The following is a 57,671-nucleotide window of genomic DNA, read 5'->3' on the forward strand; positions in this document are numbered from 1 at the left end:
TGCTGCCATCGTAAGTTCTTTATGCAGATCGCCAACCACCTGAAGGTGGCAGGCGCCACTGCATGGCTAGCTTCGCTCAGGCGATCTGAAAAGAAGTAACAGTTCTTCACGTTGCAAGGCGGGTTCTATTTGCAAACGCCGACCAATGGCACCATGTTTCTGGTTTTTCCAGCCGACGGTTGGTGTTTGTAAATACACAGTTGCTCCGGCATTTCGTTCTTGCGAGAGGGGTTCTAGAAAGGAGCATGTGGCCTGTGTCTATAACCATGATTCCTCCTTCACAGGTTCCTAAAACATCTGTTGCCCAGAACAAAAGGCAGCGACGAGCCAGGAAGATTGTTGGATACTATCTCTTCTTGTTGCCGGCGACCTTGTTTCTCGCTATCTTTCTGCTCTACCCAGTCTGTACCTTGCTGTTGTTTAGCTTTGAACAGGTGAATGTCGGTGGTTTGCTCACTGGTGATACGCCCTTCGTCGGTTTTGAAAACTATCGGACGGTCTTGTCCGACTCGACCTTCCACTCTTCTGTTAGCAGCTCACTTCTGTTTACCGTAGCATGTATCGTGTTTCAATTTGGCATTGGTTTCCTGTTAGCCTTGCTCTTTCAGCGACGCCTTCCGTTGGTGGGTATGATGCGTGGCTCAGTGATGATCGCCTGGATGTTGCCAATCGTGGTCAGTGGGACGATCTTCAAATGGATGCTCCAGAGCGATTCCGGCATCATCAACTATGCCTTGCAAAGCATTGGGATCATTCATGCCCCTATTCATTGGCTCTCTGATCCTAACATTGCCATCTGGGGGGTGATTATCGCCAATATCTGGATCGGCATTCCGTTTAACATGTCATTGCTCCTGGCTGGTTTACAAAGCATTTCTCCCACGCTCTATGAGGCTGCGACCGTTGATGGGGCTAATTCCTTCAAACGGCTTTTCCATATCACCCTGCCCCTCATGCGTTCGACAAGCCTGGCTGTGTTGATGCTGGGGTTCATTTATACCCTCAACGTGTTTGATTTAATCTATGTAATCACCGCCGGGGGGGGGCCAGTGAATGCTACTGAGGTGATGCCGCTGTATGCCTATAATCTCGCCTTTGTGCAGTTTGATCTGGGGTCTGGCTCGGCAGTAGCTGCACTCATCTTCCTGCTCCTGCTCGTTGTGAGTGTGATCTATTTATTTCTCATTCGACGTGAGGAGACACTGCAATGAGTACGCAACAGAAATCTTCGCAGACACTACTCCTGACAGCGCTGGGGCTATTCTGTACAGCGATCATACTCTTTCCTCTCTATTGGGTGATTGTAAGCTCACTCAAAAATACGGTTGAACTGTTTCGCTCACCGCCCACGCTCTTTCCCCTGCAACTTGACTGGAGCCCTTACATCGACAACTTTGTGCAGAATCAGGACATGTGGCACTATATGGGCAATAGCGTACAAATCGCTCTCGGCACTATGCTCCTGAGCCTGCTGCTGGGGACCCCCATCGCTTATGGACTGGCGCGATTGCCTGTTCGTGGCAAGAACGTATTTCTGATCGTATTTCTGGTGGCACAGATGTTTCCCAGCATAATGCTGGCTTTGCCTCTTTTTGTGATGTTTACACGTATGGGTTTAATAAACTCGCTCCTGGCAGTCGTTCTCGCGATCACGACACGCACACTGCCTTTTGCCGTCCTGGTCTTGCGCCCGTTTTTCTTAAGCTTACCACGTGATTTGGAGGATGCGGCCTTTATTGATGGCTGCGGCCTGTGGACGGCTTTCTACCGAATCATTTTGCCACTATCGCGATCTGGTCTGCTGACGGTAGCTACACTCACCTTTCTGATGGGGTGGAGCGACTTTCTCTTCCCGCTGGCGCTTATCTCTGACGATACCAAACGTCCCTTAACGCTCGGCCTCTACAAATTCATCAGTGAATATGGGACGCGCTGGAACGATCTCATGGCCGTCTCCACGGTCGCGGCTCTCCCGATCGTTCTCGTCTTCATATTTGCCCAAAGATACATCACGTCCGGTTTAGTCGCTGGAGCTGTGAAGGATTAAATCCTCCTTCTAATGAAGAAAGGTTTTTCTTATGCAACTATTCAGACAACAAAATAATAAGCCATTATGGGAGAATCATAGCAATAAGCTACAAGTAGAACCCTGGGGACGGGATAGCCTGCGGGTACGTTCAACGATAAGCGCGGAAATTCGTGACGATTTGTTCAGCATCCTCCTTCCCCCTTCCTCTGATACGGATGTTCAGATCACCATTGGGGAAGAGGGAGCAACCATCAGCAATGGAGCGCTTACTGCAACCATCTCTCTGCAGGGGATACTCCGTTTTTCCAACACGACCAGTGGGACTCAATTGTTGGCTGAATCCCAACCGATACCGGCTACACGCATTCCCCCACGTTTTTTTAAGGCGGCGGGTGGGGATCTGTTTCACCTAGAGGTTTCGTTTTCGGGCGCGCGAGGGCGAACGCTTCTATGGACTGGGGCAGCATCAGCACGGACAGTTAGATCAAAAGGGCTCTACGATTGATCTCATTCAACGCAATACGGAAGTGTCTATTCCATTTCTCCTCTCCAGTCTGGGCGGTATTGTCAACTTGTTAGTGGGAACATCAGTGCATTGCTGAGTGGTGAAGAGGAAAGAAACGACAGGCAGCAGGTTTCTGAGGAAAACGATCAGTTATGCGACCAGCTGTGTGGCGGTTATCTCGTTCCATACCAGGAATCTGTTCTGGAGAATAGCACGGTATTCCTCTGCGCTCAAAAGATGACGCCGTGGTTGGAAATACCTTGATATGGGTTCAAAGGCAGAAAGAAAACGTTGCGCGTGTTTCGCTGATTTGAACCGCCTCATCTTCTTTTCACGTAGTCGTGTGGGTTGATGCGAGTTTTCCGCTCGATTGTTGAGGTGCTTGTGCTGGCGATGCTCCACGCCAGGCAGGATCTCGCGTTTGGCCGCTCCATAACTTTTCAGCTTATCGGTGATAATCACACGTGGAGCATATTGTAACCCTTTGAGAAGCTTGCGGAAAAACCGTTTGGCGGCTTTCTTGTTTCGTCGGCTCTGCACAAGGATGTCCAGTACATTGCCGTCTTGGTCCACTGCCCGCCAAAGGTAATGTCTCTTCCCACGGATGGTGAGGAAGACCTCGTCCATATGCCATTTGTCTCCACAACGTGGGCGACGATGACGTAATTCATTGGCATATGTCTGCCCGAACCTCAAACACCATTGTCGCACGGTTTCATTGCTCACGACCACTCCTCGTTGTGCTAAGAGCTCTCCGACATCGCGAAAACTGAGCGAGAAGCGAAAATACAGCCAAACAGCATGGCTGATAATTTCAGGTGGGAAGCGGAAACCTTTGTAGTTAGGGGAAGCGGTGTTTATTTTCATGAAGCAATTCTAGCATAGTATTCGACTACGTTGCCAAGTTGACAATATCCTCTAGAAGAGTACCAGTGACCCAGCAAATGGCGGAAGCGCTTCTGAATATCGCTGTAGCACAATCACCCCCTTTGGGTGATGTACCTGCCCTCGTCGCTGTGCTATCCTTTACCACGTTCGGAGCTAGCACCGGGAGAAGGGCGGCCACGTGGCGCGTGGTTGGCTGGGGGAGTTGACCGATCGGGAGTGGGCACGGCAAGATCGAACGCTTTTTTCGCAGCATCAACGATCTGTTTCTGCTTGCCTTTCCGTTGGTTTATTGGGCTTAGTGTCTCAATAAACCAACATCACAGGACAGTCTTGTTCGTCAAGTCAAAGGAGAAAGCTTCTATGCCATTTGTCACCGTCCCAGATGGGACACGTCTGTATTATGAAGAGGTGGGAACAGGCGAACCGCTTTTGCTGATCAGTGGGAACGGTCGCGACCATACGGATTGGAACGGGGTGCGCGACGATTTCGCGGGCCGCTATCGTGTCATTGTCTACGATCATCGCGGGATAGGGCAAAGCGACAAGCCAGACACACCACCCTACACGACACGCGGTCTTGCTCAAGATGCGGTTGCGTTGCTCGATCACCTGGGCGTTGCGCGTGCGCATGTCTATGGGCACTCGATGGGGGGAATGATCAGCCAATGGCTGGGCATCGAGCATGCGGAGCACATCGGCGCTCTCGTGCTTGGTGCCACCGGGCCGGGTAACATTACTGGGAACGCGCCAGGACATGGCGTTTCTCGTACCGAGGAAGTCAAGTCGCTCTTGAGCAATCTTCCACCTCGTTCGCAGGAGCACCTCAAGGCGATCCTATCCCTGGTCTATTCGCCTGCCTGGATTATGGCCCATCCAGAACTGATGCAGGGCGCGACGAGTTCCATTCCTGAGTATGTGGTCAGGCTCCAGTACCAGGCGGTTATAGGACACGATGCCTGGGACCGTGTGCCCGACATTCATGCGCCCACGCTGGTCATTCATGGCAGCGAGGATCAGCAGGTCCCTACGGCCAACGCATCCCTGCTGGCTGAGCGCATTGCAGGCGCGCAACTGCATATCGTCAAGGGGGGACGGCACGCCTACTTCGTTGAGTTTCGTAAGGAGGCCTCTCGCGTAGTCAACTCTTTTCTGGCTCGTCACCCCTTGTCATAATTTTTCTGGCAGCCCTGGTTGTACACATCTGTTTTGCATGCAAAGGTGACCGCCTCGCCTTTGCGTGACTTTCCCTCGAAGAGCCTTCAAACTCATCTGTGTGTCAGAAATAACCAAGGTTTTTTGAGACTCTTCGGTTCTGGGGAAGAGTCTCGTCAACCTTCGGAGAGGATTGCGTAAGCGCCACAGCCTCTCCCATCGGTATGAAAGATGAAATTGCTCCTAATCTATGGCTTCTGGACCCTCAAGAGGTTCTGTTAAATCCGTGAGGAGTTTCTCAAGCCGTTGTATCGTACACTGATGACGTTCCACCTCACGTACCCACCCTTTCTCCTGGGCTTCTTCCATCAATGCGCGCTCTATCCGACGGCGGCGGCGGAGTCGAGGGGCATACGCTGGGGTGGTGACAAACTTTGAGCAGGTCAGGTACAGGTCACACTCCCATGGTCCTTCTTCTGGCAAGCGTAAGCAACGACCCAATTCTAGCTCAGTTTTGAAGAAATTTGCCTTGAGCCACTCAACAGCTTCTTGCGCGAGAATACCGTATAGCGTGGCGACCAGCGCAACCTGACCTCTCACGTCGCCTTTTTTCATGCCTTGCACTTGCCCTTTCCGTAGCATGTTCATGATCTCGAAGCCTTGTAAGGTTCGCCAGGTGGTCTCCAACGAGAAAAAGCCCATCCCCGGCTTCGTCAAGCGTTTGATGAAACGATGGTCTTGTTCGATGAGGTTGTTGAGGTATTTCACTTGTCTCAGCTTGACCGATGCTGGAAGGATTCCAGAGGCTTTGAGTTCAGCGATAGCTTTGGGATAAGCCGCGTTCTTATCCACATTGATCACACGAGGAAGCAGTGTGGTGAGAGTGCGAGGATCAGCCAGAGCCGTGGGTGGGACTATCTGCTCCTGGTGGGAGCGAGTGTAAAGCGTTGAAGAGGTTGAGATGTGCAACGCTTTACGGAAAAAGTGTGTGGCGGCTTCAGCGTCGCGCGCTGGACTCAAGAGAAACTCCAGCGTCTGGCCACCTGAATCTACTGCTCGATAGAGGTACATCCACGTTTTCTTGATCTTGATGTACGTCTCGTCAACGCGCCACGAGTCATTATAGGCTTTGAGATGAGGCCGAGTGCGCTTTTCCAGTTCCGGCGCGTAGCGTTGGACCCAGCGATAGATCGTCGTATGATCGACCTGCAGACCTCGTTCGAGCATGATCTCTTCCAGATCTCTGTAGCCGAGCGAATAGCGCAGATACCAACGCACGCGACATCCGAATGATGTCGGGCTGGAAATGACGCCATGCGGAAGGGATGCTGGCTTTGGTTGCTCATGGAGGTGACCTCTTTTCTTTCACTGTAGCAGATCAGCTTATTCTTTGCAACACTACCTCAGCGGCCAGCAACCTCCATCTTTTCCACCTCTGGAATGATCTTGGTTGCCAGGAGATCCAGTGGCTCCAGATCGGCAACATTAGGCATATAAACGATAGCCTGGTCAATGCCCAGCGCGGCCTGCCCTCTGAAATACTCGATGGCAGCCTCCGGTGTATAGCTGTTGTTGCGACCGTCTCTGGTGACATAGAGAGGATCCATCGTGGTTTTCTCAATCTCTGTGTAAGGGCGACCGATTGACTGGCAATGGTCGCGCAGCACATTGAGCTTGCGCTGCAATTCGTCTTTGCCCAGGCGAACGAAATTGCAGGCATCGCCGTACTGGGCCACCAAACGCAGCGTCTTGCGCTCACCTGTACCACCGATCACGATAGGTGGATGTGGCTTTTGCACGGACTGTGGCGAGTTCAGCGGTCGCTCAAGTTGATAGTATTTCCCCTGATAGGGTTTCTCGTCACCTGCCCACATCTGGTGCGCAATTTGCAGCGTTTCTTCCAGACGCTCGAAACGTTCAGCCGTGGGTGGGAATGGAAGGCCCAGGCCGCGATGCTCCTCCTCCGTCCAGCCTACACCGATGCCAAAGTAGGCCCGCCCATGCGAGAGCACATCGAGCGTGGTCGCCGTCTTAACAAGCAGAGCTGGTTGACGATAGGTCACGCCGGTAACCATCGTACCCAGCTTCATGTGATTGGTAACCCCTGCTACAAAAGCCAGTGCGCTCCAACCTTCCAGCATCTCATGCTCTGCGGGACCGTTGAGTGAGATCTGGAAGAAGTGATCCATCACCCAGAGACTATAGAAACCAGCCCGCTCAGCACGCCGCGCGATAGTTGCGAACGTATCGCCGAGTTGCCCTTGATCATCTGACCAGGTGAAGTTAGGCACCTGCAATCCTACACGCATAAAAATCTCCTTTGTTATGAGCTTAGAAGCGATTGCTCAAAAAATCTGAATGACTAGCCCTAGCGCCTGGATCAATCGCTTTTGTCGAAATTGCATCACAGGTTGTTCGTGCAAAGCAGGCGGGCTGGCCTGCAATTTCCGGTTTGTGAAGCATAATGCGCCGGATTTTGCCACAATAGTCTGCAAATTTCACTGGGTTATCGGCGTAGTTTTCCATTTCAGTGTCGAATTATCGGCAGAGTGAGCACTGTTATCCCGCCAAAAACTGTGCCGATAATCCGACTGGACCGATAAAGGAGCCACTTTTCAGGCTCATTTGCAAAACTGCGCCGCACTTATCCACTTTGCGGAGACGTCGCCGCTATCTTAACTCAGAGCCTTTAGCGATGCGCGTGGCCGCCGTGACTTTGTCGTGACGCGCCGCTATTTGAACTTGACGAGATCCTGGAAGATCAGTTCAGCCCAGGTATTCCCTCTGGCCTGGACGAGCGAGCCGCCATCCTTGAGCGGTCCTAGCGCTATCGGCGCGAAACCGAGTTGTTCGGCCAGAACCGCGACCGGCACCACCGCATTTTCGTTGTCGCTTGACAAAAACACGACGCGGCTGCCTCCATTCACGCTCGGATCAGCGGCCAGAACGGCAGCGGGCAGACGGTTAAAGACTTTTACGAACCCGGCGCCGGTAAATGCTTTGGCGACAACTGCGGACGACGGCTGACCATCCAGGTCTTCAACGGGAGCATTTGTATTTGTCGCGTCGATGATCGTCTTACCTTCCCAGCTCGGCAGAGCCTTCGCAACCTCGCGGTGCTCCCAGAACGGGACCGCTAAGATGATTGTGTCGGCCTCGAGTGCATCCCGCAGCGACTTGGCGACGACCGTGGGTCCAATCGCCCAAGCCTGCGGCGCCAACGCCTCGGACGGCCTGCGGCTCGCGACGGTCACGTCGATGCTTTTACGGGCGAAGGCGTGGGCGAGGGCCTGGCCTACCGAGCCGAATCCTACAATTGCATAACTCATGATGCTTCTCCGATCCATGTTGATATTGATTCCCCAGCCTTCAACGGCGCTGGGTTATCCGCTTCGCTGCGTGGCGACCTTCGCGAGATCTTCCAGAAGCTTCTGCTGAGTGCGCTGGAACACATCGGGAGCTTGCTTCACCAGTGCCAGCCGCGGGACCGCACCGGGTCAGACCTGAGACATGCCCCCGTCGACAACGAGATCGATGGCCGTCGTGAAACGACTGTCGTCCGAGGCAAGATAGAGTGCCGCAGCCGCAATCTCCTCAGAATGCCCGAAGCGTCCCAACGGAACCACCGAGACGTAAAAATCCGTCAACTCTTTAGAAATTCCAGCGTAGGCGGCCGTGTCGCCGATCGCTCCCGGACTAATGCTGTTCACCCGGATTTTGCGGTCCTTCAAGTCGTTCGCCCAGCTTCGCGCGAACGACCTGACCGCCGCCTTGGCAGCCGCGTACACGCTTGCTCCAGCATATCCCTTGAGGTGCGCATTCGAGGCGTTGAGGATGATCGAGCCGCCGTCGCGCATGAGGGGCAGCGCTTTTTGGACGGTGAATAGCGTACCTCGGACGTTGAGATTGAGCGTATCGTCGACCAACTGCTCCGAGATCAACCCGATCGGCTTGTCAACTTCTCCGCCGCCGGCACTGGCGAAGACGATATCGATGTGGCCCTTTTCGGATCTCACCTTCTCGTAGAGCCGGTCGAGGTCAGCCAGGCTGGCGGAGTCGGCGCGCACGCCGGTCACGTTCCGGCCAATCAGCTTGACGGCCTCGTTGAGCGCCTCCTGCCTCCGGCCCGTGATGAAAACATAGGCGCCTTCTTCAACGAACCGCTTGGCACTCGCCAGTGCCATGCCGCTCGATCCACCCGTGATGACTGCAACCTTACCTTCAAGTTTTCCCATGGCTTCTCCTTTTTACATTACGACAGCTAATTATCACAAAATTACGACAGAACGATTGAATTTACACTTCGATTAGTCGAACTTGGCCAAGTCTTGGAAAATGAGTTGGCCCCACGTGTTGCCCCGTGCCTGGACGAGCAGCCCGCCCTCGCCGAGCTTTCCCAACTCGATCGGTGCGAAGCCGAGCCTGTTGACGAGGGTAGCCACCGAGGCGCTCGCCGCCTCGTCGTCGCTAGAGAGAAACACGACCCGCCGCCCCCCCCTGGGGTGTTGTCGGTCCTTGAGCCAGGACGTCTGCAAGCAGATGGTTGAAGGCCTTCACCACCTTCGCGCCGAGCAGCACCTTGGCGATGGCAGCGGTTGAGGGCAGTCCGCCTAGCTCCTCGGATGGGACGCCAAACGCATTGGTGGCGTCGATGACAATCTTTCCTTGCCAGCTTTCGGCAGCCCGCGCGATCTCCCGGTGGGCGGCGAAGGGCATGGCCAGGATGACGACGTCGGCCTTGACGGCGTCCTCTACCCGCAGGGGGATGAGTGACGGGCCAATCTGCGCTGCCAGCGCGTCCACGGGCCGCCTGCCTGCAACGGCGACTTCGATCCCCTGGTGGGCGAACGCCTGGGCGATGGCCGTTCCAATCTTGCCAAGCCCGATGATTGCATAACTCATTGAATGCTCCTTTGCTAGTCGTCGGAAACAGGGATATCGCTTGGGCGAATGCCAGTTCCGTCCTGTCCCGACAAGTACTTGTTCTGACAAGTAGTCGACAGTAACTTTTGGGCCTCAGACCTGGCCGATGCCACCGTCGTTCATCGTTTTCTTGGTGGAGAAGGATGTGTTTTGTGTTTCCTCAACCACTGTGATAGAGTATAGAAGAGAGGTTTCCTTATGACAAGTACTGACTTTTTGGTAAGTATCATTTAGGCTTGAGTTGCTTGAAAAAGGGTAAATAGAGGTGTACGTGAGGACCGCTCATTGCCGTTGCTTCCGAGGAAGGGAGAATGGTGCCCTGTGCTGTTCTCTGTGGAGGTCCTCACCATTTGGGAAGGAGTCACCTGATATGAAGAAGACGTATTATACCTGTGGTCTGGATGTTGTTCTCGAACTGATCGAGGGTAAATGGAAGTTTCTCGTCCTGTGGAACCTCGCCAGTGGACCCAAACGGTTCGGCGAGTTGCGAAGGCTCGTGGGGGGAGTCAGCGAGAAGATGCTCATCCAGGAGCTCAAAGAAATGGTGGCCGACAACCTCACGATTCGGCAGGACTTCCAAGAAGTCCCTCCGAAGGTGGTCTACTCGCTCACCGAAAGTGGAATGGCCCTCGCCGAGGCTTGCAAGCCACTATGTATGTTGGGAACAGAGATCGCGAACCGAGAGGGATTGACTATCGGGTCATTTGAGTTGAGTCTGGAGCAATAGAAGAGAGGGTTCTAAAAAAACACGTAAGGGACCGTAGGATGAAAAAACGCATGGCAATGGAAAAATGCCATGTACTTCCTGTAACCCAGATAGAAATAATGCGGCCCCTTCGCCATCTGCTGCCCAATTAGGGAGATACAGCCACAGATCACCATCTTCGCTGCTCTGTAGGACGTTCTCCTGGGCAGCTTGAGCTACACACGTTGCATAGCTCTTGAGAAATCCAGCGACAACATCGCAACCATGTGCCTGCTCTTTCATTATCTGCCTCATATTCTACCTGCACCCTTTTGCTTCGTTTTAGAGAGATCCATCCCGCAGGTTGTGTTCTGAGTGCAATAAGCTGAGTTCTGAAATAACAGCTCTCTGAGAGCTACCTCCAGCACGTTTTATGGAAGGTCCACATCAAAAATCATGTGTCCGTCACCTCTTCTCGCGACCAAGACGCGCCGCTCTCCTTTTTGTACCTTTTGTATTTTTGCAGGCCGATAGAATGTCCAGTCGTAGGGTTTCCGCTGTGTTGCAAAGAAAAAGCTGACCTGCTACAGTGGGGAAAAGAGGTCACCTATGAGCAACCAGAACCAACATCCGTTTAAATGGCGTCATTTCCAGGCCGACATCATTCGGATGTCGCGTACGCTGGTATCTGCGCTATTCGCTCAGCTACAGAGATCTGGAGAGATCATGCTCGAACGAGGGTTATATGTGGATCACACGACGATTTACCGCTGGGTCCAGCACTACGCCCCCGAATTGGAGAAGCGCTGCCGGTCCCATCTCAAAGCCTGCAATGACTCCTGGCGGGTTGACGAGACGTCCATCAAGGTGAAAAAGCAATGGGTGTACCTCTATCGCGCGATTGATTCGGAAGGAAATACGCTCGATTTCTCCTTGAGTTCGACACGAGATGCACATGCCGCGAAACACTTCTTTCTCAGGACACGCGCCGCCTCTCATACCACCATGCCCCGGGTCATCAACGTGGACAAAAAGCCTTCAACGCACTCAAAACAGAAGGAGGCGTGCCCACAGGCTGTGAATTACGACAAGTGAAATACATCAACAATTTGATCGAGCAAGATCATCGGTTCATCAAGCGCTTGACGAAACCTGGAATGAGCTTCTTCTCCTTCAACACAGCATGGCGAACATTACAAGGGTACGAGATCATGAACATGATACGCAAAGGGCAACTGCAAGGAGTGGACAAAGGAGATGTAAGAGGCCAAGCGGCATTGGTTGCCACACTCTTTGGAGTGGTAGCCTGAGAACGATTGAAAGGAACCTCGCGCTCAATTTGTTTTCTTCGTATTTTTTGCAACACAACCTTCAGATGTGACCCTCCAAATAAAGAAGAGTTTATCATCGCACCTTCATTCTTGCAACACAACCGTCTGCTCAGCCATCGACGTATGCCGCCATCTGCTCTTCCAGTTCGGCGATGATCTCCTCTATTCTGCTGCTAACTTCCCTATCTGGATCATTGAGCAACTTTTTTAACAGAGGAAGGCTCTGTACTCCATAGCATTTCCTGAGCTTTTCTCCTGCATCTCTGCGCACCACCCAGTAAGGATCATCGAGGAAGGTTTTCAAGAGAGCCAGGCTTTGCTCTCCTGGAAGATTGCCCAGAGCCTGGACGATGTCCCAGCGTACTTTCGCGTCGGGATCATTGATCAGCGGTGCCAGAACAGCAATATACTGTTGATCCTGTGAGCGGCCCAGCGCGGCGATGACTCTTCCGCGCACCGAGGGCACCGGATCGCTCAACAGCGGGAGCAGCAAAGCAAAACATTGCTCGTCTTTCAGCGCACCTATCATCTCTACAGCCATTTCGCGCGTCAGCGGATCGGAATCGTGGAGCAATGGAAGGATGAAAGGGATGGATTGCGGATCTTTCAGCGCGCTCAGCGCTCGTACTGTATCCCAACGCACCATTGTACTCCTGTCCTGCAACAAAGGCATAAGCAGAGGAGTCAATGATGTATCCCCTGCTTGTTTATGCTTGCCCAGAGCCATCACAACGACCCGACGCACAGATTGCTGCTCATCCTCAAGCAGAGGCAGCAGCAGAGAAACACACTGGTCTCCTCCTATCTTGTCCAGAGCGCTCACTGCTGCAAGCCGCCTGGCTCCATCGGGGCTACTCAGCAAGGATGCCAATACACTAATACAGCGCTCATCAGGCCATTTGCTCAGGATTGCCGCCGCCTGTTCACATATATACCGCTCAGGATCATTCAGTAATGGGAGCAGCAAAGGAATACACTGTTCACTCTCCAACTGATCCAGCAACCATACCACTTCCTCACGTACCTCTTTACGGGGATTGCTGAGGTAGGGAACCAGTAAGGGAATACACTGCTTCTCTTTTATGTCTCTCAAGAGAGTCCGGGCACGCAGGCGCACATCCTCTGCTGGATCAGCCAGCAGAGGCACCAGATGCGGAATGTATTGTGCATCTTTGAATGTATCTCCCTGCAACGCCGCGCTGCGAACTTTTGCATTGCGATCCTTGAGGCGGGGAAGCAGCAAAGCTACGCGGCCCGGATCTTGCAGGCTGGCTAGCCTGGATACGACTGCTTCTCTTACTTCAGCCGCGGAATCGCTGAGCAAGGGGGTGATTATCGAAGCCAGTTGCTCTGGTTGCAGATGAAACAACCGGTTCACAACCCCACAACGCACGCCTGCATCAGCATCGCCAAGCAAGGTCGTGAGCAAGGGCAAGGTCTGAGAGTCTTTTAGTCTGCTTAATGTCTTGAGCAAGGCCTGGCGTACAGACAATTCCGGATCGTTGAGTAGCGGTTCCAACCAGGCAATACACCGTGCATCGCCCAGCTCTCCCAGCGCTTCGACCACTGCTGCCCGCACGCGCTGTTCAGGGTCACTGAGCAATGGTTCCAGCAAAGCCTGGCATTGTAGATTTTGTAGTTTACTCAGTGCAGTTATGGCTGCCACACGTACACTCGTTTTAGAATCATCGAGTAAAGGAAGAAATAGAGGCAAGCATTGCGGATCTCTCAGTTTGCCCAGGGCTTTTACAGCCTCTTCACGCATCATATAGCTCTGCTCATGGAGCAGTGGTTCCAGCAAAGCAATACATCGTGCATCGCCCAGTTCCCCCAACGCTTCTAGAGCTTTCCAGCGCACTATCGAGTCAGGATCACGAATGAGAGGGGCCAGCAAAGCAACACTTTGCACATCACCTGACTTGCCCAGAGCCTTTACGGCTGTTTCACGAATGTCTCGCTCACGATCTTGTAGCAGGGGAGCCAGGTGGGAAACCAGGTCAGGATCACGCCAGAGGGTCAACATTTCAACCACTTCCAGGCGAATTTTCGCTGATTTATCCGTCAGGCAAGGAAGCAGAGCTGGCAAAATCCGTGCATCATTGATCACTCTCAGCGCCTTAATCACCTCCAACCTCACCGCAGATTGTTTATCCTGCACCATAGAAATCAACTCATTCAGCGCCTTTGCACCATAGAACCGCCGCAACAGATATACCGCCTTTTTGCGCTGGCTGACACTCAGATCCGGATTTTTCATATTTGCAACACAAGCAGTAAAAGAAGATTCAGGTGCTAGCATTAAACCATGAACTCCTCAGATAGTTTTCTTCTGTGGGAAGCATGCGAGTGCGCATGCTGTGTTCCTTATTATAACCCGCTCATTCTGGTTGTGTTGCAAGAAGTCAACCGATCTGCTAGAGTGAAGAGAAACGAGCCAAAGAGGATCAGACATGATCGAGCAGAATCTGTTCAAATGGCGTCATTTTCAAGTTGACATCATCCTTCTGTGCGTCCGTTGGTATCTGCGTTATACGCTCAGTTACAGAGATCTCGAAGAAATCATGCTAGAACGGGGACTCCATGTCGATCATAGTACCATTTATCGTTGGGTCCAGCAGTATGCTCCTGAATTGGAAAAACGATGCCGCCCCTATTTGAAGCCTACAACCGATTCCTGGCGGGTGGACGAAACCTATGTCAAGATCAAAAAAGAGTGGATGTACCTGTATCGGGCGGTTGATTCAGAGGAAAGACCCTCGACTTTTGGTTGAGTTCAACCAAAGATGGAGAAGCCGCCAAGCACTTCCTTTTGAAAACGCTTGCTGCCTCTCATACGAGCTCGCCACGCGTGATCAACGTCGATAAAAACGCGGCCTATCCGAAAGCCTTTGCTGCATTGAAGGCGGAAGAACATCTCTTCGCAAGCTGTGAATTGCGACAAGTGAAGTACCTTAATAACTTGGTGGAACAAGATCATCGCTTCATCAAACGCTTAACGAGGCCAGGAATGGGCTTTTTCTCTGCTGAGACAGCCAGGCGAACATTACAGGGGTATGAGATGATGAACATGATAAGAAACGGGCAACTGCAAGGGGTGTGCAAAGGAGACATTCGAAGCCAGATTGCATTGGTCAATAAGCTCTTTGGAATGGCTTCCTAAACTAAACAGGCAGAAAGATTCCATACATATTTTTGCCCTTCTTATTTTTTGCAACACAACCGCCTTTTTTGCCTCTCTGAAAGAGACAGAAAATTCCCGCTCAATCTTGGGAGTTACATCCCATCAAATAAGCTCCAACAAAAATATGCGGAATTTTTTCAATACAATAGGTCATAAGTGCGCTTATAATGTAGACAGCTGAGTCGCTATAGGGAGATTGTTGAATGTTGCATCAACCGATATATGCTCCGGTGCCAATGTTGGCAGCAGATGTGAACTGCTTTTGGGCGCTTGAGCAAGACCAGGAAAGCTATAACCGTGAGGTGTACCTCCCTGATGCATACATCGAAGTGGTGATCAATGTGGGTGCGCCACTCATGTTGGAGAGCGAATACGGAATGCTCGAACTACCACGGGCATTTGTTAACCCGCTTCAAAATAAGCCGCTTCGGATTCGCGCTGCTGGTTTCTGCCAGATGATTTCGATGCAGTTGTATCCCTGGGCGGTCAAGCCGATCTTGAATATTGATGCTGATCCATCAACTGTGCATGTGATCGGCCTTGATGCAGATTGGCAGCGTTTTGCGGATGATCTGACGCAGATTGTCGCGCATCGAGGATATGGAGAAGCCATCGACTGCTATCAGGAATTTGTCTGCAAAACTGCTTATCGGCAGAAGCACGATCTCATGCTAATCCTCACTGCCGGACATTTACTGCATCGCTCTCATGGTCAAATCCGCATGGCAGACCTTGCTGCACAGAGCTACCTGTCATCCAGCCAATTCGAGCGACAGTTCAAACATTACACGGCTATTTCGCCTAAAGCATATGCCCGGATTGTTCGCTTTGGTAGCCTCCAGGCCGCATTACTGGTGAATCCATCCATCCGATTAGCAGATCTGGCGGATGTCTATGGCTACAGTGACCAGGCGCACCTGATCCGCGAATTTAAGTCTTTTGCAGACTGTACACCACGCGATTTCGCTGCTTCTGCACCCGCCTATTTTGAACTTCGGCAAAATGAGGATTGGTGCGATTTCATGAAGCAGTATTTTAACTTATCTTACGCAGGGTGAGGGAATAAAGCAATCGAAGTCAATGGAGTGATCTCCGAAACCTGGATATGAGAGAAAGGAAGAACCATGAAACTGGTAACCAATCACGTTCTGACGCCAACATCGTCCGACGACCAATCCATCGCTCGAGGAGGAGCACGATGAGAGAGCTCATGATCGACCTCGGCACTACCCTGGACGGCTACGCGTCGGGGGATGGCTGGCCCGGCTGGTGGGGTCTCGAAGGGCCGGAGTACCTCGCTTGGCTCGGCGAGCAACCACCGGTGACGTACCTGATGGGCGCGAACACGTACCGGCTGATGTCCGGCTTCGCCGGCGGAGAGACGCCGGCGGGAACCGCCGCGATTGAAGCCGAGGAGGAGGCCAGCGTCGACGAGCTCACGCGAGCGCCGAAGGTGGTGTTCTCGGCCTCGCTCGAGGAGCCCCTCACGTGGGCCAACACGACCCTCGTGCGCGGCGACGCCGTGCAGGCGGTCCGGGCGATGAAGGAGGAGGGCTTCGGCATCCTCAGCACGCTCGGCAGCGTCAGCCTGTGTCGGTCGCTGCTCAAGGCGGGTCTTGTAGACCGTTTCCGGGTGGTCGTCTTTCCCGTGATCACCGGTGCCACCGGCGCGGAACGCATCTACGACGGTTATCCCGATGTTGCCCTCGATATGGTTAGCACCCGAACGTTCGACGGCAGGATTCAGCTGCTGGAGGGCGTCCCCAGAGTGCTTGCCGGTCCGCCGGGCGTGAACAACGCTCCCTGAAGTCAGGGAACATTAACACGCTGTAGGCTACCGAAGGGCAAAACGCTCCAAGTCTATCGGCCCAACGGACGCCCGGAGTACGCACCGTGATAGAGGTGCTGAAAGTCTGCCCGATTATGGACAAAGCCCAGAGCAGCATGGCTCAGGTTGGCGAGCCGACCTGTATGGCTATGTCGCGCGACTGATGCACATCATCGGGAAATTGTCCTGTCCTCTCCACAGATATTCATCTGCGTAAGGTGACTTACATCGTATTTCAGACTGATTGAACTGTTAATGCAGGTCGGGCAGTCCGCAACCCCTACGAAGCATATGATCTGACGCGTAGGGGCGGCTTGCCCCGCTCGCTCGAATAGAACAATCATCGCAAGAACTCTCTTATTGAACGCAGTTGGTGAAAATAATTGGTGATTATCCTCTCATCTCACCTTGAAGAAAATGAGACTTTGATTATGATACGTTTTTTTGCGACTGGTCAATGCTCATCATCATGCTCGTTGATGTGATGCGTTCTCATGCCAGAAAAGTAGAACCGTGAGTGTCAGAAAACGGTCGATAATGAGACATCTTTCTCATTGGTTACCCACATCTGATCTGAAAGGAAGATTTCTAGAGGAGAGATCAGCAGGATTTAAACGCCTCTAGTGCTCGGCCCACCCTGGATCAGTGGGAGGATCGACGTTGACGTCGAGTTGTTCCCAATCGATCATGCGATGAGTCAGCGCGCTGGATGTCACGATATGAACCACTAGTGCTCCATGAGTTCCCAAGCGTTCATTGAAGGCTTCCAGATGTCGCATCGAAGCCAGTGCCACTTTGAGCAGAGAACAGTGGCTGCCGCTCAGCTTATGCATCTCAAGGACTTCTGGAAACTCCGCTACTGTACTCATTTTTAAGAGGCATTTGCCAGGAGCACAGCGTAATTGAATCAGCGCCAACAGCGGCATCCCCACTTTCGCCGGGTCGATTCGCGCCCCATAGCCCATGATGACACCCGCATCTTCCAATTTCCGCACGCGCTCTGCGGCTGCCGGAGCGGATAACCCCACCCGTCGTCCCAGCTCATTGTACGAGAGGCGAGCGTCTCGTTGCAGCTCGCGCAGGAGCTTCCAGTCCGTACCATCGAGTGGTCTTTCTGTTTGCAAAGCCATATTCCATTATTCCTTTCTCTTTTTGGGAAAGTATAGCATATTCCTTTGCGTTTTGTATTCACTTCTCGGCTGTTTCCAGCTATCATTAACAACAATAGTGATGGAGAACGTCCTCATATTCTGCACCTCTTTTCATGCAGAAAAGGATCTTCCATCATTGAGAAGGACTTTTTAGGAAAGAGAACAATGATGCGAAAAGTACATGTAGCCATTGTCGGCTGTGGAAAAGCAGCGGAGCACTATGTCTCCCACTTACAACAGAGCAATGCTGTTGATCTGGTAGCAGTGAGTGACCCGGTAGCAGGCCGTGCAGAGCACTTTGTACGCACTTACGCCATTGAGCACGCTTTTCCAGACGTTGACGAGATGCTCAACGTTCTCGATTTTGAGCTCCTGGTCAACCTCACTCCCATGCCGTTGCATGCTTCTGTCAATCGGAAAGCTCTGGAAGCGGGGAGAAATGTCTGGTGTGAGAAGCCAATTGCCGCAGATCTGCAAGATGCACAGGCACTGCTCTCCCTGGCCAAGCTTCGAGGCGTTGGCCTGTGGAGCGCTCCCGCGAATCTCATTTCCCCCAGCTTTCAGTTTATGACGAGCATGCTCACGGCAGGCACCATTGGACGCCCCTCTGCCGCTCATGGAATCATTGGCTCAAGTGGCCCTGCATGGCCGGGAAGCGCCTGGTTTTACCAGAAAGGGGGGGGAGTCTTTTTGATATAGGTGTCTACCTTGTCTCATTGTTCACCGGTCTGCTTGGCCCCGCGCAAAACGTCATGGCGATGGCAGGAACGGCCATGGAGCAGCGTCTCATCAACGGGGAAGCCATTGTGGTTGAAGCTGATGACACGACCGCGCTGATTCTGGATCACGGGAATGCCGTCTATTCCGTGATTCAGTCCGGCTTTGTCTATGCCGCCTTGCGTCAGGAATGGACGGTCCAGATCACTGGCACAGAGGGTGCGATGACCATGAGTGGCCCTGCCTGGGAGCCTGGAGAGGTCAGCATCTATCGTGGGGATCAGGTGAAAGCTCCTGGTCAGTGGGAAACCTTTGAGCAGGAGCCCTATGTCTGGCAGAGTGGGGCAACTTATATTGCTGAATGTCTTGCCAAAGGAGAGAAACCGGTATTGAGTGGGGAGCATGCTGTACACGTTCTTGACGTGATGCAGGCGGCACTCCGCTCGGCGCGGACAGGGCAGCGCGTCCAGATTGCTTCAACCTTTCCCTCGCCGATGAGGAAGCAAGACGGAGGAAAGCCAGAGCGGACACGTGACCAGATTGCATAAACAGGGGAGAAAAGGATATGCAAAAAGCTCTTGCTCACACAGGATTGCGTCTGGGAGCGATGGCCCATGAACTCATCGCCAGGCCAGACGAGAGAGAACAGCTTCTCTCCCATCTCAGTCGTTTCGGGCTCACCACTCTCCAACTGGGAACGCCGTTGCTTGAGAAGGTCTTCGCCGAAAGAGAACGGACCGTGGAATGGAGTACGCCACTGCAAGCAGCCGGCAGAGCTATCATCGCTCTGGGCGGCTACCGAAACCTCGTTGCGCCCAACGAGACACAACGGCGAGCGAACACTGCGTTCTTGCAACGCTGCCTGGAACTCGCGCCAAACTATGGAACGGAGATAGTTGCAACTGAGACGGGAACGTGCAATCGTGAGAACGATTGGGGCCCCTCGCCTGAAAACCAGGGAACAGAAGCATGGGAGAGCCTCTGCACCACGCTGCGAGAACTGCTGCCTGTTGCGGAGCGGCACGGCACCATTCTGGCTATAGAGGGGCATGTGAACCATGTGATTAATACCCCGGAGCGTCTGGCGAGGCTTTTAGCGCAATTCCCGACGCCGCATCTTCAGGTTGTGCTTGATCCCTACAACTATGTGGGAAAGGATCAGCTTTTACACATAGAGCAGGTGGTCGCAGCGTTCCTTCAGCAGTTCAAGGACCGTTTCGTACTGGCACATCTCAAAGATGTCTGTCAACAAGGGGCTGAGAGCGACACCCCGGCGTTTGGACAAGGAGTCTTTCCACAACAACTCTATCTCGATTTTGTGCGGAAAGAGCGTCCTGATTTGCCGCTTATTCTCGAACATGTGGCTGTCGATCAGCTCCCTGGCGTTCTTGAGGAGGTGCTCGTTACCTGGAATCTGGTACTGGGAAAAGGAAAGGAGACCGATGAGTCGATTCACGAGAGCAAAAATTGAGTACGTGCAGAGCCAACGTCGCGAAAGACTGGCAATGACCAATGAGCAGGGGGCGATACGTGGTCCCAACGGGCTTTCGTGAGAAGTTATAAGAGCAACTAGAAAGTTGAGGAGGACAGGCTCTTCATCCAGCTTTTAGCCCGGAACTGATTCGGCTGAGGCCAAAGCGTATCATCTCCTGGGATAGATCCGGCAAGACGCTCCCCTGGCCTGCCTTCAGGCGTAATGTCCGATAAGGAGCACATCGGTCTGCGATAACGAGGAAGAGTGTCCATCGTTTATCGTCGTAGTTTATCTCCTGCTCTTGGCAGGAGAGCGAGAAAGGACGAACCATGAAACTGACAACCACTACGCAGGTCTCCATTGACGGCGTGATGCAGGGACCCGGCGTGAACCTCGCCGAGCACGAGCGCGGCGTATTCGAGCGCGCCGGATGGGCGCACTTCGACAACGAAGCCGGGACGGTCATGGACGAGATCTACCAGCGCGCCGACGCGTTCCTGTTCGGCAGGCGGACCTACGAGCTCTTCGCCGACACCTGGGGAGCGTGGGACGATCCGGGCAATAGCCCGATCTGGACGGCGTTGAACACGAAGCCCAAGTACGTGGCATCGACCACACTCACCGACCCGCGGTGGACGAACACGATCGTTCTCTCCAGTGGGGTCGTGGCCGCCATCCGCGAGCTGAAAGCCAAACCGGGGCGCGAACTACAGGTGCACGGCTGCGGTGCCCTATTCCGGTGGTTGCTCGACAACGACCTTGTTGACGAGATGACCCTGTTCACCTTCCCCGTGGTCGTCGGTCAGGGCACGCGGCTGTTCCCTGACACCGGTCGAGACAGGGTGCTCGAACTGGTCGAATCGCAGGCCACCCCGAGCGGTGTGACGATCCAGGTCTACCGTATTAGCGCCAAGTTATAATTGTTTCTGCTTGCCTATCGTTGGTTACTTGGGCGCTCGTGTCCCAGGAAACCAAGGTTTTTTGAGACTCTTCGGTTCTGGGGAAGAGTCTCGTCAACCTTCGGAGAGGATTGCGTAAGCGCCACAGCCTCTCCCATCGGTATGAAAGATGAAATTGCTCCTAATCTATGGCTTCTGGACCCTCAAGAGGTTCTGTTAAATCCGTGAGGAGTTTCTCAAGCCGTTGTATCGTACACTGATGACGTTCCACCTCACGTACCCACCCTTTCTCCTGGGCTTCTTCCATCAATGCGCGCTCTATCCAACGGCGGCGGCGGAGTCGAGGGGTATACGCTGGGGTGGTGACAAACTTTGAGCAGGTCAGGTACAGGTCACACTCCCATGGTCCTTGCGTTCCCGTTTTGTTTTCCCGACAGGAATATGTAAACGAGGTGTCCCATCAGGATAGGTATCCAAGCAATCAAAGGGGTTGTGTTGCAAGAAATTGCAAAGAAGAAACTGAGGCACGATGGTAAGGAACCATCGTTCTTAGGCTACCGCTCCAAAGAGTGTGGCGATCCAGGAGCATTCTCCTGAACCCATCGATAAATGGTTGTGTGATCCACATGTAGCCCACGTTCCATCATCATTTCTTCGAGGTCACGATAGCTGAGCGAATATCGAAGATACCATCTGATACACAGAAGGATTATGTCAGATTGGAAGTGGCGCCACTTAAAAGGATTTTGGCTTGGATGGCCCATGATGGAGATCGCTTTCGTTCTTTTCTCTCCACTGTACCAGATCAGCTTCCTTTTTTGCAACACTACCTGATTTTGTGAAGATGTTGAGCATGTAAGAGGAGCAGCCTTCTCTTACGTGCTCAACATCCATGAATTTCCTATAGTACGAATCTTGCAAGAGCCAGTAAACCATTTGACGTGGCTCTTTTTTGCGGTTTCTTTGCCCTAATCGGTCAGTATCGGTTCGCGTTCCAGTACAAAATCTTCTCCACGCGCTTTCGCCTCCTTGAGCGCCAGCAGAGAGGGGTCGCGACCCACAATCAGGGCCAGCACAATTGAGGCAGCACAGAAGATTACCACGACCAGGAACGTATCGTTGAGGCCAAGCGTTGACGCATGTTGAGCAACGCAGGCGTGCAGGATAGCCTGGTTAGATGCGGAAGCACAGGCAGCGCCGATATTGCTAAACTGATGTGATAGCGAGCCTGTTTGCATCGCTGCCTGGATATTCAGAGCGTAGTTCGCTCCCTGTTGCGTCAGGTAAGTGGTGAGACCTGCAACACCAATGGCACTGGCAACCATGCGAGTGACTGTCACCAGCGAGGACGCCTTCGCCATAGCTCGATTGCTGACGGCGGATAGCGCCACTGTCTGTAGAGGAGGCATGGTAAAGCCCAGCCCCAGACCGCGTAGGACCAACCAGACCTGTAGCGAAACACCCGACGTGTTGACATCCAGTTGTGTGAGGCTATAGGTGCCAATCACAAGTAGCGCTAACCCGCTTGCAGCTAAGATGCGCGGACCAACCCGGTTGTAGAGAGCACCAGAGAGCGCCATACCGACACCCATCGCAAGCCCCTGGCTAATAAGCAACTCACCCGCTACCAGAGCCGTTGCGCCCTGAATGTTCTCGAAGAAGAGTGGGAGCAAGAATAAACTGCCAAAGAGCACCGCCGCGACAATCCAGACGACAATATTTGAGATCGTGAATGTATAATTTGCGAAGAGGCGGAGATCCATCACCGGGTCGCTGACGCGCAGTTCGATCACGATAAAGGTCGCCAGCACCACCGCGCCAACAACGATAAACGTGAGCACGGTAGGATCGCCCCAGCCTTTAGAGCCAGCCTCAGTAATACCGTAGACTAAGGCAGTAAAGCCAATCATCGAAAGGACCAGACCCAGGATGTCGAAGCGCGACTTGCCGACGGCCTCTCCCTGATTCTCAAAATCCGCTGCACGACCTGGTAACATTAGAATTGCCAGGATCAGTGCGACGATGCCAATAGGGATATTGATGCTAAAGATTGCATTCCAGGAGAAGCTGGTGCTCAGATAGCCACCGATAGTTGGACCAAAGGCCGGTGCCATCATAACAGGAATGCCTAGCACCGCATTTGCCATCCCGCGCTCAGTTGGCGGGAAGATGCGAAAAATGATCGAAAACGCAATTGGTAGCAGCGCTCCGCCGCCGATGCCCTGGAAGACGCGAAAGATGATCAGCGTCTCTTTGGTTGGCGCAAGCGCACAAAGCGCTGAGCCAGCGGTAAACAGCATCAATGCTGTCAGAAAGACCAGTTTTGAACCAATACGGTCACTCAGATAGCCGACAACGGGAATGACGGCTGCTTGAGCCAGAAAATAGGCTGAAGCCACCCAGGTAATTGTTTCAAAGTCTGTATGAAAAGCTTTTTGCATTTGTGGGAGCGTGACGCTCACAATCGTATTGTCCAGAATAGCCATAAACAGCCCTAACGACACAACTGCCGCCACCCGCCATCGATACCCTCTTGTCATTTTTCAGACCTTTCCAGAGATGGATTGACTATGCCATGCAAAATGAGTTCAACGATCTGCTGGCGCGCAAACGCCAAAGTTTCTGGTTGGCTGGTCAGAGTCTCGCTCAGGAACCACTCATAACGAGGGAGGTTGAGCAAGTACATAACACACAGATGTAGAATGCTCAAGAACACGAAGCGTGTGTTGAGCTTTGGATTGATAATGCCTGCTTCCTGGGCGCTGTGTAAGAAGCTCCCCAGGCAGATCATACAGGCTCTATGTTCCTCAAGTTCTTTTATATCTCCTAAAAAAGTGTGCCAGCCCTCTGCCGCCTCCCAGGCCATAATGTGCAAATTACGTGGATTCTTTGATAGAAACGTGCAGTAGCGATCAATGTTCAATTCCAGGAAAATGCGCAAGCGGCTGACACTCATCTCGTCGCTGCTCTGCACGAAAGCCGTGAGTGGCTCCAAGTATCCATCCATCATACGCTTTTTGAGTCGCACTATAATCGCCCTGTATAATCCCTCTTTTCCTCCAAAGTAGTGAAAGATGAGGCTTTTGTTGTACCCTGCCTCTGCTCCGATGGCATCGATGCGTGCGCCAGCAAATCCCACACGCGCAAAAACCTCTTCAGCGGCCTCTAAGATGGCCTCGCGTGCAACCTCGGCGTCGCGTTCGCGAATAACTTTGCCCACTTTTGTTCTTATCCTCCCTGCCTAATCAACTGGTTGATTGAATTAATCGTATGATTGATTGAATTAATCAGATGGTTAAATGATAACACTCGTACCCTTCGATGTCAAGGAAACTGGATCAGAATGGAAGCGTCAGAACTGAGAACAGAGGAAGCAAAAAATTGATTAGGGAGAGATCTCGTCTCTCTTCTTGAGGTTAGGTTTTCAGAACGAGAGTCTTTAAGAGAGCCAATCGTTGGCGAAACAGCTCGCGTTGTTGGGCAAGAGATACCGATTGGTTGATCGTCGTGCTCTTTCGACTTCGCTACAAGTTTGAGCTTACGGGATCTGGCCGAGATGTTTTTGGAACGTGGCATTGTGTTCACGCACGAGGCGGTTCGTGACTGGGAAGCACGGTTTGCTCCGTTATTGGCTGACCACCTACGGGCCAAACGCTGTGGACACGCAGAAACCTCATGGTATGTCGATGAAACCTACGTCAAAGTGCACGGGAAGTGGTGCTACCTCTACCGCGCCATTGATTCGGATGGGAACCTGGTTGATTCGCGCTCTCCGCGAGAAACGGGATATGCAGGCTGCCAAGAGCTTTTTCAAGCAAGCTCTCGCTACAGTTGGTCACGCCCCAGAGCGGGTGACGACCGATGGGCATGACGCTTACCCACGGGTCATTCGTGAGATCCTCGACCTATTATCAGCGCAAACGGGCCGAGGGCAAGAGTCACAGCATGGCGGTTCGCCCTCTGGAACAAGCGCGAGGTCTATCAGCGCTCCACCTTGAGAGCGCCCAGCGCCTGCATGCCCAACGCGCTGCGTGATGGCGTTCGCCCGGTAAAGCCATCTTTGAACCCATCCTTGCTGTGATGGGCAGAGTCCTCATACCTGTTTTTCTTCCCCAGCCGTTTCAAGTGGTTGCTATCGATGGAACGGATCTGAATGCTCCGACAGACGTGACCAGGCAACGGCTTCTGGTTGCTGCCGGGGGAAGGTATGACATTCAATTCACCATGCCAGGGACGGCAGTGTCGCTCGATTGGCTGCAAAAGCGTTCAAATGTGCGTCTCCTGCTGAGCCAGGATGCCACGGCGAGCGCGCCTGTCCTGGCAGATGGTCCCGTCTTCAATCCAGCCACGTATGGGAGCCCGGCTAAGACGCCATTTGGGCTGTCAAGCCACTTTGACAAGGAATTCACGTTGATCCTTGATGATATGATAGGCTTTTATGATGGCAAGATGGAATCGGTGTGGCCAATCAACGGGGAAGTGTTTCCGAATACCCCGATGCTGATGGTGCGTGAAGGAGATCTGGTCAAAGTGAGCTTTGTCAACCCGAGTTGGATGGATCACCCCATGCTGGTGCTGAGCTACAATGGGCGACCTGTCACGGGAAGTCCCTGGTGGGTTGATACGCTCAACGTCGCTCCGGGAGAAAGCTATGAAGTTGCTTTTCGTGCCGATAACCCGGGGATATGGATGGATCACTGCCATAATCTCGATCATGCAGCGGCTGGGATGATCCTTCACCTGGGGTATGAAGGAGTTTCCAGCCCCTTTGAGGTAGGTCATGGCACGATCAACCAGCCAGAATGAAGCCTGGCGGGCTGGGAGTGCTTTGGAGCCAGAACGAAGGGACTCCACCGCGACCATCGTGCGCCGTTTCGACGCACGAAAGATCCTCTCTTGAGGGGGTCAAGACCATGCGTCTGACAAATCACTCTACTGAAGAGCTGCTAAAATATGTGTTATCTGAGAGCTGCCTGTATCAGTGATCTCCGCAAAGAAGGCTTTGCGGAACGAGGCCACAGGAACGCAAGCGACTGATGGCGCTTCTCGCAATGCTGACCCTGGGCGGGATCACGGGAGCAAGGGCGACGGAGAGCGCTTCTGGCAGTTCCCCAGAGGGGGAACAGGAGCGACTCATGGCGATTTCGGTGACGGTGGCGATTCCGGGGGTATGGAACTCACGCGGAACCGAAGCGACGAGTGACGACGCTGGCGACTCCTCACAGAGCAAAGCTGGCCATAATACCAGTGCGCATCTGGCAACATCATGGTATGCTTGAGCATGGAGTCGCTCTGTGGAAACCTACTTCCTGTGTAAAAGAGATCATCTTACGCAGAGCGCTTGCAAGCAACGTGTCAACGCTCTTCTAGAGCGCGCATGCTCAAGTGCTCTGAGAGGAGAAATACCTGACAATGTCTGATACTCATCCGCTTCGTCTTGCGGCCTATCTGGAACGTATCCGTTACGATGGGCCGCTCACGCCCTCGCTAGAGGTACTGCGCCGCCTGCATCGCGCTCAGGTGTCGAGCATCCCCTTCGAGAACCTCAATCTGTTCCTGGGGCGACCGATCCTGCTCGATTCGGCCAGCCTTGTCAGCAAGCTCATCGAGCAGCGGCGCGGCGGCTACTGCTATGAACTCAATGGTCTGTTCTTTCTGGTTTTACAGCACCTGGGCTTTACCGTAACCCCTCTGGCAGCACGCGTTTTTAACGGCGAACAGTTTCTGCACAAATCCCATCGCTTAACGCTGGTCGAGATCGATGAAGAGCGCTGGATTGCGGACGTAGGTTTCGGCGGCAATGGCCTGGTCGAACCCATTTCCCTCCAACTGGAGCGCGAGTTCCCTCAGCGCCTCGACACCTATCGCTTGCTGGCCGATCCCAAACTCGGCTTTCTATTCCAGCATAAATTGGGCGACCAGTGGCGTAATCTCTATGCTTTCTCGCTGGAAGAACAATATCCCCCCGATTATGAAGCGATGAATTATTATGCTTCAACGAATCCCAACTCTCACTTTACGCACCATACAATTGCTACAATTGTGGCTGATGATGCCCGCATTATCCTCAATAACGCTGAATTCAAAATTCGCCGCCCCGATGAGACGATTACAATGCATCTCGCTGATGACGCCTATCGGGAAATGCTTCAGCACTACTTCAGCATTGAGCTACCACCCGGCAGCAGGCTACAATCGCCGTTCTCTGAGTTCAGTCTGGAGCTCTGAGTTTGAAGCGAGAGGGAGTGAGTAAGGCTCACGAGTGGTTTAGAGGATAGTTGGGTGTTATATGAGCTCGACTTTGTACATTTTTGGGAGATGAACCTTCTCTTCCTGGCAGGTCTGTCAGAAATGGTAAGATACGACCAGAAACCTCTTGACCCTTACACTGATGTCAGGGTGTATGATCCGTCCCGGATACTGTTGCTAAATTGCTGAAGGTGAAAACCAGGCGAAAGTCTGCTACGATTCCGATGAGGAAGCCACTGCTCTGGCCGATTACTGGCGGCAGCAGCACGCAGGAGTGTCTCGCTCCACTGATCCCAATGCGGTAACGCAGCCCTCTCCCCAATCTGGTTGGGAGAGAAATGAGGCGATTACCGACGATGGTGATCTGGGTGACGCTCTTTTAGGGGAGGCAGAAGTTGTCGTACGCGAATATGGGCGTGCTTCGATTTCGCTCCTGCAGCGCCGCCTATTATTTCGGCATTTCATTATCTTATTTACAGAAGGCATGAGTCGTTCTGCACAGCAGGGCGACTTATGGTCTGATCGCTCTCCCCTACTATCAGCACACCAACCCTGCACTCGCGGGCATTGCTCGACGCGCAATCAATGAGGTCCTCACCGATCACCAACACGCCCTATGACACGGACGCTCTTCTTCGCCCGTCGCTTTGTTTAGAAGATGTCAATCCCAACAATAATGATCCTGGTAAGCAAGCGGTTCTGGAACCGCTTGCTTACCAGGATCATTATTGTTGGGATTGACAGGCCAGCACTCTGAGTCTGGAGACCTTCTTCCACCTATCACCTTCTTGCAAGATTCCCGCCTGCCCCTGAAAAAGAGCCGAACTCGACATCCACACGCTATAGGCAAGGTTATGTATTCATCGAGACCGTCGGCGACCACTTCTCGCAGCCATGTGTAAAGCACGCCCTGACTGCGAAGTCGTACTGCGTCCCCGGGTGAACATTTTTAAAGGGGGAAGTCATGTAGGTAGAACCTGCACGGTCAGTAACAGTAAACTGCTGCCACGTATCGTATCCAGGCCGTTTCCAGTCAACCTGATAGTAAAGACCAGAGCATCCCTCAAAACAGATGATTCTCGACCACTTCAGCAGCATGGTTTTGCCACAACTGTTGTACCCAAATCCGAATCTAGGGCTTCCATTGTTGTTCCTATAGAGTATGGGATTCTGGTCTTCCTGATAAGTCGCGTTAGTCGCTCTTGTATTGTAATTCCAACATCCTCCGCTCGCATGTGCAGAAGGGGTAGCAGCGAATGCCCCGACCATGACCAGCAGTGCAACAACTGCTAAGAAGATGCCAGCACGCCGGTAAATCTGGATCAGCCATCTGCGATGACCTGCTTGAGAAGCAGTAGAGGGGATAACAGTGAAAGTGTTCTGGTTCATAATCGTCTCCTGAAAGTCACAGTTCTATTTCATTACAAGCAACAAGAGATTTACTAATAGTAGAAATTTTTGTATTTTGTTGATCGAAGTATAGTTTCTTTCAGAGCAGAATAACAGGACGCTCTTCACAGTTACGATGTGACATAGGCAACAAAAGAACCGACCCGCCAGGTGAGCTATTGAAATGTAATCAAAAAAGCATGATCTCTTCCCTTGCAAGGGAGAGGCCGTGCTTTTAGCTCTCAGGTTCGCACCTCGCGTGCTTAGAACCGAAAGCTCATTAGGCTTCTTTATTCCCCTTTGAATCGACAGCTCGATACAAGTAAGCCCACTCTCCCTTGATCTTCACATAGGTTTCATCAACGCGCCACGAGTCTGTTGTTGTTTTCAGGTGTGACCGGCAGCGCTTCTCTAACTCTGGCGCATAGCGTTGGACCCAACGATAGATCGTCGTATGATCGACGTGCAACCCTCGTTCTGCCATTATTTCTTCCAGGTCACGATAGCTTAAAGCATATCTGAGATACCAACGAACACAGAGCAAAATGATCTCTGCTTCGAAATGACGCCATTTGAAGGGCTGTTGTTCTGTCACGACTTGCACTCTTTTTTGCTCATGCTAACAGATCTGTTTTTTCTTTGCAACACAACCTTTTCTTGCTTTCTATATTCTCAGTTCTGATGTATCCTATGTGAGTATGGGAGCTGTAGAACCACGGACGATCAGCTCGGGCGTAAACGAATGATGGACCATATCCCCGGCATCATTCGCATGTTCCAAGCGTTCAATTAAGCGTTCGACCGCGACACGCAGCATCTCCTGCAGAGGTTGGCGAATAGTGGTCAGTGGTGGTTGAGCGATCTCGGCAAACATAATATCGTCGAAGCCAACAATGGAACATGCGGAAGGGATAGAGAGCCTCATGTCATGCACCCCTGCATACGCCCCCAGTGCATAAAGATCGTTAATACCAATGATCGCCGAGGGAGGATGCTCCAGACTGAGCAGCTCGCGTGCCCCTATGCGACTCAGCACAGCACCCTCAATATCACCGAATGAGGAGTCTGGGGCCGCTTCCCAGATCAGACGGGGATCGACAGCAATGCCGGCCTCGGCCAGAGCCGCGCGATACCCTCGCAGACGGTCAATGCGGCTAACTGTACGGATAGGACCGGAGAGTAGCCCGATACGTCGATGGCCCAGAGCAAGAAGATGCTCCGTTGCCAGACGCCCAGCCAGCATATTGTCGATGCTGACACTATCGATATCGAAAGAATCGTCTGGCTGAGTATGGCGATCGAAAGTAATAGTATGTAAGCCACGCTCTACCAGACTGAACAGATGCGTCAATGAAAGCGACGAAGAGCCAAAAATAATCGCTCGAATACCCTGAGCCCACATATCCTCTGCATATGATTGTTCACGCGTCAGATTGCGCTCACTGTTACATAACAAAACGCGGAACCCATGGCGCAGCGCTGTCTCTTCGGCAGCGCTGGCAAAAGCACCCCAGAAAGGATTTGCCACCGACGGGACAATGAGACCGATAATTGGCACATAACCAGTCTTCAACTGCCGGGCTACCAGACTGGGCGTATATCCCAGTTGCTTAATGGCACGTTGAATACGTTCAACCGTCTCCTTGCCCATGCGCTCAAGGCGCCCATTGAGGACATTGGAGACGCTGGTAGGCGATACCCCCGCCAGACGTGCGACATCTTGGATCGTCACCTCATGGAAGGATTTCTTTTTATCTTTTACCATGTATGTATCCTTTTAGTGTATCGATAAACTAAATTCAATGATTCAGAATAACGTGCTGATTTTGCTACTTCTGGCCTTGAAAAATGTATCGATTTAGTGTATCCTTACACCAAGGTTAGTATAAATCAGATTGATTGTCAACCATTGCAACACGTAAGGAGCAACTACTCATGTAGCGAGAGACAAAGACATTTTCTGTCACGGATATCGACGCTGATATCGATGTTGATATCTAAAAATAGAAAAAGGATAGGCAGTTAATGAGCACTCCGCAGATAAATTTTACTGCTTTCACCAAACCCTGGAAAACTCCGCTTCCACAGTTGGGAGCGTTCCTACAGAAACTGGGTTTCAATGGGCTGGAGTTACCAGTAAGATCAGGCTATCAGGTAACACCGGAAAGCAGGCGTACGAGCCTTCCAGAGGCTGTGCATATTTTAGCTGATTATGATCTGCGCATCAACAGTATTGCCGGACCAACAGATGAAGCCATGATCGCGCTGTGTGCAGAGTTGAGCATCCCCATCATTCGCATTTGTATAGATATCCCCAAAGAGACAGAGTATCTTGTATACGAGCAGCGCTTGCAGCGTGAATTTGATGCACTGGTCCCGTTGCTGGATAGATACGGTGTGACGCTGGGCATACAGAATCACAACGGACGCTATGTGGCAAATGCCATGGGCATCCGTCATCTGATCGAGAAGTATGACAGGAAACATATTGCCGCCGTGCTCGATCCCGCGCACTGTGCACTGAATGGAGAGATCCCCGAGCTGGCGCTGGACATTGTGTGGTCGCATCTCTGTATGGTGAATCTGAAGAACGCGCTCTGGCAGCGTACGAACGGACCCGAAGCGCTGGCTGCGGTTTATACGCAATACTGGACAACTGGACGGCAAGGTCTTGCGTCCTGGGAACAGGTTGCAGCAGAGCTCAAACGCCGTAATTATAGTGGCCCTATCTGTCTAACCGCCGAATATAGCGACGAAGCCGCAGTGGATCATTTGATTGCAGAAGATATCGCCTACGCAAAATCTCTTTTTGCATAGGTAATTCTTATAGGCAGAAGATAGATCCACATCTTTGCAGAAGTAGCAGAAGAGAGCTCAAGCGGGAAGGAAGCATATATGTCCGAGCAGTTTGCCAGGAAAGAAAAAGTGCGTATCGCCGTCATTGGAGCAGGAAGGCTAGCCAACCAGGTCCACTATCCCGCGCTAGCATCATTTGACGACGTTGAGATTGTAGGTATCTGTGATGTGGATGAGCAGCGGCTCAATATGACAGCTGATACCTATCACATCCAGCAGCGCTATACCAGCTACCAGAGCATGATCGAAGCCTGTGCACCGGATGGCGTCTACGCGATCGGTCAACCGCACATAATGTTCGACATCTGGCTATGGTGTTTACAGCAGGGGCAGAACCTCTACATCGAAAAACCGATGGGTATTACCTGGCACCAGGCACAGATATTGAGCTACCTGGCCGAGCAAAAAGGCGTCGTCACGCAGGTCAGCCACCAGCGTCGGAGTAGTCCACTGCTGGTCAAAATGCGCGAGGAATGCCTCAAGCAGGGAGCAATTGTGCATGCAGTATGCGAGTTTTATAAGTATGCGCAGGAGCCCTTTTTCAATGCGCGGGACCACATGCTTGATGATTGTACGCATGCCATCGACACTGTGCGCTATATGTGTGGGGGAGAAATCGTGGACATTGAAAGCCATTGCAAGCGCATAGGAGTGCCCGACATTAACTGGATCGCTGCTCAACTGCACTTTGATAATGGATCAACAGGCTTTGTAATCAATAGCTGGAGCAGTGGCAAACGTGTGTTTCGAGTGCAGATGCACGCCCCCGGCATCTTTGTCGATGCAGACCTGGAAGGAGAGGCGCAGCTCTACCGGCATGGAGAGAGCCAGGGCAAAGTATATAGTGCCCGGGAAGAAGCGGGCGGGGATCAATTTTTCATCTACGGCGGCTTCTGCGCCAAAAGTCGTGAATTTATTGATTCATTGAAATATGGGAAAGAGGTTACCACTTCGCCATTTCGCGATTGCCTCAAAACAATGGAGGTAGCCGAAAAAATCCTGGCGCGTGCTTTGCAGTCAGGAGAATAGCAACGGAACATATATCCTGGCGCGCTTTGCATAAATAGAGAAATTGTATAGAAATCGTCCTCGTAAACAGCGTACCTCGATGTAGAGAGAGAAAACGAAGCAAAGGAGATTGTATATGCAGCAAATATCCCGTCGTTCGTTTCTTGCCAGCTCAGTGGCAGCCCTGGGAGGGTTTGCCCTTACCGCCTGTGGAGGAACAGCCGCCAGCAGCGGTCCCGTCACGTTGCGCTGGTCCATGTGGGTCTCGACGCCGCAGGAACGAGCCGCATGGGCTGCGTTGGCAGATAATGTGCACAAAGCCTATCCAAATATCACCATCAAGCTGGAGACCTCTGCCTTTGATCCTTACTGGGACAAATTGCAAACCGAACTTGCAAGTAATACGCAGGCAGACATCATCGGCATGCAAGGCTTGCGTATGCCTGCTTTTGCAGCACGCCAGGCCTTACAGCCATTGCAAACTTTTATTAGCAAAGATAACGATGTCAATATTGCAGACTTCTATCAGCCCATGCGCGAGATGATGTCTTTCAAGACGCAGCTCTATGGGCTACCTTACGACATCGGTCCCGTCGCTCTGTATTACAACAGCGATCTCTTTAAAGCAAAAGGGGTCGAAGCCCCATCGGCAACCACGCCGATGACATGGGGCGAGTTTCGCGCGAAAGCAATCGCGCTGAGTGATGCGAGCAAGCATCAATATGGCTACGCCATCGTACCATCTTTTGATGCAGTGGTTCCCTGGCTGTGGTCTGGTGGTGCGGATTACATGAATGAGGCCGAAACGGCCAGCACATTAGATACGCCAGAGGCACTGGCCGCCCTCCACTTTCTCATGGACCTTATTCTCAAAGATAAATGCGTCGTCCCGATTACCGACCTATCAAACTCGCTTTTTGCCGTCGAACAATTCTACTCAGGCAACGTCGGCATGATAATGGGCGGACCGTATGATGCAATCAACATGCGAGCAAACGCAAAGTTCAAGTGGGATATCGCCCCCATTGCTGCTGGCAGCGCTGGCAGCGTCACCCGCTTATCGGGTTCTGGCTTTGGTATATCGCCACATACGCAGTATCCCGAGCAAGCATGGCAGGCGCTCAAGCTGATTACAGGCACACCGGCACTCAAACAACTTGCCAGCCTTGGGCGTGCCTATCCTGCCCGTTCATCGGCCACAAGCGCCTTTCTCCAGGAAAGCACACCCATAAAAAACATCCAACTCTTTCAGAAAATATTGGACGGATCTATTCCCCATTCTAAAGGGCATTTTTTCCGCACAACGACGACATGGCAGGAAACGGAAGTTATGTTCGCGCAAGAGTTTAACCCGATTTATCTGGGATTGCATAGCGTTGAGCAGATTGTCGCCGCCGTGAAGCCGAAATTTGACAAGTTGCTTCAACGGCACCAAGCGCTGGTAAACAAATAGAGTAAACAGCTAGTGCTCTGTCAAATTTCATTGGAAATAGCGCCCACGAAGTGGGCGGAGAAGGGGAGTGACCAGGGCACAGGTCTGGAACCCGGTCAAGGGATTGCACCCTTGCATCTCCGCTTTTCCAATCATGGTAGACAGAATACTAGAGTAAATAGGTAGGAAGGTGCTATATGCGCTTCTGTGCCATGTGAGCACATGAAGTCATTTAGTCATTGGGGAGACAGTCATGGCAAAAACACTTGCAATAGAACCGGAGGCGCGGCAGCGCAAGCCGTTACAGCGCTCTTTGCGCGTGAAGAGGAGACAGGAAGCCTCAGTGGCCTTCCTTTTTCTCTTGCCCAACCTGATCGGCTTTCTTATATTCAGCGCTATACCGATCATAGCTGCTTTCATAATTTCCTTCTATGACTGGGATCTGCTTCTGGGTGCTAATTTTATTGGCCTGGACAACTACAAGCAGCTACTGACCGACAATGTCTTTCGAGCCGCATTGTTGAATACGCTCTATTTCGTCGTCGTCAGCGTGCCGCTGGCCATAGTCATTGGTCTGGGCGTTGCTCTGCTGACAAATCAGTCGCTACCGGGTATGAACATCTACAGAGCCATCTTTCTATTGCCGTATGTCACACTGACAGTAGCAATCGCACTGGCCTGGAAATGGCTCTACTTACCGGGGACGGGACTGGTGAACCAGCTGCTAGCGCTGGTAGGCATACATGGTCCGAACTGGCTCACCAGTCCCATCTGGGCCATGCCTGCGTTGGTCATCTTGAGCGTCTGGAAATCGTTCGGTTACAACATGGTGCTTTTTCTCGCCGGGCTGCAGAACATTCCGCAGCATCTGTACGAAGCAGCCATCATGGATGGAGCAACGCCCTGGCAACGCTTTCGTCATGTCACATTTCCCTTGCTCTCGCCGGTCACATTTTTCGTCGTTGTGATCACTACCATTGGGTCATTTCAGGTCTTTGACCAGGCTCTAGTAATGACGCAGGGAGGACCAGGCCTGGCAACGACAACGCTCGTAATGAACATCTACCAGGTAGGTTTTCAATCGTTTCACATGGGCTATGCATCTGCGATCGCCTGGGTGCTTTTTGCCATCGTCTTCGTATGTACATTGATCCAGTTCTGGTTCCAGCGGCGTCTGGTATCCTATGATTGAGGAAGAGCATGAGCAGCATTGTAATAAAGCCGGAACGGCTTTCTATCAACCAGTCTCTGCGACGGAAGCAGAGAAACGCGTGCTATCGTATCCTGCTCACCTATCTCCTTCTGACTATACTGGCACTGATTACACTGGTGCCGATCATCTGGATGATACTCACCGCTTTTAAAGCTGAAAACGAGCTCTCGCTGGTGCCTCCTACCTGGTGGCCGCGCGTCTGGCAGCCAGAGAACTTTGTGCAAGCCTGGAACTTTGCGCCATTTGGAGGCTATCTGCTGAATACACTGTTTGTAGCCGGCAGCATCACCGTCTTGAAAACGATCACGTCGGCACTTGCAGCTTATGCCTTCGCACGTCTGCGCTTCCCGGGACGTAATGGCTTCTTTTTGCTGTACCTGAGCACCTTAATTGTGCCATCGCAGGTCACAGTTATTCCGCTCTTCATTTTGATGAAAGATTTGAGCTGGGTCAACACCTTCCAGGGCTTGATCATTCCGCAGGCATTCACAGCGTTTGGCACCTTTCTCCTGCGCCAGTTCTTCCTGACCATTCCGTATGAACTGGAAGATGCCGCACGTATGGACGGAGCCTCGCGCCTGCGTTGCTTTATACAGATCATCCTACCACTGTCGAAAACTGCACTTGCAACACTCGCGATCTTCGTCTTTCTTATGCAGTGGAACAATCTCTTATGGCCATTGATTATGTCAAATGGCGACGCGACAGCGCTGATCTCAGTTGGGCTGCTCAGTTTTCGGGGAGAATACGCAGTCTCCTGGAACTTGCTCATGGCGGCCGCGACTTTAGCGATCCTACCAATTGCCGCGCTGTACATCTTTGCACAACGCTGGTTTGTGCGTGGTATTGTCATCTCTGGCTTTGGAGGGCGATAGTAAGCGATACTAGAAGAGCACGCAACAAGCAGTTCTCCTATTCTTCATTGTTGGAATAAAAAGAGAGAAAAGCACATATGGATTTTACATTTAAAGATCAGGTTGTTTTAGTAACCGGTGGCGCTTCAGGCATTGGCCGTAGCATTGCAGAAGCGTTCGGGCGTTATGGAGCGTCTGTGGCGCTGACCTATTTTACCAGTGACACAGATGCCAGAGAGGTCGTAGCGACCATTGAACAGGCGGGCAGTAAAGCACTCGCGCTCTATGGTGACCTGACACAGGAAGCTGAGGTAGAACGTGTCGTAGCGGCAACGAGAGAGCATTTTGGCAAGATAGATGTGCTGGTCACCAATAGCGGGGGCATCCTGCAACGTTCAAAGGTCAAGGACTGTTCACTCGAGTTATGGAATCAAGTGATTACCGTCAATCTCACGAGCACGTTTCTGTGTTGCCGAGCTGTGCTGCCACATATGGAGCAAGCAGGGCAGGGTATCATTATCACCATGAGTTCGCTTGCTGCTCACGATGGCGGCGGAGCTGGAGCTGCGCACTATGCCGCGACGAAAGGTGGTATCCTGACCTTTACCAGATCACTCGCGAAAGAGGTGGGTCCACTGGGCATCCGCGTCAACGGTATTGCTCCAGGTCTGATTGCAACGCGTTTCCATGATCGCTTTAATACGCCGGAAGGACGGCAGGCCGCAGTGAATCGAACTCCTCTGGGTCGAGAAGGTTTGCCGGAAGATGTAGCAGGCACAGCTCTGTTCTTGGCCTCGCCGTGGTCAACATTTATTGCTGGTGAGACCATAGAAGTAAATGGAGGACAAGGGGTATTTTAAGTATGGCATGTCAACACGATCTCAGTGGACAGGTCGTTCTGGTGACAGGAGCAAGCAGTGGCATGGGAAGTGAAGTACCTTAATAACTTGGTGGAACAAGATCATCGCTTCATCAAACGCTTAACGAGGCCAGGAATGGGCTTTTTCTCTGCTGAGACAGCCAGGCGAACATTACAGGGGTATGAGATGATGAACATGATAAGAAACGGGCAACTGCAAGAGGTGTACAAAGGAGACATTCGAAGCCAGATTGCATTGGTCAATAAGCTCTTTGGAATGGCTTCCTAAACTAAACAGGCAGAAAGATTCCATACATATTTTTGCCCTTCTTATTTTTTGCAACACAACCATAAATTCTTCTCTTTGTCTAGCATCATTGGATTATTTCGCAACAACGGTGAAGACAGGGTAGAGGACTCCAGCGTCTCTACAAGTATTGCGGTATGTTCGCGCCCCAGGCCCTTTAAAGTATAACTACTGGATTTTGCTTTGTCAAGACAAGCAGCAAGTTCACTCGTTGACAATGGATATATTTCACACAATTTTTCAAGCTGCCGATTATTGCCCAGAAGCGGAGATATACTTTCTCTATTTATTCGTTTATATAATAGCATAATATTCTTGCGCTTTGATATCTATACTTCTATTTCTCCATTATGAACTGTTCAATTTTTTAGCTAGTTATAACATCGATGAGCGTTACAGCTAGAGATGAGAACATTCTCATAGGGAAGTGCGTGAGCGGAAAAGGACTTATTTGCATGCAGAGCAGTAGAGCCATAATTTTTCGTATGGTAGTAGCCTCCATAGTTATCAATGCTCTCTTCATCGCGTGGAACGCCATCCCCACAAGTGCGCAGTCAGCACGTGCATCCAATGTCAGCAATATTACTGAATATCCAGTACCAGGGGAAATCCCTGGGGAACTGCGTTTGATAGTAGTGGGCGTGTCTGGGTAGCTTTGCCGGGCTGTGACCTGGCCCCAAGTTGTCCTGCTTCAACACCTCCCGGCAAGCTTGCGTTATTTGATCCGATCGGACAAAACTGGGTAAAGACGGTTGCTCTCCCATCCGGCTATGGTCAGCCGGTCTTTGTTGCCGTCGATGCCAGCGGCAATGTCTGGTTTACGATGCCAGTAACAAATAGCGTTGGCAAATATGATCCCGTGAATACGACTGTGACACAATGGGCAGTGCCAACCGCCAGTGCCGGTCCCTGGGATCTGGCAATTGACTCAAACGGGAAAGTCTGGTTTACCGAGCATTATGTCAACCAGATTGGTTCGTTTGATCCAGGTACGCAAACGTTTCATGAGGTTGCCACTCCTTCCGCCAACAGCCAACCCTACGGTATCGCAATCGATTCGTCAAACAATGTCTGGTTTACCGAGAATCCAGATACCGTTGCCAGAATCGGGAAATATACCGATCAAGGGGGGATGCAGGAGTATAAAATACGTAATACTTCAACCGGTGGGACTGGCCTGACTCCTCATCTCATCATTATTGGTCCAGATGGGAACCCCTGGTGGTCTGAGGGCTGGGTTAGCTCTATCGGAACCCTCAAGTTCTCCGCTGCGCAACCGGGCACGAATAATGGCGTCACCGAATATTCTTATAACCCGGCTTGTAGTGGGTGTGGTTCACATACCTCTGGCATCAGCGCTGATAAGCTCGGTCAGATCTGGTTGGATGACTCACTACAGAATGCAATTGCATCTTTCCCGCTGGCGGGCGGCGCATTCACATTCTATAGCACCAACGGACACCCCCATGATGGTCTCAACGTGGATTCACAGAACAGAATATGGTACGACGAGGAGTTCGGGAACAAGTTAGCCGTGGCGGTTCAATCCAGTTCCAGCGGTACACCCACCCCGACGAGTACAACAACATTGACCCCAACGCCGACGACCACACCAACATCGACGCCAACACCTGGGACGGTGCTGGGGCAGGATACCTTCCAACGCGCCAACCAATCGCTATGGGGAACCGCTTCGGATGGACACACCTGGGGTGGAGATGCCAATACCAATGCAGCGTTCTCAATTTCTAGCAATGCAGGGCTGGTCTCCAATACAGGAAGTGCCTCGTATAGCGCGGTCCTGGGAGCCAGCGCAACTGACTCAGAGGCCTATGTCAGCGGCTCCTTGAGTTCCTTTACCAACAGTAACTTTGGACCTGTTGTACGCTGGACGGATGGCAACAACTGGTACAAGGCCTTTATTGATGGCTCCAGCCTGTACATCCAGAAAAAGGTCGGCGGCGTCACAACCATTCTAACAAGCGTGGCCTTTCCAGCGACCGCAGGCACCTCTTACACGATCCATTTCCGCGTTGTGGGGACCACGCTACAAGCCAATGCCTGGGCCTCGTTGGGCACAGAGCCGAGCGGTTGGATGGCAACGACCAGCGATAGTAGTCTGAGTTCGGGCTATTGTGGCCTGCGTCTCCTCACCCAGAGCGGCGTGGCAACCCTTACATCCTTCCGAGCCGATGTTCCTGGCGGGTCTGCCACAGCGACGCCTACCGCCACAGCGACCGCTACCGCCACGCCCACTGCTACAGCTACGGCGACAGCGACCGTCACCACCACACCCACCGCTACAGTTACATCGACCGTCACCACAACGCCAACGGTTACAGCCACGCCTGGAACGGCGCTGGGACAGGATACCTTCCAACGCGCCAATCAGTCGCATTGGGGAACCGCTTCAGATGGGCAAACCTGGGGTGGAGACGCGAACACTAGCGCGACCTTCTCGATTTCAGCAAATACAGGACGTATTACGAATACCGGAAGTACCTCGTACAGCGCCGTATTGGGTCCGACAGCCACGAACGCAGAGGTCTATGTCAGCGGCTCCTTGAGTTCCTTTGCCAGCACCAACTTTGGACCTGTCCTGCGTTGGACGGATGGCAATAACTGGTACAAGGCCTTTATTGATGGTTCCCGGTTGTATATTCAGAAAAGGGTCGGCGGAACGACCACCATTTTAACGAGCGTAGCCTTTCCAGCGACCGCAGGCACCTCTTACACGATCCACTTCCGCGTTGTGGGGACCACACTACAAGCCAATATCTGGGCCTCGTTGGGCACAGAGCCGAGCAGCTGGATGGTGACGGCGAGCGATAGCAGCCTGAGTTCGGGCTATTGTGGCTTGCGTGTTCTCACTCAGACCGGTTCTGCAACCGTCACATCCTTCCGGGCCTCGTCGGTTTAAAACGAGTGTGAATATGGAGATGAGTTGAACTTATCCTCATCTACGCAACGATAGATTTGCTGAAACATGTTGTTGGTGCATCCGACACATGAGACGGAGAGGGCCACCCGAATATAGCAGTGGCGATGGCTTGTCCTCGCCCGTGTTGCCCCTATTGTATGTAGATAAACCAGGGCGAGGACAAGCCATCGCCACTGCTATATTCGGTCATCCCCTAAGATTTCGTGAATGCACCAGTTGTACTCTTGAGAGGAAAGAGCAGAATGCTTCAAACATATAGTGGAATCAAGCTATCAGCATGCATATTTTTGCTGCTGCTCCTGCTGTCTGCCTGCGGCTCTACAGATACTACAACCACTACAGACAGCAACGCTCCCAATAAACTCATTACCGTCACCACGCGTCAGGGATCATCCTCTACCCCACCAATTGTGGTGACGGCAAAATCGGTGGGCGGATCATCGCAAGGATCGTCGGGGAGCGGCCCTGTCGTTGTAGTATCACCAACGCCGATACCTGGCGACCATACAAATAGTCAGCAAGTAGTATTGAAGGATCGTACACTGGTGATTGGTAGCGTCAGCAAACAAAACGGTGTAAATGCAGCTTCGAGCCTGATTACGCTGGCGTTGACGGTGAAGAATACCAGTAGTAAGACGATTATGAACCAGCCAACCTTTTTTCAATTGATGGGGGCGGAGGGTGATACCTTCTCATATCAAACGAATAGTTCAGACAACTTCTATGGCAATGTGACGGCGAACAGCTCTCGCAGCGGCACCATAGTCTTTCAGATCCCCGGCGCGGCTGCGCATCACCTGCGCCTGCTCTATCGCCCTGAAGTCGCAGCAGAAACAACGCTGGTTTTGCTCAATGTCTAAAGAATTTTCTCATACAGATGCGGCCCATCTTTGATATTGAGATGAGCCGCACTTTTTGACGGAGCAATGAATCAGACTTCTACCCCATTTTAATCCAATTTTGCATCGAAGGGGGCAATTTGCACTGAGGGGTGGAACTAGACACTTTGATGCCATTCCAGACCTTTCTTTCGACATTCAGTTGCTCATTTCTGATCCACCTTATTTAGTGAGCCGACTGGGATTCGACTGCACGCCAAAGGGAACGTTCCTTGGACTCCAGGTCAACGGGAAGAGAATTTCCTTTACCGAGAATGTCTTCTATGCATTTCGGAGCGAGAAGATCTGGCAAGTCTGGTCAGTGATTGATAAGGCAGCTATCGAAGCTCAGCTTTCGCGTGAAAAATGATCCCATCTCTCGTCTCCAAGCGCCCTCGCTGGTGTATAGTGTGTTAACCCCAACAAGAAATTGGTGTTCCTTTATATATTCAGGTGTCTGTTTCAACCATAGAGATGAATGTTCGTTTCATCCCTAATTTTTCCGGCTTTTTAGCGACTGGCCGGTGTTGGCCCCTGGATAAGTTGGGACCGCACATGGGTATTTTGTCCATAAAATTTCCTGTGCTGAAAATTTACTTGATCTTTTTTGTGATCTCCTATATACTTGCTAATAATTGATGTGATAATCGTATATTTGATGCTGACTTTATGCATTTACCTCTTCGCTTTTTTCGAAACACCATAAAGTCAGACTAGAAGATTATTACATAAACTCATCTATCACTAGTAGCTCATGTATACGCATGAGCTACTGCATGGCAACTGCACTGGAAGCAGAAGCATGCAGCGGCACAATATCTCAGATGATATTGCGGAACGGGTAAGTTGGGGAATTTGCCAAAGCAGGTGATATTACAGCACAGGTAAGTTGGGGAATTTGCCAAAGCAGGTGAGTTGTAGGAGAGATTACCTACTATAGGCAAGACACCACGAATTGCAGAGCCTGGTTGAACGCTCTCTTCAGGTGATATTGCACTCCTCAAATAGATCAGGATGTTTGTTTTCAGGCGATGAACTATGGCGGCTCTATGCGATAAATATATAGTGTATTTATCACATGATGCGCTGCCTTTCATGAATGCGCATGACTCATAACATCCCTTCATCTTCGATCGTACATATTTTCATCTCTTCAGCAAAGGGGCAAATCTGGAAAGAGCGATTTTTATTCCGTTATTAGAATATATGTTCTATTTCCTGAGTGAAAGACGGGAAGGCCTGAAGAGATGATTCACAGGTAATTTTTTTATGGCGATTATCAAGTATACCAGGCTCAAAAGGAAGCTATGCTATGACTATTGAACGTAGCTCATACGAGTTCATAGAGACAGATTTGCTAGAGCCAACAGAGAAAATCGTCGCTGTCTCACAGGGCAAGAAGACCCAAAAATGGATAAGCAACGACCGGCAAACGAGCGCTCCTCGCATTGATGTTCCCTCTACCTACGATCTGAGCGTGGTTATTCCAACGCGAAACGAACAGGAGAACATCCGGCCTCTCCTGGCCGCTTTGCAACACGCTTTAGATCCCCTGTGCGTGGAGATCATTTTCGTAGATGATAGCGATGACGATACGCCAGAGATTATCGTCGATGTGGCAGAAGCCATGAGCTCCTCGCGCTTTCATATTCATCTGGAGCATCGTCTGACAGGAGCCGCGCGCTCCGGTGGGTTGGCGACCGCCGTTGTCTGGGGCATGAATAAGGCGCAGGCTCACTATGTCGGGGTGATAGACGCCGATCTGCAACATCCCCCAGAACAGTTACGTATGTTTTACGAGCAGGCAAACGCTCATGATGTTGACCTGGCTTTAGCCAGTCGCTATATTCCGGGTGGTAGCTATCAAGGGCTGGATGGAATAGGGCGACGCTTCATTTCTATCGGGATGAAATGGACGGCCCGACTCCTCTTCCCTGAGCAATTGTGGAGTATTTCCGATCCGCTTGGTGGTTTCTTTCTGCTGCGCCGTTCGTTGCTCACCGGAGTCTCGCTGCGTCCAATTGGCTATAAAATTCTGTTAGAGATCCTGTTGCGCTGTCAGTGGAGGGAAGTGCTCGAAATCCCCTATCATTTTCGCGCACGCGTTCACGGCCAGAGCAAGGCAAATATGAAGCAGGGTCTTCTGGCCCTACAGCATATGGTACGTTTGCTCGTCGAAGTCCCCTCTGCCGGGCGGATCTGGAAAATTAGCCTTCTCATTCTGCTCAACATCGTCGTTACCTTCATGTCGTTTCTTCTTCCAACGTTTTTTCCAGCCAGCGGAAGCAATCTTTTGATCATTATTTTCGCTCTGATGGCTGGCCTGGATTTTTTCCTCTTCAATCGCTTTATCTTCCCTTCATTCATCGGCCCTTCCGCATTTATTGTGCAACAGATAGAAGATGCACACGCGCCAGCAAAGGACCTTATCCAGCCTGTAGACGCCGAAGCCCCAACGCAAGCTATTGAAGTTGCAGAGAACACAGACGTTTCGCCGTCCTCAAGTAAAACATCTGAAAATATATATACGTCAACGGCAACTGAGGAGAGGGATAATCTGGTACAGGTCGCTGAAATACCAGAAACAGAGGTGCCGCTTGCACAGACAGAACAGAGTGCTGTGAGCGGGCCGAAAGAACATGTGTCAGTGCTGCGTAAGAAAAGCTTCTTTGGCATGATTCGGCTCAAGCCAAGGAAGCAATTTTTCAAAAAGCTTGAGGCTATCGTAGCGCTACTCGCAATGCTCCTTGCGGTTGCCTGGATTTCTTATACGATACCCGGTGTGCTGCTGGTTTTAGCCGTCCTGTGCATAGGGGCCGCGATTATCTTCACCAAAGATGTGCAACGCGACCATATGGTGGTTATGCTGCTGGCCATTGCGGTGGGAGTGACCAGCGTTGACTATTTAAGCTGGCGCTTTGTCGTCACGAACTGGCCCGGCTGGTGGATCTCTGTACCGCTCCTCTTCGCCGAAACGCTGGGTGCCATCCATGCCTTTGGTTTTCAGATTACAATCTGGCCCTGGTCGCCACCGAAGATCGAGCGCGGCGATGATCCGACCAGACATCCCATCTTCATCTTTATCCCTACCGTCAATGAGGGCGTCTCTATCCTGAGACCAACATTGGAAGGGGCTATTGCTGCTCGCGACAAATACCTAACGCAGTATCCTCATAGCAAGGTGACTATCGTTGTCTGTAATGATGGTCGGGTGGCGCATGCGGAGCATTGGGAAGAGATAGACATGCTGGCAAAAGGGCTAGGTGTGTGCTGTGTAACTCGAACAGTCGGCGGTGGTGCGAAAGCTGGCAACATCGAAAATGCCCGCCAGGAACTACAAGCAACAAACGACGCGTTTCTGGTCATTTTTGATGCTGATCAGATTGCCCGACCGGATTTCTTGCTCAAAACTATTCCCCCTTTCCGCGATCCGCGCATGGGCTGGGTACAGACCGGACAATATTACGCTAACCTAGACAACCCTGCGTCTCGTTGGGCAGACGACCAGCAATCCTTGTTTTATAACCTACTATGTCCAGGGAAAGCTGCGCTCAATTCCGCATTTATTTGTGGGACAAATGTTGTGATTCGGGCCGCCGCGCTGGACGAGATCGGCGGCTTGCCACAAGATTCGGTGACAGAGGATTTTGCCGCCTCGATTGCCCTGCATCCTACCTGGCGCAGTCTCTACCTGACAGATATTCTCGCGACTGGTCTGGGACCACTGGATGTACCATCCTATCTGAAGCAACAGAGCCGATGGGCGCTGGGTACGCTTAGCGTCTTTCGCTCCCACTGGCGCGACATCTTACTCCCTCAGAAACATGGCCTGAAGACGGCGCAACGCTTTCAGTACTTCCTGGCATGCACGCACTATCTGTGCGGTCTGCGCGACCTGATTTATCTGATCAGCCCGATTCTCTTCATCTTTACTGGTATTCCAGCCGTGCGTGGCTCAACGCTAATCGAGTTTCTCTTGCACTTCATCCCTTATTGCGTGTTGAGCTTTACCGCGCTATGGTACTCGTCGCGTGGTATTACAGGATTGCGCGGCATCATCATCGGTTTTGGCAGTTTTCCAGTCCTGATCGGCAGTCTGGTCTCCGTCATATTGAAGCGCAAAATCGGCTTTGCAGTGACCGCGAAGAGGCGTGATGGGAAGCGGTCGCTCAATTACTTGCTCGTCTATTGTTGTCTCTTCTTGCTGTGTATCGTCTGTCTGTTCTGGGCAACGCAGGTCAAAAGCCATGAGCAGACCTCGCTCTTCATCAGCGTTCTGTGGGTGATCTACTCAATGCTGATGCTCGCAAGCTTCCTCTGGCTCAATTATCTGGATATTCGCTTTCACGCGGCAACACTACGATCTGGAACGACCAGCGAGACGGTAGCAAATCAGCAGTATCCAACCAAATTACTGCATCGCCCACGTGGACTGACGCCGGTGTGGAACCTGGGATTGGCAGCGCTGGTGGCTTACCCAATACTCATAAGCAGCTCTTTACCGATGTTCACAGGCGAGGCATCATCCCCGTTTGTGCTCGCACAGGAGAAGAGAGCCGCACCCTATATTGGCGTCTCGCTGCCAGTGCAATTGTTGAAAGGTTGGTCGCCGATACTGGAGCGCGATCTGGGTACTCAGTTTGCCATTGTCGGACGCACGCAGGATATCCATGACCAATTTGATACCGCCTGGGCCAATGAACTTGCGACACAACATGCTCGCCCCTGGATCACGCTGCAATTCGGCGTGTTCGGACCGAAACAGAAGCCGCCGCTGGATGCCAATTTACCGGCGGTAATTAATGGACTCCATGATCAGCGCATCAGAGCGTGGGCCGATGCTATTCGCGATTATGGCAAACCCGTCTATATCACGATTTTCCTGCATGCTGATCGTAACTGGTCTCTGTCGTCAGGCGTTGCCAATGGTGGTATCCCACAGGATGTCTCGGCGGCCTGGTTGCATGTGCAGTCTGTTTTTCGGCAGGCTGGCGCGCATAACGTCGCCTGGGTCTGGGCACCGGCCGATCCTCTCCACGACCAGGTATATGCGCCGCCAGTAGCAGCCATCGATGCCGTCCTGCAAAGCTTTATCAATTACCCTGGTACAAAGTGGGGTGAGCCTGCAACGGTATTGCGCAATCTCACGCTGCGGTATCCAAAGAAGGCAATTATTGTGGAGGCCAGCGCGAGTGGTCCTGCCTCCCAAAAAGCTGCGTGGCTGACAGGATTAGGGCAGGCGATCAATGAATTTCCTCAAGTCTATGCCCTGCTCTATCACGAGGGCGGACCTGAACTCAACGCGAGCAAGACACAAATGAAACGCTGGTCCCTTACATCTGATTCGGCTTCATTAGCGGCGATGCAGAAGATTGTACTCGATTTGCGTCGAAAAAATACAAGCTCGTAAGAAGGATTGTAGGCTACAAAAGAAGAAGAAGCGAGAAGATACTGTGACGGAAGTTTCTGTAATACCACAAATACCTGCGACAAAAAAAATTACCTTGAAGCGTTCACTGACCGGTACAACCCTGACACGCTGGTCGTTACCCTTGATTTTAGTCTTTCAGGCCGTGCTTGCCTGGATGCTGTTACAGAATACCGCCTTTCAGGACGAAGGGTTATATATCTATGCTGGGCGACAGATCTTGCAAAACTGGTTCTGGCATCAGCCCCTCTATGACCGCTACAGCTACTACTTTTCGGGGTATCCCTATGTCTATCCGGTCATTGGAGGAGGATTGGACATGCTAGGTGGGCTTGAGCTGGTCCGAGCGTTTAGCCTGCTCTGTATGCTGCTTGTGACGGCATGCAGCTATTATGTGACGAAGCAGCTTTTTAACCAGAAAAGTGCTGTTTTTGCCGCACTCTTCCTTGTCTGTCAGGGACCGGTGCTGTTTTTAAGCCGATTGGCAACCTATGATCCTCTCTGCCTCTGCTTGCTGGCGCTGGCAATGGCGCTGGCAGTGAGAAGCTGTCTGACGGCGAGACCCTGGCTGGCGCTGAGTATTGGCCCATTCCTGGTACTGGCATTCGGCGCAAAATATGCCGCACTGTTGTTTATACCTTCCATTTTTGCCACCCTCGCACTGACCTGCTATCTGAAACGGGGATTGCTCAGTGCGCTGGTACGTAGTGGATTGGCGGTCCTCTCGTTTGTAGCGGTTGCAGCGCTGGCAGATCTTGCCATCATGCGTTTTGATCCCAATATGTTGCACGCACTCAGAGACACAACAACCAACCGAGTTGTCATCCAGGCCTACTCGCGTCTTGGATTAGCGCAACATGTCGTTGAGATGGTCGGCCTGTCTTACCTTTTAGGGTTGCTTGCCATTGTCTTTACACGGAAAAGGCAACTGCTCATCGTGTTGTTACTGATTGGCTCCTCTCTGCTTGTACCTGGCTATCACATCTACAAAGCTGAAATCATCTCTCTGGAGAAACACCTGGGATTTAGCATGTTCTTTCTCATGCCTGTGGCGGGGTATGCGCTGGCGTCTGTATCCGGGTTCCGACGCGTCTTCTCACCCGGACGCTACTGGCTCTCCGGGGTGGCAATCTGCCTGGTGCTGTTTCTCATCGGGACGCAGGAAGCGCACGATATGTACACAAAATGGCCGCCCACTAGCACGCTTACCTATGTGCTCAATACACAGGTGCGTCCCGGGAGTGGTCACTATCTGGCAGAACAATTCGAGGTCTCGCGTTACAACTTGCGCAACGATACCTACACCTGGCAGTGGAGCGGCCTCGACTTTTTTGAGTACACGGATAAGCAGGGGCGCTACTACATCGGCAACGACGCGTATGTGAAAGCAGTGGACGACGGCTACTTCGATTTAATCCAGTTGAATTACGGCTATAACCTGCAAACATCCCTCATGATTGCCAAAGCTATCGAACAGAGTAAAAAATATGACCTCATCGATAAAGTTCCTTATCAGAACTATTATGGAGCCGGTTATTTCTGGATATGGCGGAAGCGCTAGATGAGCTGTTTTGCATCCATGTTTGTTGTAACAGATTGTACATAGGTTATCCCAATAGATCATTATATTTGTGAGGTTTACATGCAACGGAAGCAAGATCAGTTACAGGGATTATCCGATCGTTTCCACGCGGGACAGATGGCGCTTCAGCCTGAACAACGTGTTCTGGATGATATGGAAAGTGGCATGCTAGTGGCAGCTTCACTTCCCAAGCGGCCAGCAGGATGGAAGACGCTCTTGAACCTTCCATCCTTCAGAATCGTCGCCGGGCTGGTGATAGGTCTTGGCCTCCTTTTGCTCGTTGCTCGCTACGTGAACGTTTCTATAGCGGTTGGAATTGTACGCTCCCACCTGACGACGCCCCAGGGGATTATCTACGCGCTTTTGAGCAGCCTTGCTTTCCTGGCAGCTTTTAGCATTCGTGGCGTACGCTGGAAACTCTTCTTAAATCAGGTGGGCAAGGTCAGTACACTCAAAGCAATCCAGCTCTTCCTCGTTGGCGTCTTTCTCAACTTTCTGCTGCCCATTCGCGGTGGCGAAGTGGCAAAAAGCCTGATGCTCAAGCGCATCTCCAACATTCCGGTCAGCCAATCCTTGCCTACCGTCGCAATCGATAAAGCGCTCGATCTCGTGCCAGCGCTATTTATTATGGCGATTGTGCCGTTGTTTGGGATCAATATGGATATCAAAATCTGGGTGGTGCTGGGCATGGTTGGCCTGTTGCTGCTCTGCTTGATTGGCTTTGTTGGCGTGGCAGCCTGGAAACGTCTTGCGGCTATTGGCCTGCTGCAAAAAATAACGGGTGTGCTGCCGAAGCGAGTTGGCAGCAAGATAGAAGGCTTTGCGATCAATTTTGTCGATGCGCTGCTGGCCGGTGCAAGTCGTCCCAAAGTGTTTATACCAGCCGTGTTGCTGACCATCGTAGCAGTTTTCTTTGACGGCCTTTTCGCGCTGCTGGCTTTCTGGACGGTGGGGGTGCCGGTTTCTCTGGAACTGGCAATCTTTGGCTATACCCTGTTTAATATGTTCTACATCCTCCCAACCCCGCCAGGACAGGTGGGCAGCAACGAGGTCTTCGGACTCCTCGTTTTCTCAGGTCTTCTTCGTCTTGATCCACATGGCGTGACCGCAATGTTCCTCTTCTCACATCCCTGGGCCGCTCTGCTTCAGACGATAGTGGGCGTGGGCTGCTTGAGTACCCTGGGTCTGACGATTGCCAGCGCGATGAAGATGCAGAGTGACAATGAGAAGGAGAACAATCATGCTTGAAGTGTTACCAAACATTGCAAAGACCCAGGCATCCTATGCCATCAACAAAGTATTGGTGCTGCCCATGAATTTGACGATTAGCGTGAGCTATCGTTGTAACTCGCGTTGTAAAACGTGCAACGTCTGGCAGCGTCCGAACGATGATTTTACCATTGAAGAATATGAGAAGACGTTCGAGTCCATAGGCCGCGCCCCTTACTGGTTCACCTTCAGCGGCGGCGAGCCAACCTTGCGCAAGGATCTGCCAGAGATGGTCGGGGCCGCCTATCGTCATTGCCGCCCTGGTATCATCAATATTCCCACCAACGGCATTCAAGATAAGATCATCCCCGATCGTATCGAGAAAGTATTGCAGGCTGCTCCAGACTCCGAGGTCATCATCAACCTTTCCCTGGATGGGGTTGGCGAGAAACACGATCAGGTGCGTGGCGTCAAGGGCAACTTTGAGCGTGCCATGCGGACGTATGCAGGCTTGAAAGCGTTGAAGGGACGCTACAAAAACTTTACGCTTGGCGTCCACACGGTTATCTCTAACTTCAATGTCCACGAATTTGATGCGATCCATACGTTTGTACGTAACGAGTTAAAGCCAGATCAATTCATTAGCGAAATCGCTGAGGAACGCGTCGAACTGGATACGGTTGGCATGGGCATTACGCCTCCTTACGAACTGTACAAGCCGGTCATCGAGCGCTTGCAGGCGGATATTCGAGCGGAGAATGCCCAGGGAGTCGCGCGGATTACGCAGTCGTTTCGCGACCGCTACTACGATATTGTGAAGCGTACCCTGGTGGAGAAGCGACAGATCATCCCCTGTATGGCTGGTATCGCATCTGCCCAGATCGCACCTAACGGTGATGTCTGGACCTGTTGTATCCGCGCTGAGTCTGTTGCGAATTTGCGCGATCACAACTACGACTTCAAATCAGCCTGGACGACGGCGAAAGCCGATGAGTTGCGCCGCAGCATCAAAGCTGGCGAGTGCTTCTGTCCCCTGGCAAATGCGGCCTATACCAACATGCTCTGTCATGTCCCAACAATGAGCAGCGTCGCCCTTGAAGTGGGCAAGGGCACGCTCGCGGACAGCATGTCGGGCAAACGTGCTCTGAACAACTAAGCAAGGAGGTTGTTATCATGGATGTGCTTGATACGGTGTCAATGCTCGCCAGTGGTGGCACGGAACTGCAATCGAGAGAGAAGTTATCTCTTGAGGATGGCGGATACGTTGGCTGTAGCATCGGCATTATGGCGTATAACGAAGAGGCGAACATTGCGCGTACCCTCTCTGCTGTGCTCGCGCAAGATGGACCCTCTATTCGTATCGAAGAGGTGATCGTTGTCGCCAGCGGTTGTACAGATCGCACCGTTCCTATTGTTGCGGAAATCGCAGCACAGGAAACGCGAGTCCGACTCTGTGTGCAGGAAAAGCGTGAAGGGAAAGCCTCTGCGATCAACCTGTTTCTCAAGGAAGCATCCGGTCAGGTGGCCGTTCTCATCGGAGCGGATGTCATTCCAGAGACATCGGCTATCGAGTATCTTTGCTCTCCATTCTTGAACCCGGCTATCGGAATGACCGGGGGCCATCCCATCCCGGTAAATGACGAGCACACTTTTATGGGACATACCGTGCATCTGCTCTGGCGCTTGCACGATTGTATTGCTCGCACCCACGCGAAACTGGGTGAAGTGATCGCTTTCCGCAACGTGATCTCAGGGATACCGGCGGATAGCGCAGTTGATGAGATTTCTATCCAGGCACTTATTTCTCAACTCGGGTACAAGCTGCAATATATATCTGAATGCGTTGTATATAATAAAGGTCCGATCACCGTTCGCGACTTCTTGAAACAACGCCGCCGTATCTATGCCGGACATCTCAAGGTACTGGAGCAACAGCACTACGAAGCGTCCACCATGAAGATTGGCCCGATCATGCAGCCACTTCTTGCTATGCGTGATTTTTCAATCGGGACGCCGAGGAAGGCACTCTGGACGGCTGGATCTATCATATTGGAAGGCTTCGCGCGTCTCCTGGGCCGCGATGATTACAGACGCAAGCGCGAGCATCATATCTGGCAGATGGTCGATTCAACGAAAAATCTGGAAGCCGGACTGCGCAAAGTCCGTCGTCTCTGCAATGTGCAAAGTGTGATTGTCTTGCGCCTGCTCCTCGATGGAGCTTCCGGGGACGATAGCAACCGTGAACGCGAAGATCGTGAAGCTACCGAGGTTGCACGCAAACTGCTCCCACGCCTGCGCGCACATATCCGTAAAGAGGATAGGCTCTCCATCAACGGCCCTGGCATTATCACGGTCGTCGTCCGTGCTGAGCAGCAAGGTGCAGAAATCGTGGCTCAACGCATCAAAGGTATTGTCGAAACTGCTAGCGTGTCTGTGGGACTACGGAACCGTGCGGTAAAAACAACCATCGCTTATAGCATATTGAGCTTCCCCAGGAAACAAAAATAGTTGCTCATTTCCTGAATAGAAAAGACCTGTTCAATCAGGCAGAAGCGATGCTCAAAAGATGTAGATGCAAAAAGTATGCTCTCTTCTCACTCAGCAGGAGAGAGCATACTTTGTGGTTGTGTTGCAAAAATTGTGGAGGAGATAAACTGAGGGTGTTGCTCTTCTTTGATCAGTTTAGGCGACTATCCCAAACAGCTTAGCAACGAACGCCATCTGGCCTCTCACCTCTCCTTTCGCCACGCCTTGTACTTGTCCTTTTCTCATCATATTCATGGTCTCAAATCCTTGCAGCATTCGCCATGCCGTCAGATCAGAGAAAAAGCCCATCCCAGGTTTGGTCAAGCGTTTCATGAACCGATGGTCCTGTTCAGTCAAGTTACCCCGATATTTGACCTGCCTCAATTCCACGTGTTCAGGCAAGATTCCAGCAGCTTTGAGCTCGACAATAGCTTTCGGTGTAAATTTCATCTGAAAACCATTGGAGAGAAAGATGAAATATCCTCCTAGAGCCAGCTTGCGCTCGCTAAAAGAAGAGGTATGGAGTGTGGCTTGTGGCTCTCTAGGCAGCAGGAGGTGTCACCTGGTAGCCCAGACGCCTCAGCCGCTTGATGAGCTGCCTTTCTAGTTGGTCAGGAGCTCGACTGCGAAAGTACGCAACTCCTTTCTCATGATAGGGCTCCTCTGTAATCATCATGTGGTAAAAGATGACCAGGATACTTGTCCAAAAAACCACCAACGACTCCTGGAGAGTCGATGAGACTTACATCAAAGTCAAAAAGCAATGGATGTATCTCTATCGGGCGGTTGATTCACAGGGAAACACGCTTGATTTTTTCTTCAGCCCGACAAGAGATGCGCAAGCCGCGAAACACTTCTTTCTGAAAATGCTTGCCGCCTCTCATGCCAACGTATCCCGCGTCATCAACGTGGACAAACATGCTGCGTACCCAAAAGCATTTGCTGAATTAAAAGCGGAAGGACACCTTCCCGAAAACTGTGAACTGCGACAAGTGAAGTATCTCAACAATGTGATCGAGCAGGATCATCGCTTCATCAAATGCTTGACCAAACCTGGGATGGGCTTTTTCTCTGATCTGACGGCATGGCGAACATTGCAAGGATTTGAGACCATGAATATGATGCGGAAAGGACAAGTACAAGGCGTGGCGAAAGGGAACATTTCAGGGCAGATTACCTTCATCGCCAGCTTGTTTGGAGTAGCTGTCTAAACTGAACAGAAGCGAGCCTCCACGTTCATCATTTCCCCCAGAGTTTTTGCAACACTATCGTACAACGTGCAAATGGGCGAGATCAATGACCTTGGTTCTCTGCGTAGCATGGTCTTTCTCGACAATAACGGTGTGATGTTAGAAGCCATCTGGCGAAGAGCCGAGTGAAGCCTTATGGCTTTATCCTCGGCCTCTCTCGTCTCGTTGCGTATCTCGTGGGCATCAGCGAGAGGAGCAAAAGCGCTTCCAAGCGGCATGATGACCCTTTCGGTTTCTTGTATCTGTACGGGAAGTACGGGAGAACTACAAAATCGTGGGAAAAGCCTGGATTTCTCAGCAATGGCAAGAGCAATGGTTACCCATCTGCTCAGCTCTGTGCCGAGTTTCAAGAGGCGCTGAAATGCGCCAATGTCATCATGTGCTGCGCACAGCATTGGCCTTGTTCTGTAGATCGTTGTGCTCCTGCAAGTCGATAGCTCCACTGGTTTGCTTGCTATGTGACGTATCGGCTGCTGGGATGGTGGCTTTCGGGGTGCGGATCACGAAAATGGACACCAACAGCGCCACGATCATGAGGAGCGCCGAGCACAAGAAGGCCATCTGGTAGCCATGCATACTAGCTTGTGCAAGCCCCTTCCCGAGCGTTTCATCTGCTGCCGTGGTGGTGCTCGCCACCGCAGTGAGAACAGCTAAACCCAAGGCTCCGCCAAGCTGTTGCGATGTGTTGATCAATCCCGATGCTAGTCCCGCGTCATGATCTGGCACTCCTGATGTCGCAGCCACCGTCACCGCCACAAACGAGAGTCCCATACCCAGCGCCAGGATCAGAAAAGCTGGCAGCAGATTGGTCACATAGGATGAGGCAGATGTCAGGAAACTCAACAAGAACGTGCCGATGATCATCAAAGATGCGCCTGTAATGAGCAAGGGCTTAAAGCCAAAGCGGTCGAGTAGACGTGGTGCCTGAAGAGAGATGATCCCTATGATGGTCGGCAACGGGAGAAAGCTCAGGCCAGAGAGTGAGGGGGAGTAGTGCAGCACATTCTGGACATAGAGCGAGATGAAGAAGAACATGCCCAACGCGCCTGCTGTCACCGGCAGCATGACGAGATTGCCCCCACTCACGTTCCGGTTCCGAAAAATGCTGAGTGGGATCAGTGGATGCTTCACCCTGGCCTCGTTGAACAGGAACGCTGCCAACAGAACGATGCTCACACCTAACGTCACGAGTGTGCTCTTCTCGGTCCAGCCGACCTGCGAGACCAGCGTCAAGGCGTAGACCAGCGCAATGAGACCGCCTGTCACCAGGACCGCCCCGGGAAGATCGAGGTGTCTTTCGCTCGCATCCGCTCTCTGTGACGGAACATACTTGAGAATACCGACGATCGTGATGATGCCAGCCGGGACATTCACGAAGAAGCACCACTGCCAGCCCAGGTATTGTGTCAGGACTCCGCCAAGAAAGACACCTGCCGCTCCGCCACCCGCCGCTACCATGCTCCAGATGCTCAGAGCCCGATTGCGCTCCTCCCCCTCCTCAAACGTCGTGAGCAGGATGGAGAGAGCGGTAGGAGCCATGAAGGCGGCGGACAACCCCTGCAGAGCACGCAACACGATGAGCAGAACGCTTGAACTGGTCAGGCCCAGCAGTAACGAAAACAGAGAAAAGCCCCCAATGCCGAGCACCAGCAGGCGCCGCCGCCCAAAAAGATCGGCAGTACGGCCACCCAGCATCAAAAAACCACCGAAAGTCAGGATATAGGCGGTCAGAACCCATTGCAGCGAGGACGTATCAAAGTGCAAAGCAGCTTTCATAGCGGGCAGTGCCACATTAATAATGGCGCTATCCAAAATGACCATAAACATCGCCAGAGAAAGCAACAGCAGGATCATAGGACGATTCTGGCTCTGATTCAGCATTCCTTTTGACATAGAATCTCTTTCTGAGGTGAAAAACCATGCTTGCCAGTTGCAAGCAGGTAGACCATACCACCACTGGTCAGAAAGATCTTCTTCGATCTTGCTCTTCGCACAAATAAGAACAGCAACTGAGCCGCCATCTATTCCAGCCTCGACGTATTTTTCTGATGGTGGATTTGATCCGTCTCAAAAGAGCCTCAAAAGAGATGTTTGCACAAAAGATGTGATGAGTTGAAGAGATAAGACACCTTCGACTGGCCTGGATTTGTGCCTTGACAACGGGGTCCATTATGAAACCGCGCAGAAAAATTTTCAATGGCGGCCAAACGTAGTTTGTGAAAGGTGCGGCGCACTTCGACCCCATCATCGGTATGAGGATAGCGCCCGTACTTCGTAGTCACCAGAAGGCGCCCATCCTGCGTGCAGAGAGCCTGCAATTCGTCACGGTTGTAGTGGCGGTCCCCCAGCACAAAGCGGACCTCAAGCGGAAGTTCGTGCAGCAGGAAAGGTGCCTGCTCACTATCCGGGACATTGGCTGCAGTCAGTTCTGCCGCCAAAGGGATCCAGACGTTTGCCACAGTAGAGATGAGATGCAGTTTCCATCCGTAGATCCAGCCATGCCAACTAGATTTGGTCCAATGTGCTTCTTGATCAATGAAGCTATGGGGAATCAGCCCCTGCTCACGGTGCTTCTGCAGCAGAGGATACAGACGTGCTCACCCTCCAGACGCGTTGGTTTAAGTGGAACTCCTTGATTCTGTTTCTGCCACCATACTACCTCAAGCGGAAGCGTCAGAACTGAGGACAAGGACCAGTAACCAGATCCTTCTTGTGCTATACTGGGGTCGTTGATCCCATCTTCATGAGGAGGGAACCATGAATTGCCCACATTGCGCTTCATCTACCACCAAGGAACAGCTCAAGAAAACGTCACTAGGATACCGGACATTTCGTTGTTCAGCGTGCCGGTGTACCTTCAACGAGCGCACAGGAACTCCGTTCAACTTCCTCGAATACCCGACTGACCTCGTTCTGCTCGTTGTGCTGTGGCGCTTGCGCTACAAGTTGAGCCTACGCGATGTGGCAGAAATGTTTCTGGAACGCGGTGTGGTGTTCACGCATGAGGCAGTTCGCGACTGGGAAGCACGATTTGCCCCACTCATCGCTGATCAATTGCGTGCCACACGACGTGGACAAACTGGGCGGTCTTGGCACGTGGATGCGCACCTACGTGCGTGTCCATGGAAAATGGTGCTACCTCTATCGCGCCATCGATCAGGATGGGAACTTGGTTGATTCTCGACTAAGTGAGAAGCGAGATATGGAGGCTGCTCAGCGGTTTTTCAAACAGGCGGTTGCGGTAGTGGGTCATGCGCCAGAGAGCGTCACAACGGATGGGCATCGTTCCTATCCGCGTGCCATCCGCGAAATGCTTGGTAATGATGTCATTCACCAGTGTCATCACTACCTTAATAATATCGTAGAACAAGATCATCGCGGCATCAAACAGCGCTATTATCCCATGCGCGGTTTTGGAAACTTCCTGTCCGCTTCACGATTTTGTCGAGCGTTTGATGAGCTACGTCAGCTCTTTCGGTTTCGTACCACAATAGGGCAATCTGTTTCCTTGGCATGGCAACGTGCTTTGTTTTGTCAAAGATTGAATGCCTTCAATGCCCTGAGTGTGAGCGCGTAATACCGAGACAGGTTGTGGCAAACATTGTCGAAGATCCTTGGTTCATGTTTCTGTTCCTAGTTCTGACACATCCCTCAGCTCTACTCACGCATCGGGTTTAATCATGAGATGGAGCCTCTCTCCCAGGAAGAGACGCGCAATTTTCTGGACAAGCGCTGGAGGCATCGCGTGAAGCCGTATTCCGATGATTTCACGGACAAGGAGGCCATTGGTGCGATCCTGCGTATCACGAAAGGGAATATTCGCCTGATTGAACGTCTGATGATGCAGGTGGAGCATGTCTTAGTCGCCAACCAGCTCACGATTGTCACCAAGAAAGTGGTAGAGACGGCTCGTAAGAACCTCATCGTTGGGGATGATTAAGTGATCATGCTTAAACTCGTGTCTCAAAAGCGTTCGTTTGTTGCGAATGGATGGGGTGCCAAGAAGCGTTCTGTGAAATACATCATAGGCTCGATGATGCAACGATGCTAGAGTAAGTATCATCAATACGCTCGCAATGCTGAGGCCTGCTCACTCAGCGGCAGGTGATCTCTCCCACGCACCTTCCCGTGGGTGGCAATCTCCAACAGAAGCACCTTCTCTGGAGAAAGCCTCGATGAGCGCAGAACTGGGTTCTTAGCTATGAGGCCGTAGCAGTGACAGGCCAAGGGGTGATCGAGTGGGGATGGGCTGCCATCACTACTCTCTTACTGAGATGCGAGAGCATGAGAAGAGGAGACACCTATCATATGGACGAAGAGAGACCAACCGCAGCCATCTACGCTGGCAGCCTGGCATACACGTATGAGTATTGCACCGTAGGCGTGCCGACCACGCCATACACCCGCTGGTCATTTGCTCTCTTGAACGAGGCATACCTCACCTGCCCCATCCTGGTCCAGCATGAGCGGGTCTACCTCGCCGACTCGGCAGGCTCCTTCTCTGCCCTCGACGCACGCTCTGGCAAGCTGTTGTGGAGCTTTGCCACCGATTGGGTGGAGCATCACGAGAACACGTCTAAAAATTCCTACGAGGGGGTGAAATCCTTCTGTCTAGATGGTGTACGAGGATATGTCCTCTCCGCCCGTGAGACGCTCTATGAATTGGATTTGGACACAGGAGTCCTGTTGCGCTCTTGGGATCGCGAAGTGCTGGCAGACAAAGGGCTGGAGAAGTATCCTTATGAATCGTATGCTTTCTTCAGTGCCGAGCACTCCTTTGATGACTATGATCCAATCGAGTGCGTGTTCTTGTATGAGAACCTCCTCTTCATTGGGACTGAGTGCCAGGTCTGGCGTTTTGACCTGACCACTGAACAGTTTGCACCTGAAACGATCCCGGTTGGCATGAGGAAATGCTGGTCTCCCT

The 57,671-nt window shown here is 52.0% G+C and carries 49 protein-coding genes and 11 pseudogenes (2 of these 60 cut by a window edge); 40 read left to right on the forward strand and 20 right to left on the reverse strand.

The genetic code is table 11. The features are described 5' to 3' along the window. From K3T83_RS50765 to K3T83_RS50780, 4 genes are all read left to right on the forward strand, one after another. Nucleotides 1-14 carry the 3' portion of an ABC transporter substrate-binding protein gene (locus K3T83_RS50765; RefSeq protein WP_220210748.1) on the forward strand. It extends 1,288 nt beyond the left edge of the window, so only the last 14 of its 1,302 coding nucleotides appear in the window; its start codon lies beyond the left edge, outside the window; it ends in the stop codon at nt 12-14. Between the two features lie 240 nt (nt 15-254). Further along, nucleotides 255-1,211 carry a carbohydrate ABC transporter permease gene (locus tag K3T83_RS50770; protein ID WP_236065272.1) on the forward strand — a complete coding sequence of 319 codons (957 nt, stop codon included), beginning with the start codon at nt 255-257 and terminating at the stop codon, nt 1,209-1,211. Then, nucleotides 1,208-2,047, forward strand: a complete 840-nt coding sequence (locus K3T83_RS50775; protein WP_220210749.1) for a carbohydrate ABC transporter permease — start codon at nt 1,208-1,210, stop codon at nt 2,045-2,047. The genes K3T83_RS50770 and K3T83_RS50775 overlap by 4 nt, the downstream gene beginning before the upstream one ends. A 31-nt stretch (nt 2,048-2,078) precedes the next feature. After that, nucleotides 2,079-2,534, forward strand: coding sequence for a hypothetical protein (locus tag K3T83_RS50780; RefSeq protein WP_220210750.1), 456 nt, complete (start codon nt 2,079-2,081; stop codon nt 2,532-2,534). Between the two features lie 150 nt (nt 2,535-2,684). On the opposite strand, the gene K3T83_RS50785 is transcribed toward K3T83_RS50780, so the two are convergent. Then, nucleotides 2,685-3,401, reverse strand: coding sequence for an IS6 family transposase (locus K3T83_RS50785; RefSeq protein WP_220210751.1), 717 nt, complete (start codon nt 3,399-3,401; stop codon nt 2,685-2,687). Between the two features lie 65 nt (nt 3,402-3,466). On the opposite strand from K3T83_RS50785, the gene K3T83_RS50790 reads away from it, so the two are divergent. After that, a complete protein-coding gene (locus tag K3T83_RS50790; protein WP_220210752.1) occupies nt 3,467-3,628 on the forward strand; it encodes a hypothetical protein in 162 nt (53 codons plus the stop codon). A gap of 154 nt (nt 3,629-3,782) precedes the next feature. Then, nucleotides 3,783-4,595, forward strand: a complete 813-nt coding sequence (locus K3T83_RS50795; protein WP_220210753.1) for an alpha/beta fold hydrolase — start codon at nt 3,783-3,785, stop codon at nt 4,593-4,595. Nucleotides 4,596-5,126: 531 nt separating this feature from the next. Here K3T83_RS50795 and K3T83_RS50800 read toward each other — a convergent pair. From K3T83_RS50800 to K3T83_RS50820, 5 genes and pseudogenes are all read right to left on the reverse strand, one after another. Then, a pseudogene (locus K3T83_RS50800) lies at nt 5,127-5,859 on the reverse strand (IS6 family transposase); the annotation flags it as partial. Nucleotides 5,860-5,977: 118 nt separating this feature from the next. Continuing rightward, complete coding sequence (locus K3T83_RS50805; protein WP_220210754.1) at nt 5,978-6,883, reverse strand: LLM class F420-dependent oxidoreductase; 906 nt, start codon at nt 6,881-6,883, stop codon at nt 5,978-5,980. A gap of 423 nt (nt 6,884-7,306) precedes the next feature. Next, nucleotides 7,307-7,903, reverse strand: a complete 597-nt coding sequence (locus tag K3T83_RS50810; RefSeq protein WP_220210755.1) for an NADPH-dependent F420 reductase — start codon at nt 7,901-7,903, stop codon at nt 7,307-7,309. A gap of 168 nt (nt 7,904-8,071) precedes the next feature. Continuing rightward, entirely contained in the window at nt 8,072-8,809 is a 738-nt protein-coding gene (locus K3T83_RS50815) for an SDR family NAD(P)-dependent oxidoreductase (RefSeq protein ID WP_220210756.1), read from the reverse strand. A 72-nt stretch (nt 8,810-8,881) separates the two neighbouring features. Next, nucleotides 8,882-9,476: pseudogene (locus tag K3T83_RS50820) on the reverse strand (NADPH-dependent F420 reductase). Nucleotides 9,477-9,867: 391 nt separating this feature from the next. On the opposite strand from K3T83_RS50820, the gene K3T83_RS50825 reads away from it, so the two are divergent. Both K3T83_RS50825 and K3T83_RS50830 read left to right on the forward strand, forming a co-directional pair. Next, nucleotides 9,868-10,224: a winged helix-turn-helix transcriptional regulator gene (locus K3T83_RS50825; RefSeq protein ID WP_220210758.1), complete on the forward strand. Its 357-nt coding sequence runs from the start codon at nt 9,868-9,870 to the stop codon at nt 10,222-10,224. A gap of 627 nt (nt 10,225-10,851) precedes the next feature. Continuing rightward, nucleotides 10,852-11,492 (forward strand): annotated as a pseudogene (locus K3T83_RS50830) (IS6 family transposase). Nucleotides 11,493-11,622: 130 nt separating this feature from the next. Here K3T83_RS50830 and K3T83_RS50835 read toward each other — a convergent pair. Then, on the reverse strand, nt 11,623-13,812 hold the full coding sequence (locus K3T83_RS50835; protein WP_220210759.1) for a HEAT repeat domain-containing protein: 2,190 nt from the start codon (nt 13,810-13,812) through the stop codon (nt 11,623-11,625). Nucleotides 13,813-13,963: 151 nt separating this feature from the next. Here K3T83_RS50835 and K3T83_RS50840 point away from each other — a divergent pair. The 3 genes and pseudogenes from K3T83_RS50840 (at nt 13,964) to K3T83_RS50850 (ending at nt 16,501) form a co-directional block, all read left to right on the forward strand. Continuing rightward, nucleotides 13,964-14,673, forward strand: a pseudogene (locus K3T83_RS50840) (IS6 family transposase). A gap of 224 nt (nt 14,674-14,897) precedes the next feature. Continuing rightward, complete coding sequence (locus K3T83_RS50845) at nt 14,898-15,752, forward strand: helix-turn-helix transcriptional regulator (protein WP_220210760.1); 855 nt, start codon at nt 14,898-14,900, stop codon at nt 15,750-15,752. Between the two features lie 140 nt (nt 15,753-15,892). Continuing rightward, nucleotides 15,893-16,501 carry a dihydrofolate reductase family protein gene (locus K3T83_RS50850; RefSeq protein WP_220210761.1) on the forward strand — a complete coding sequence of 203 codons (609 nt, stop codon included), beginning with the start codon at nt 15,893-15,895 and terminating at the stop codon, nt 16,499-16,501. A gap of 641 nt (nt 16,502-17,142) precedes the next feature. On the opposite strand, the gene K3T83_RS50855 is transcribed toward K3T83_RS50850, so the two are convergent. Then, nucleotides 17,143-17,652: an Lrp/AsnC family transcriptional regulator gene (locus tag K3T83_RS50855; protein ID WP_220210762.1), complete on the reverse strand. Its 510-nt coding sequence runs from the start codon at nt 17,650-17,652 to the stop codon at nt 17,143-17,145. Nucleotides 17,653-17,838: 186 nt separating this feature from the next. Here K3T83_RS50855 and K3T83_RS50860 point away from each other — a divergent pair, with 186 nt between their 5' ends. Genes K3T83_RS50860 through K3T83_RS50870 form a run of 3 tightly spaced genes read left to right on the forward strand, consistent with a single transcriptional unit; the run spans nt 17,839 to nt 19,861 of the window. Next, nucleotides 17,839-18,372, forward strand: a complete 534-nt coding sequence (locus K3T83_RS50860) for a Gfo/Idh/MocA family protein (RefSeq protein WP_220210763.1) — start codon at nt 17,839-17,841, stop codon at nt 18,370-18,372. Further along, a complete protein-coding gene (locus tag K3T83_RS50865) occupies nt 18,318-18,938 on the forward strand; it encodes a Gfo/Idh/MocA family protein (RefSeq protein WP_220210764.1) in 621 nt (206 codons plus the stop codon). Before K3T83_RS50860 ends, K3T83_RS50865 begins: the two co-directional genes overlap by 55 nt. Nucleotides 18,939-18,955: 17 nt before the next feature. Then, the gene (locus K3T83_RS50870; protein WP_220210765.1) at nt 18,956-19,861 is read left to right on the forward strand and encodes a sugar phosphate isomerase/epimerase family protein; all 906 of its coding nucleotides are present in this window, start codon (nt 18,956-18,958) and stop codon (nt 19,859-19,861) included. A gap of 124 nt (nt 19,862-19,985) precedes the next feature. Here K3T83_RS50870 and K3T83_RS50875 read toward each other — a convergent pair whose 3' ends face one another. Beyond that, nucleotides 19,986-20,210 (reverse strand): hypothetical protein, encoded by a 225-nt coding sequence (locus K3T83_RS50875; protein WP_220210766.1) that lies wholly within the window; start codon nt 20,208-20,210, stop codon nt 19,986-19,988. On the opposite strand from K3T83_RS50875, the gene K3T83_RS50880 reads away from it, so the two are divergent. Continuing rightward, the gene (locus K3T83_RS50880) at nt 20,194-20,784 is read left to right on the forward strand and encodes a dihydrofolate reductase family protein (RefSeq protein WP_220210767.1); all 591 of its coding nucleotides are present in this window, start codon (nt 20,194-20,196) and stop codon (nt 20,782-20,784) included. The genes K3T83_RS50875 and K3T83_RS50880 overlap by 17 nt on opposite strands. A gap of 223 nt (nt 20,785-21,007) precedes the next feature. Next, nucleotides 21,008-21,139, forward strand: a complete 132-nt coding sequence (locus K3T83_RS57520) for a hypothetical protein (RefSeq protein WP_268963593.1) — start codon at nt 21,008-21,010, stop codon at nt 21,137-21,139. A gap of 205 nt (nt 21,140-21,344) precedes the next feature. Here K3T83_RS57520 and K3T83_RS50885 read toward each other — a convergent pair. The 3 genes and pseudogenes from K3T83_RS50885 to K3T83_RS50895 all read right to left on the reverse strand — a co-directional run. After that, nucleotides 21,345-21,527 (reverse strand): annotated as a pseudogene (locus K3T83_RS50885) (IS6 family transposase); the annotation flags it as partial. A 204-nt stretch (nt 21,528-21,731) separates the two neighbouring features. After that, the gene (locus tag K3T83_RS50890; protein WP_220210768.1) at nt 21,732-23,303 is read right to left on the reverse strand and encodes a DHA2 family efflux MFS transporter permease subunit; all 1,572 of its coding nucleotides are present in this window, start codon (nt 23,301-23,303) and stop codon (nt 21,732-21,734) included. Continuing rightward, the gene (locus K3T83_RS50895; RefSeq protein WP_220210769.1) at nt 23,300-23,983 is read right to left on the reverse strand and encodes a TetR/AcrR family transcriptional regulator; all 684 of its coding nucleotides are present in this window, start codon (nt 23,981-23,983) and stop codon (nt 23,300-23,302) included. Before K3T83_RS50895 ends, K3T83_RS50890 begins: the two co-directional genes overlap by 4 nt. A 278-nt stretch (nt 23,984-24,261) precedes the next feature. Here K3T83_RS50895 and K3T83_RS50900 point away from each other — a divergent pair. After that, nucleotides 24,262-24,665: pseudogene (locus tag K3T83_RS50900) on the forward strand (IS6 family transposase); the annotation flags it as partial. 79 nt (nt 24,666-24,744) lie between these two features. Here K3T83_RS50900 and K3T83_RS50905 read toward each other — a convergent pair. Continuing rightward, the gene (locus K3T83_RS50905; protein ID WP_220210770.1) at nt 24,745-24,981 is read right to left on the reverse strand and encodes a hypothetical protein; all 237 of its coding nucleotides are present in this window, start codon (nt 24,979-24,981) and stop codon (nt 24,745-24,747) included. Between the two features lie 21 nt (nt 24,982-25,002). Here K3T83_RS50905 and K3T83_RS50910 point away from each other — a divergent pair, with 21 nt between their 5' ends. The 4 genes from K3T83_RS50910 to K3T83_RS50925 all read left to right on the forward strand — a co-directional run bounded on the left by K3T83_RS50910 (nt 25,003) and on the right by K3T83_RS50925 (nt 27,601). Continuing rightward, a complete protein-coding gene (locus K3T83_RS50910) occupies nt 25,003-25,569 on the forward strand; it encodes a multicopper oxidase domain-containing protein (protein WP_220210771.1) in 567 nt (188 codons plus the stop codon). A 230-nt stretch (nt 25,570-25,799) separates the two neighbouring features. Further along, nucleotides 25,800-26,042 carry a hypothetical protein gene (locus K3T83_RS50915; RefSeq protein ID WP_220210772.1) on the forward strand — a complete coding sequence of 81 codons (243 nt, stop codon included), beginning with the start codon at nt 25,800-25,802 and terminating at the stop codon, nt 26,040-26,042. Nucleotides 26,043-26,175: 133 nt separating this feature from the next. Beyond that, complete coding sequence (locus tag K3T83_RS50920; RefSeq protein ID WP_220210773.1) at nt 26,176-26,991, forward strand: arylamine N-acetyltransferase family protein; 816 nt, start codon at nt 26,176-26,178, stop codon at nt 26,989-26,991. A gap of 295 nt (nt 26,992-27,286) precedes the next feature. After that, on the forward strand, nt 27,287-27,601 hold the full coding sequence (locus K3T83_RS50925) for a hypothetical protein (RefSeq protein WP_220210774.1): 315 nt from the start codon (nt 27,287-27,289) through the stop codon (nt 27,599-27,601). A gap of 62 nt (nt 27,602-27,663) precedes the next feature. Here K3T83_RS50925 and K3T83_RS57525 read toward each other — a convergent pair whose 3' ends face one another. The 4 genes and pseudogenes from K3T83_RS57525 to K3T83_RS50940 form a co-directional block, all read right to left on the reverse strand. Beyond that, on the reverse strand, nt 27,664-27,789 hold the full coding sequence (locus K3T83_RS57525) for a hypothetical protein (protein WP_268963594.1): 126 nt from the start codon (nt 27,787-27,789) through the stop codon (nt 27,664-27,666). A 75-nt stretch (nt 27,790-27,864) separates the two neighbouring features. Beyond that, a complete protein-coding gene (locus K3T83_RS50930) occupies nt 27,865-28,401 on the reverse strand; it encodes a fibronectin type III domain-containing protein (RefSeq protein ID WP_220210775.1) in 537 nt (178 codons plus the stop codon). Nucleotides 28,402-28,693: 292 nt separating this feature from the next. Next, nucleotides 28,694-28,996: pseudogene (locus K3T83_RS50935) on the reverse strand (IS6 family transposase); the annotation flags it as partial. A 93-nt stretch (nt 28,997-29,089) separates the two neighbouring features. After that, entirely contained in the window at nt 29,090-30,166 is a 1,077-nt protein-coding gene (locus K3T83_RS50940) for a LacI family DNA-binding transcriptional regulator (protein WP_220210776.1), read from the reverse strand. A gap of 260 nt (nt 30,167-30,426) precedes the next feature. Here K3T83_RS50940 and K3T83_RS50945 point away from each other — a divergent pair, with 260 nt between their 5' ends. The 15 genes and pseudogenes from K3T83_RS50945 (at nt 30,427) to K3T83_RS51015 (ending at nt 51,476) form a co-directional block, all read left to right on the forward strand. Further along, nucleotides 30,427-31,218 carry a sugar phosphate isomerase/epimerase family protein gene (locus K3T83_RS50945; RefSeq protein WP_220210777.1) on the forward strand — a complete coding sequence of 264 codons (792 nt, stop codon included), beginning with the start codon at nt 30,427-30,429 and terminating at the stop codon, nt 31,216-31,218. Between the two features lie 78 nt (nt 31,219-31,296). Continuing rightward, entirely contained in the window at nt 31,297-32,286 is a 990-nt protein-coding gene (locus K3T83_RS50950) for a Gfo/Idh/MocA family protein (RefSeq protein WP_220210778.1), read from the forward strand. 115 nt (nt 32,287-32,401) lie between these two features. Beyond that, nucleotides 32,402-33,718 carry an ABC transporter substrate-binding protein gene (locus K3T83_RS50955; RefSeq protein WP_220210779.1) on the forward strand — a complete coding sequence of 439 codons (1,317 nt, stop codon included), beginning with the start codon at nt 32,402-32,404 and terminating at the stop codon, nt 33,716-33,718. 232 nt (nt 33,719-33,950) lie between these two features. Continuing rightward, nucleotides 33,951-34,889 (forward strand): carbohydrate ABC transporter permease, encoded by a 939-nt coding sequence (locus K3T83_RS50960; RefSeq protein ID WP_220210780.1) that lies wholly within the window; start codon nt 33,951-33,953, stop codon nt 34,887-34,889. A gap of 8 nt (nt 34,890-34,897) precedes the next feature. Continuing rightward, on the forward strand, nt 34,898-35,785 hold the full coding sequence (locus K3T83_RS50965; protein WP_220210781.1) for a carbohydrate ABC transporter permease: 888 nt from the start codon (nt 34,898-34,900) through the stop codon (nt 35,783-35,785). 77 nt (nt 35,786-35,862) lie between these two features. Beyond that, nucleotides 35,863-36,624: an SDR family NAD(P)-dependent oxidoreductase gene (locus K3T83_RS50970; RefSeq protein ID WP_220210782.1), complete on the forward strand. Its 762-nt coding sequence runs from the start codon at nt 35,863-35,865 to the stop codon at nt 36,622-36,624. Between the two features lie 57 nt (nt 36,625-36,681). Beyond that, nucleotides 36,682-36,912 carry a DDE-type integrase/transposase/recombinase gene (locus tag K3T83_RS50975; RefSeq protein ID WP_308441730.1) on the forward strand — a complete coding sequence of 77 codons (231 nt, stop codon included), beginning with the start codon at nt 36,682-36,684 and terminating at the stop codon, nt 36,910-36,912. 673 nt (nt 36,913-37,585) lie between these two features. Continuing rightward, nucleotides 37,586-39,850 carry a Vgb family protein gene (locus tag K3T83_RS50980; protein ID WP_220210783.1) on the forward strand — a complete coding sequence of 755 codons (2,265 nt, stop codon included), beginning with the start codon at nt 37,586-37,588 and terminating at the stop codon, nt 39,848-39,850. A gap of 263 nt (nt 39,851-40,113) precedes the next feature. After that, nucleotides 40,114-40,731 carry a DUF4352 domain-containing protein gene (locus tag K3T83_RS50985; RefSeq protein WP_220210784.1) on the forward strand — a complete coding sequence of 206 codons (618 nt, stop codon included), beginning with the start codon at nt 40,114-40,116 and terminating at the stop codon, nt 40,729-40,731. A 139-nt stretch (nt 40,732-40,870) separates the two neighbouring features. Continuing rightward, a pseudogene (locus K3T83_RS58395) lies at nt 40,871-41,119 on the forward strand (ester cyclase); the annotation flags it as partial. Between the two features lie 942 nt (nt 41,120-42,061). Next, nucleotides 42,062-46,159 (forward strand): glycosyltransferase, encoded by a 4,098-nt coding sequence (locus tag K3T83_RS50995; RefSeq protein ID WP_220210786.1) that lies wholly within the window; start codon nt 42,062-42,064, stop codon nt 46,157-46,159. Nucleotides 46,160-46,202: 43 nt separating this feature from the next. Then, a complete protein-coding gene (locus K3T83_RS51000; protein WP_220210787.1) occupies nt 46,203-47,738 on the forward strand; it encodes an ArnT family glycosyltransferase in 1,536 nt (511 codons plus the stop codon). A gap of 81 nt (nt 47,739-47,819) precedes the next feature. Further along, nucleotides 47,820-49,007, forward strand: a complete 1,188-nt coding sequence (locus tag K3T83_RS51005; RefSeq protein WP_220210788.1) for a lysylphosphatidylglycerol synthase transmembrane domain-containing protein — start codon at nt 47,820-47,822, stop codon at nt 49,005-49,007. Continuing rightward, nucleotides 49,000-50,124 (forward strand): radical SAM/SPASM domain-containing protein, encoded by a 1,125-nt coding sequence (locus K3T83_RS51010; protein ID WP_220210789.1) that lies wholly within the window; start codon nt 49,000-49,002, stop codon nt 50,122-50,124. Before K3T83_RS51005 ends, K3T83_RS51010 begins: the two co-directional genes overlap by 8 nt. Before the next feature lie 17 nt (nt 50,125-50,141). Next, nucleotides 50,142-51,476: a glycosyltransferase family 2 protein gene (locus K3T83_RS51015; protein ID WP_220210790.1), complete on the forward strand. Its 1,335-nt coding sequence runs from the start codon at nt 50,142-50,144 to the stop codon at nt 51,474-51,476. 174 nt (nt 51,477-51,650) lie between these two features. On the opposite strand, the pseudogene K3T83_RS51020 reads toward K3T83_RS51015, so the two are convergent. Then, nucleotides 51,651-51,932: pseudogene (locus tag K3T83_RS51020) on the reverse strand (DDE-type integrase/transposase/recombinase); the annotation flags it as partial. Between the two features lie 269 nt (nt 51,933-52,201). On the opposite strand from K3T83_RS51020, the pseudogene K3T83_RS51025 reads away from it, so the two are divergent. Next, nucleotides 52,202-52,705: pseudogene (locus K3T83_RS51025) on the forward strand (IS6 family transposase); the annotation flags it as partial. A 414-nt stretch (nt 52,706-53,119) separates the two neighbouring features. Here K3T83_RS51025 and K3T83_RS51030 read toward each other — a convergent pair. Both K3T83_RS51030 and K3T83_RS51035 read right to left on the reverse strand, forming a co-directional pair. Beyond that, the gene (locus K3T83_RS51030) at nt 53,120-54,637 is read right to left on the reverse strand and encodes an MFS transporter (protein ID WP_220210791.1); all 1,518 of its coding nucleotides are present in this window, start codon (nt 54,635-54,637) and stop codon (nt 53,120-53,122) included. A 185-nt stretch (nt 54,638-54,822) separates the two neighbouring features. After that, nucleotides 54,823-55,335, reverse strand: a complete 513-nt coding sequence (locus K3T83_RS51035; RefSeq protein WP_220211132.1) for a transposase — start codon at nt 55,333-55,335, stop codon at nt 54,823-54,825. Between the two features lie 166 nt (nt 55,336-55,501). Here K3T83_RS51035 and K3T83_RS51040 point away from each other — a divergent pair. The 3 genes and pseudogenes from K3T83_RS51040 to K3T83_RS51050 all read left to right on the forward strand — a co-directional run. After that, nucleotides 55,502-56,321: pseudogene (locus tag K3T83_RS51040) on the forward strand (IS6 family transposase). Nucleotides 56,322-56,429: 108 nt separating this feature from the next. Continuing rightward, on the forward strand, nt 56,430-56,684 hold the full coding sequence (locus K3T83_RS51045) for a TniB family NTP-binding protein (RefSeq protein WP_220210792.1): 255 nt from the start codon (nt 56,430-56,432) through the stop codon (nt 56,682-56,684). Between the two features lie 368 nt (nt 56,685-57,052). Then, nucleotides 57,053-57,671, forward strand: partial view of an outer membrane protein assembly factor BamB family protein gene (locus K3T83_RS51050; RefSeq protein WP_220210793.1) — the 5' portion only. The gene runs 695 nt beyond the window's last position; 619 of the gene's 1,314 nt are visible here — the first part of the coding sequence; the start codon lies at nt 57,053-57,055; the stop codon falls past the right edge of the window.

Source organism: Reticulibacter mediterranei (assembly GCF_016587455.1).

Bases quoted from the DNA above. Each gene is read 5' to 3' on its own strand.
- K3T83_RS50835 (WP_220210759.1), bottom strand. From the start codon at position 13,812: ATGCTAGCACCTGAATCTTCTTTTACTGCTTGTGTTGCAAATATGAAA.
- K3T83_RS50845 (WP_220210760.1), top strand. From the start codon at position 14,898: ATGTTGCATCAACCGATATATGCTCCGGTGCCAATGTTGGCAGCAGAT.
- K3T83_RS50985 (WP_220210784.1), top strand. From the start codon at position 40,114: ATGCTTCAAACATATAGTGGAATCAAGCTATCAGCATGCATATTTTTG.
- K3T83_RS51030 (WP_220210791.1), bottom strand. From the start codon at position 54,637: ATGTCAAAAGGAATGCTGAATCAGAGCCAGAATCGTCCTATGATCCTG.
- K3T83_RS50890 (WP_220210768.1), bottom strand. From the start codon at position 23,303: ATGACAAGAGGGTATCGATGGCGGGTGGCGGCAGTTGTGTCGTTAGGG.
- K3T83_RS50870 (WP_220210765.1), top strand. From the start codon at position 18,956: ATGCAAAAAGCTCTTGCTCACACAGGATTGCGTCTGGGAGCGATGGCC.
- K3T83_RS50860 (WP_220210763.1), top strand. From the start codon at position 17,839: ATGATGCGAAAAGTACATGTAGCCATTGTCGGCTGTGGAAAAGCAGCG.
- K3T83_RS50915 (WP_220210772.1), top strand. From the start codon at position 25,800: ATGGCGCTTCTCGCAATGCTGACCCTGGGCGGGATCACGGGAGCAAGG.
- K3T83_RS50945 (WP_220210777.1), top strand. From the start codon at position 30,427: ATGAGCACTCCGCAGATAAATTTTACTGCTTTCACCAAACCCTGGAAA.
- K3T83_RS50805 (WP_220210754.1), bottom strand. From the start codon at position 6,883: ATGCGTGTAGGATTGCAGGTGCCTAACTTCACCTGGTCAGATGATCAA.
- K3T83_RS50965 (WP_220210781.1), top strand. From the start codon at position 34,898: ATGAGCAGCATTGTAATAAAGCCGGAACGGCTTTCTATCAACCAGTCT.
- K3T83_RS51015 (WP_220210790.1), top strand. From the start codon at position 50,142: ATGGATGTGCTTGATACGGTGTCAATGCTCGCCAGTGGTGGCACGGAA.
- K3T83_RS50775 (WP_220210749.1), top strand. From the start codon at position 1,208: ATGAGTACGCAACAGAAATCTTCGCAGACACTACTCCTGACAGCGCTG.
- K3T83_RS50940 (WP_220210776.1), bottom strand. From the start codon at position 30,166: ATGGTAAAAGATAAAAAGAAATCCTTCCATGAGGTGACGATCCAAGAT.
- K3T83_RS50995 (WP_220210786.1), top strand. From the start codon at position 42,062: ATGACTATTGAACGTAGCTCATACGAGTTCATAGAGACAGATTTGCTA.
- K3T83_RS51005 (WP_220210788.1), top strand. From the start codon at position 47,820: ATGCAACGGAAGCAAGATCAGTTACAGGGATTATCCGATCGTTTCCAC.
- K3T83_RS50780 (WP_220210750.1), top strand. From the start codon at position 2,079: ATGCAACTATTCAGACAACAAAATAATAAGCCATTATGGGAGAATCAT.
- K3T83_RS50930 (WP_220210775.1), bottom strand. From the start codon at position 28,401: ATGAACCAGAACACTTTCACTGTTATCCCCTCTACTGCTTCTCAAGCA.
- K3T83_RS50865 (WP_220210764.1), top strand. From the start codon at position 18,318: ATGGCCGGGAAGCGCCTGGTTTTACCAGAAAGGGGGGGGAGTCTTTTT.
- K3T83_RS50880 (WP_220210767.1), top strand. From the start codon at position 20,194: ATGAAACTGACAACCACTACGCAGGTCTCCATTGACGGCGTGATGCAG.
- K3T83_RS50795 (WP_220210753.1), top strand. From the start codon at position 3,783: ATGCCATTTGTCACCGTCCCAGATGGGACACGTCTGTATTATGAAGAG.
- K3T83_RS50955 (WP_220210779.1), top strand. From the start codon at position 32,402: ATGCAGCAAATATCCCGTCGTTCGTTTCTTGCCAGCTCAGTGGCAGCC.
- K3T83_RS51010 (WP_220210789.1), top strand. From the start codon at position 49,000: ATGCTTGAAGTGTTACCAAACATTGCAAAGACCCAGGCATCCTATGCC.
- K3T83_RS50920 (WP_220210773.1), top strand. From the start codon at position 26,176: ATGTCTGATACTCATCCGCTTCGTCTTGCGGCCTATCTGGAACGTATC.
- K3T83_RS50970 (WP_220210782.1), top strand. From the start codon at position 35,863: ATGGATTTTACATTTAAAGATCAGGTTGTTTTAGTAACCGGTGGCGCT.
- K3T83_RS50825 (WP_220210758.1), top strand. From the start codon at position 9,868: ATGAAGAAGACGTATTATACCTGTGGTCTGGATGTTGTTCTCGAACTG.
- K3T83_RS50815 (WP_220210756.1), bottom strand. From the start codon at position 8,809: ATGGGAAAACTTGAAGGTAAGGTTGCAGTCATCACGGGTGGATCGAGC.
- K3T83_RS50960 (WP_220210780.1), top strand. From the start codon at position 33,951: ATGGCAAAAACACTTGCAATAGAACCGGAGGCGCGGCAGCGCAAGCCG.
- K3T83_RS50785 (WP_220210751.1), bottom strand. From the start codon at position 3,401: ATGAAAATAAACACCGCTTCCCCTAACTACAAAGGTTTCCGCTTCCCA.
- K3T83_RS50855 (WP_220210762.1), bottom strand. From the start codon at position 17,652: ATGGCTTTGCAAACAGAAAGACCACTCGATGGTACGGACTGGAAGCTC.
- K3T83_RS50850 (WP_220210761.1), top strand. From the start codon at position 15,893: ATGAGAGAGCTCATGATCGACCTCGGCACTACCCTGGACGGCTACGCG.
- K3T83_RS50810 (WP_220210755.1), bottom strand. From the start codon at position 7,903: ATGAGTTATGCAATTGTAGGATTCGGCTCGGTAGGCCAGGCCCTCGCC.
- K3T83_RS51045 (WP_220210792.1), top strand. From the start codon at position 56,430: ATGGAGCCTCTCTCCCAGGAAGAGACGCGCAATTTTCTGGACAAGCGC.
- K3T83_RS50950 (WP_220210778.1), top strand. From the start codon at position 31,297: ATGTCCGAGCAGTTTGCCAGGAAAGAAAAAGTGCGTATCGCCGTCATT.